This window comes from Sediminibacillus terrae (assembly GCF_009602435.1).
In the GTDB taxonomy this organism is placed as follows: Bacteria; Bacillota; Bacilli; order Bacillales; family Amphibacillaceae; genus Sediminibacillus; species Sediminibacillus terrae.
Genome location: NZ_VZDQ01000011.1, coordinates 1 through 57,671 on the forward strand (window position 1 = coordinate 1; position 57,671 = coordinate 57,671).

53 protein-coding genes, 1 tRNA gene and 1 pseudogene (1 of these 55 running past the window's edge) are annotated in these 57,671 nt (G+C 44.2%); 23 read left to right on the forward strand and 32 right to left on the reverse strand.

Annotation, left to right across the window (positions count from 1 at the left end; translation table 11 throughout):
* Window positions 1-316 precede the first annotated feature (316 nt).
* From F6X55_RS02610 to F6X55_RS02620, 3 genes are all read right to left on the reverse strand, one after another.
* Entirely contained in the window at window positions 317-1,177 is an 861-nt protein-coding gene (locus F6X55_RS02610) for a manganese catalase (protein ID WP_026570559.1), read from the reverse strand.
* A 420-nt stretch (window positions 1,178-1,597) separates the two neighbouring features.
* Window positions 1,598-2,065, reverse strand: a complete 468-nt coding sequence (locus tag F6X55_RS02615) for a DUF6884 domain-containing protein (RefSeq protein WP_153461838.1) — start codon at window positions 2,063-2,065, stop codon at window positions 1,598-1,600.
* A gap of 84 nt (window positions 2,066-2,149) precedes the next feature.
* Window positions 2,150-2,350: a cold-shock protein gene (locus F6X55_RS02620; RefSeq protein ID WP_026570561.1), complete on the reverse strand. Its 201-nt coding sequence runs from the start codon at window positions 2,348-2,350 to the stop codon at window positions 2,150-2,152.
* Between the two features lie 577 nt (window positions 2,351-2,927).
* Here F6X55_RS02620 and ilvE point away from each other — a divergent pair.
* The 8 genes from ilvE (at window position 2,928) to leuD (ending at window position 12,342) form a co-directional block, all read left to right on the forward strand.
* Entirely contained in the window at window positions 2,928-3,836 is a 909-nt protein-coding gene (gene ilvE, locus F6X55_RS02625; protein WP_153461840.1) for a branched-chain-amino-acid transaminase, read from the forward strand.
* A gap of 423 nt (window positions 3,837-4,259) precedes the next feature.
* Window positions 4,260-5,981, forward strand: coding sequence for an acetolactate synthase large subunit (gene ilvB / locus F6X55_RS02630; RefSeq protein ID WP_026570563.1), 1,722 nt, complete (start codon window positions 4,260-4,262; stop codon window positions 5,979-5,981).
* Window positions 5,978-6,502, forward strand: a complete 525-nt coding sequence (gene ilvN / locus F6X55_RS02635; RefSeq protein WP_026570564.1) for an acetolactate synthase small subunit — start codon at window positions 5,978-5,980, stop codon at window positions 6,500-6,502. Before ilvB ends, ilvN begins: the two co-directional genes overlap by 4 nt.
* A gap of 57 nt (window positions 6,503-6,559) precedes the next feature.
* Window positions 6,560-7,594, forward strand: a complete 1,035-nt coding sequence (gene ilvC, locus F6X55_RS02640; protein ID WP_026570565.1) for a ketol-acid reductoisomerase — start codon at window positions 6,560-6,562, stop codon at window positions 7,592-7,594.
* The gene (locus F6X55_RS02645) at window positions 7,581-9,125 is read left to right on the forward strand and encodes a 2-isopropylmalate synthase (RefSeq protein ID WP_026771444.1); all 1,545 of its coding nucleotides are present in this window, start codon (window positions 7,581-7,583) and stop codon (window positions 9,123-9,125) included. Before ilvC ends, F6X55_RS02645 begins: the two co-directional genes overlap by 14 nt.
* A 55-nt stretch (window positions 9,126-9,180) precedes the next feature.
* Window positions 9,181-10,287, forward strand: a complete 1,107-nt coding sequence (leuB, locus tag F6X55_RS02650) for a 3-isopropylmalate dehydrogenase (protein ID WP_026771445.1) — start codon at window positions 9,181-9,183, stop codon at window positions 10,285-10,287.
* 37 nt (window positions 10,288-10,324) lie between these two features.
* Window positions 10,325-11,749 (forward strand): 3-isopropylmalate dehydratase large subunit, encoded by a 1,425-nt coding sequence (gene leuC / locus F6X55_RS02655; RefSeq protein WP_026771446.1) that lies wholly within the window; start codon window positions 10,325-10,327, stop codon window positions 11,747-11,749.
* A gap of 11 nt (window positions 11,750-11,760) precedes the next feature.
* Window positions 11,761-12,342 (forward strand): 3-isopropylmalate dehydratase small subunit, encoded by a 582-nt coding sequence (leuD, locus tag F6X55_RS02660; RefSeq protein ID WP_026771447.1) that lies wholly within the window; start codon window positions 11,761-11,763, stop codon window positions 12,340-12,342.
* A 56-nt stretch (window positions 12,343-12,398) separates the two neighbouring features.
* On the opposite strand, the gene F6X55_RS02665 is transcribed toward leuD, so the two are convergent.
* Genes F6X55_RS02665 through F6X55_RS02675 form a run of 3 tightly spaced genes read right to left on the reverse strand, consistent with a single transcriptional unit; the run spans window position 12,399 to window position 15,234 of the window.
* Window positions 12,399-13,442 (reverse strand): cytochrome d ubiquinol oxidase subunit II, encoded by a 1,044-nt coding sequence (locus F6X55_RS02665; protein ID WP_026570569.1) that lies wholly within the window; start codon window positions 13,440-13,442, stop codon window positions 12,399-12,401.
* Window positions 13,443-13,469: 27 nt separating this feature from the next.
* Window positions 13,470-14,798, reverse strand: a complete 1,329-nt coding sequence (locus F6X55_RS02670) for a cytochrome ubiquinol oxidase subunit I (RefSeq protein ID WP_026570570.1) — start codon at window positions 14,796-14,798, stop codon at window positions 13,470-13,472.
* 49 nt (window positions 14,799-14,847) lie between these two features.
* A complete protein-coding gene (locus tag F6X55_RS02675) occupies window positions 14,848-15,234 on the reverse strand; it encodes a hypothetical protein (RefSeq protein ID WP_051382045.1) in 387 nt (128 codons plus the stop codon).
* Between the two features lie 294 nt (window positions 15,235-15,528).
* Here F6X55_RS02675 and F6X55_RS02680 point away from each other — a divergent pair, with 294 nt between their 5' ends.
* Window positions 15,529-15,822 (forward strand): hypothetical protein, encoded by a 294-nt coding sequence (locus F6X55_RS02680; protein ID WP_153461842.1) that lies wholly within the window; start codon window positions 15,529-15,531, stop codon window positions 15,820-15,822.
* 193 nt (window positions 15,823-16,015) lie between these two features.
* Here the strand turns inward: F6X55_RS02680 and F6X55_RS02685 are convergent, their stop codons facing one another.
* The 4 genes from F6X55_RS02685 to F6X55_RS02700 form a co-directional block, all read right to left on the reverse strand.
* Entirely contained in the window at window positions 16,016-16,864 is an 849-nt protein-coding gene (locus F6X55_RS02685; RefSeq protein WP_026570572.1) for a dimethylarginine dimethylaminohydrolase family protein, read from the reverse strand.
* A gap of 61 nt (window positions 16,865-16,925) precedes the next feature.
* Window positions 16,926-17,435: an NUDIX hydrolase gene (locus F6X55_RS02690; RefSeq protein WP_026570573.1), complete on the reverse strand. Its 510-nt coding sequence runs from the start codon at window positions 17,433-17,435 to the stop codon at window positions 16,926-16,928.
* Between the two features lie 47 nt (window positions 17,436-17,482).
* Window positions 17,483-18,313: an ABC transporter permease gene (locus F6X55_RS02695; protein WP_026570574.1), complete on the reverse strand. Its 831-nt coding sequence runs from the start codon at window positions 18,311-18,313 to the stop codon at window positions 17,483-17,485.
* A 1-nt stretch (window position 18,314) separates the two neighbouring features.
* On the reverse strand, window positions 18,315-19,289 hold the full coding sequence (locus tag F6X55_RS02700) for a daunorubicin resistance protein DrrA family ABC transporter ATP-binding protein (RefSeq protein ID WP_035426743.1): 975 nt from the start codon (window positions 19,287-19,289) through the stop codon (window positions 18,315-18,317).
* Window positions 19,290-19,488: 199 nt separating this feature from the next.
* Between F6X55_RS02700 and F6X55_RS02705 the strand changes: the two genes are divergently transcribed.
* On the forward strand, window positions 19,489-21,006 hold the full coding sequence (locus F6X55_RS02705; protein ID WP_026570575.1) for an HD-GYP domain-containing protein: 1,518 nt from the start codon (window positions 19,489-19,491) through the stop codon (window positions 21,004-21,006).
* Between the two features lie 867 nt (window positions 21,007-21,873).
* Here F6X55_RS02705 and F6X55_RS02710 read toward each other — a convergent pair.
* On the reverse strand, window positions 21,874-22,917 hold the full coding sequence (locus F6X55_RS02710) for an ATP synthase beta subunit C-terminal domain-containing protein (protein WP_153461844.1): 1,044 nt from the start codon (window positions 22,915-22,917) through the stop codon (window positions 21,874-21,876).
* 143 nt (window positions 22,918-23,060) lie between these two features.
* Between F6X55_RS02710 and F6X55_RS02715 the strand changes: the two genes are divergently transcribed.
* A complete protein-coding gene (locus tag F6X55_RS02715) occupies window positions 23,061-23,426 on the forward strand; it encodes a DoxX family protein (protein WP_153461846.1) in 366 nt (121 codons plus the stop codon).
* Window positions 23,427-23,808: 382 nt separating this feature from the next.
* Here the strand turns inward: F6X55_RS02715 and F6X55_RS02720 are convergent, their stop codons facing one another.
* The 4 genes from F6X55_RS02720 to F6X55_RS02735 all read right to left on the reverse strand — a co-directional run bounded on the left by F6X55_RS02720 (window position 23,809) and on the right by F6X55_RS02735 (window position 28,306).
* Window positions 23,809-26,448, reverse strand: coding sequence for a YfhO family protein (locus F6X55_RS02720; protein ID WP_153461848.1), 2,640 nt, complete (start codon window positions 26,446-26,448; stop codon window positions 23,809-23,811).
* A 12-nt stretch (window positions 26,449-26,460) separates the two neighbouring features.
* Window positions 26,461-26,835: a GtrA family protein gene (locus F6X55_RS02725; protein WP_026570579.1), complete on the reverse strand. Its 375-nt coding sequence runs from the start codon at window positions 26,833-26,835 to the stop codon at window positions 26,461-26,463.
* Entirely contained in the window at window positions 26,835-27,773 is a 939-nt protein-coding gene (locus tag F6X55_RS02730; protein ID WP_026570580.1) for a glycosyltransferase family 2 protein, read from the reverse strand. Before F6X55_RS02730 ends, F6X55_RS02725 begins: the two co-directional genes overlap by 1 nt.
* A 293-nt stretch (window positions 27,774-28,066) precedes the next feature.
* Window positions 28,067-28,306, reverse strand: a complete 240-nt coding sequence (locus F6X55_RS02735; RefSeq protein WP_153461850.1) for a hypothetical protein — start codon at window positions 28,304-28,306, stop codon at window positions 28,067-28,069.
* Window positions 28,307-28,366: 60 nt separating this feature from the next.
* Here F6X55_RS02735 and F6X55_RS02740 point away from each other — a divergent pair, with 60 nt between their 5' ends.
* On the forward strand, window positions 28,367-30,079 hold the full coding sequence (locus F6X55_RS02740) for a BCCT family transporter (RefSeq protein ID WP_153461852.1): 1,713 nt from the start codon (window positions 28,367-28,369) through the stop codon (window positions 30,077-30,079).
* A 38-nt stretch (window positions 30,080-30,117) separates the two neighbouring features.
* Here the strand turns inward: F6X55_RS02740 and F6X55_RS02745 are convergent, their stop codons facing one another.
* Both F6X55_RS02745 and F6X55_RS02750 read right to left on the reverse strand, forming a co-directional pair.
* Window positions 30,118-30,858 carry a CAP domain-containing protein gene (locus F6X55_RS02745; protein WP_153461854.1) on the reverse strand — a complete coding sequence of 247 codons (741 nt, stop codon included), beginning with the start codon at window positions 30,856-30,858 and terminating at the stop codon, window positions 30,118-30,120.
* Between the two features lie 348 nt (window positions 30,859-31,206).
* On the reverse strand, window positions 31,207-31,986 hold the full coding sequence (locus tag F6X55_RS02750) for an enoyl-ACP reductase FabI (RefSeq protein WP_026570582.1): 780 nt from the start codon (window positions 31,984-31,986) through the stop codon (window positions 31,207-31,209).
* A 378-nt stretch (window positions 31,987-32,364) separates the two neighbouring features.
* Here F6X55_RS02750 and F6X55_RS02755 point away from each other — a divergent pair, with 378 nt between their 5' ends.
* On the forward strand, window positions 32,365-32,850 hold the full coding sequence (locus tag F6X55_RS02755; RefSeq protein WP_153461856.1) for a GNAT family N-acetyltransferase: 486 nt from the start codon (window positions 32,365-32,367) through the stop codon (window positions 32,848-32,850).
* A gap of 18 nt (window positions 32,851-32,868) precedes the next feature.
* On the opposite strand, the gene F6X55_RS02760 is transcribed toward F6X55_RS02755, so the two are convergent.
* Window positions 32,869-33,312: a GNAT family N-acetyltransferase gene (locus F6X55_RS02760; RefSeq protein WP_153461858.1), complete on the reverse strand. Its 444-nt coding sequence runs from the start codon at window positions 33,310-33,312 to the stop codon at window positions 32,869-32,871.
* Between the two features lie 150 nt (window positions 33,313-33,462).
* Between F6X55_RS02760 and F6X55_RS02765 the strand changes: the two genes are divergently transcribed.
* Both F6X55_RS02765 and F6X55_RS02770 read left to right on the forward strand, forming a co-directional pair.
* Complete coding sequence (locus tag F6X55_RS02765; protein ID WP_051390423.1) at window positions 33,463-34,248, forward strand: DUF3298 and DUF4163 domain-containing protein; 786 nt, start codon at window positions 33,463-33,465, stop codon at window positions 34,246-34,248.
* Between the two features lie 312 nt (window positions 34,249-34,560).
* Window positions 34,561-35,130, forward strand: a complete 570-nt coding sequence (locus tag F6X55_RS02770; RefSeq protein ID WP_026570587.1) for a GNAT family N-acetyltransferase — start codon at window positions 34,561-34,563, stop codon at window positions 35,128-35,130.
* A 29-nt stretch (window positions 35,131-35,159) separates the two neighbouring features.
* On the opposite strand, the gene F6X55_RS02775 is transcribed toward F6X55_RS02770, so the two are convergent.
* From F6X55_RS02775 to F6X55_RS02795, 5 genes and pseudogenes are all read right to left on the reverse strand, one after another.
* The gene (locus tag F6X55_RS02775) at window positions 35,160-35,369 is read right to left on the reverse strand and encodes a hypothetical protein (protein WP_026570588.1); all 210 of its coding nucleotides are present in this window, start codon (window positions 35,367-35,369) and stop codon (window positions 35,160-35,162) included.
* Window positions 35,370-35,840: 471 nt separating this feature from the next.
* Window positions 35,841-37,256, reverse strand: a complete 1,416-nt coding sequence (gene selA, locus F6X55_RS02780) for an L-seryl-tRNA(Sec) selenium transferase (RefSeq protein ID WP_026570589.1) — start codon at window positions 37,254-37,256, stop codon at window positions 35,841-35,843.
* A 137-nt stretch (window positions 37,257-37,393) separates the two neighbouring features.
* Window positions 37,394-37,579: pseudogene (locus F6X55_RS20295) on the reverse strand (Rdx family protein); the annotation flags it as partial.
* Between the two features lie 100 nt (window positions 37,580-37,679).
* Window positions 37,680-39,581 (reverse strand): selenocysteine-specific translation elongation factor, encoded by a 1,902-nt coding sequence (selB, locus tag F6X55_RS02790; protein WP_026570590.1) that lies wholly within the window; start codon window positions 39,579-39,581, stop codon window positions 37,680-37,682.
* Window positions 39,582-39,954: 373 nt separating this feature from the next.
* Window positions 39,955-40,104 (reverse strand): YfhD family protein, encoded by a 150-nt coding sequence (locus F6X55_RS02795; RefSeq protein WP_153461860.1) that lies wholly within the window; start codon window positions 40,102-40,104, stop codon window positions 39,955-39,957.
* A gap of 147 nt (window positions 40,105-40,251) precedes the next feature.
* Between F6X55_RS02795 and F6X55_RS02800 the strand changes: the two genes are divergently transcribed.
* The 7 genes from F6X55_RS02800 to F6X55_RS02830 all read left to right on the forward strand — a co-directional run bounded on the left by F6X55_RS02800 (window position 40,252) and on the right by F6X55_RS02830 (window position 45,825).
* Window positions 40,252-40,348: transfer RNA gene (locus F6X55_RS02800), tRNA-Sec, on the forward strand.
* 149 nt (window positions 40,349-40,497) lie between these two features.
* Window positions 40,498-41,490 carry a glycosyltransferase gene (locus F6X55_RS02805; RefSeq protein ID WP_035426746.1) on the forward strand — a complete coding sequence of 331 codons (993 nt, stop codon included), beginning with the start codon at window positions 40,498-40,500 and terminating at the stop codon, window positions 41,488-41,490.
* 64 nt (window positions 41,491-41,554) lie between these two features.
* The gene (selD, locus tag F6X55_RS02810) at window positions 41,555-42,604 is read left to right on the forward strand and encodes a selenide, water dikinase SelD (RefSeq protein WP_200865434.1); all 1,050 of its coding nucleotides are present in this window, start codon (window positions 41,555-41,557) and stop codon (window positions 42,602-42,604) included.
* A 98-nt stretch (window positions 42,605-42,702) separates the two neighbouring features.
* A complete protein-coding gene (gene phnD, locus F6X55_RS02815) occupies window positions 42,703-43,611 on the forward strand; it encodes a phosphate/phosphite/phosphonate ABC transporter substrate-binding protein (protein ID WP_026771458.1) in 909 nt (302 codons plus the stop codon).
* A gap of 11 nt (window positions 43,612-43,622) precedes the next feature.
* Complete coding sequence (gene phnE / locus F6X55_RS02820) at window positions 43,623-44,378, forward strand: phosphonate ABC transporter, permease protein PhnE (protein WP_026570594.1); 756 nt, start codon at window positions 43,623-43,625, stop codon at window positions 44,376-44,378.
* 13 nt (window positions 44,379-44,391) lie between these two features.
* Entirely contained in the window at window positions 44,392-45,159 is a 768-nt protein-coding gene (gene phnC / locus F6X55_RS02825; RefSeq protein WP_026570595.1) for a phosphonate ABC transporter ATP-binding protein, read from the forward strand.
* A 72-nt stretch (window positions 45,160-45,231) separates the two neighbouring features.
* Entirely contained in the window at window positions 45,232-45,825 is a 594-nt protein-coding gene (locus tag F6X55_RS02830; RefSeq protein WP_337189814.1) for a polysaccharide deacetylase family protein, read from the forward strand.
* 223 nt (window positions 45,826-46,048) lie between these two features.
* On the opposite strand, the gene F6X55_RS02835 is transcribed toward F6X55_RS02830, so the two are convergent.
* From F6X55_RS02835 to F6X55_RS02845, 3 genes are all read right to left on the reverse strand, one after another.
* Window positions 46,049-46,255 carry a thioredoxin family protein gene (locus F6X55_RS02835; protein ID WP_161629535.1) on the reverse strand — a complete coding sequence of 69 codons (207 nt, stop codon included), beginning with the start codon at window positions 46,253-46,255 and terminating at the stop codon, window positions 46,049-46,051.
* Window positions 46,256-46,619: 364 nt separating this feature from the next.
* Complete coding sequence (nhaC, locus tag F6X55_RS02840) at window positions 46,620-48,092, reverse strand: Na+/H+ antiporter NhaC (RefSeq protein WP_153461862.1); 1,473 nt, start codon at window positions 48,090-48,092, stop codon at window positions 46,620-46,622.
* Window positions 48,093-48,112: 20 nt separating this feature from the next.
* Complete coding sequence (locus F6X55_RS02845; RefSeq protein WP_153461864.1) at window positions 48,113-49,291, reverse strand: trans-sulfuration enzyme family protein; 1,179 nt, start codon at window positions 49,289-49,291, stop codon at window positions 48,113-48,115.
* A gap of 192 nt (window positions 49,292-49,483) precedes the next feature.
* Between F6X55_RS02845 and F6X55_RS02850 the strand changes: the two genes are divergently transcribed.
* Entirely contained in the window at window positions 49,484-50,173 is a 690-nt protein-coding gene (locus tag F6X55_RS02850) for a FadR/GntR family transcriptional regulator (protein ID WP_026570599.1), read from the forward strand.
* A 515-nt stretch (window positions 50,174-50,688) separates the two neighbouring features.
* On the opposite strand, the gene F6X55_RS02855 is transcribed toward F6X55_RS02850, so the two are convergent.
* The 6 genes from F6X55_RS02855 to F6X55_RS02880 form a co-directional block, all read right to left on the reverse strand.
* Window positions 50,689-52,848 carry a type IA DNA topoisomerase gene (locus F6X55_RS02855; protein WP_153461866.1) on the reverse strand — a complete coding sequence of 720 codons (2,160 nt, stop codon included), beginning with the start codon at window positions 52,846-52,848 and terminating at the stop codon, window positions 50,689-50,691.
* A 548-nt stretch (window positions 52,849-53,396) separates the two neighbouring features.
* Window positions 53,397-54,608, reverse strand: a complete 1,212-nt coding sequence (locus tag F6X55_RS02860; RefSeq protein ID WP_026570601.1) for an NAD(P)/FAD-dependent oxidoreductase — start codon at window positions 54,606-54,608, stop codon at window positions 53,397-53,399.
* Between the two features lie 298 nt (window positions 54,609-54,906).
* Complete coding sequence (locus F6X55_RS02865) at window positions 54,907-55,557, reverse strand: bifunctional 4-hydroxy-2-oxoglutarate aldolase/2-dehydro-3-deoxy-phosphogluconate aldolase (protein WP_026570602.1); 651 nt, start codon at window positions 55,555-55,557, stop codon at window positions 54,907-54,909.
* Window positions 55,558-55,577: 20 nt separating this feature from the next.
* Window positions 55,578-56,522: a sugar kinase gene (locus F6X55_RS02870; protein ID WP_153461868.1), complete on the reverse strand. Its 945-nt coding sequence runs from the start codon at window positions 56,520-56,522 to the stop codon at window positions 55,578-55,580.
* A gap of 14 nt (window positions 56,523-56,536) precedes the next feature.
* Window positions 56,537-57,301 (reverse strand): DeoR/GlpR family DNA-binding transcription regulator, encoded by a 765-nt coding sequence (locus F6X55_RS02875; protein ID WP_026570604.1) that lies wholly within the window; start codon window positions 57,299-57,301, stop codon window positions 56,537-56,539.
* 80 nt (window positions 57,302-57,381) lie between these two features.
* Window positions 57,382-57,671, reverse strand: the final stretch of a protein-coding gene (locus F6X55_RS02880; RefSeq protein WP_037329053.1) for a dienelactone hydrolase family protein. Its footprint extends 721 nt past the window's final position; 290 of the gene's 1,011 nt are visible here — the last part of the coding sequence; the start codon falls outside the window, past its right edge — the gene reads right to left on this strand; its stop codon occupies window positions 57,382-57,384.

Genomic DNA, 57,671 nt, shown 5'->3' on the forward strand with positions numbered 1-57,671 from the left:
TCCTTCTTTGGTGAGATGAAGTGGTCGGGAAACCAACTTTATCCTACCATGAAGTGAGGTTTTTTTATTACCACGCTGTAAGCTCTCCGGAACCCCTGGCATTGCCAGGGGTTTTCTAATTCATTAACAAAAACCGAACGAGTCGAATTCGTTCGGTTTGATTGTCCTGCAAATTGACTTAGCAAAATGCAAATGGTTGCAACCTTCAATAAAGAGTGCAACCATTTCCAGTCATATCCGTGGTAAGCGCAGTATCCTGCCGGAGCAGTCGTAAATGCAATTCATTCCAATCTACCGAATCCATAAAGACTATCGATCACATCATGTTGGGATCCGGATAGTCATCTGAATTGCGCATGGCGAACAATGGCGTATTGAAAATATATGGAGGGGCAGGTGGCAGTTTTGGTTTCTTACCGAAAGGAATCGGGTGTTCTACGTAATTGAACATACCGCATCCATCCATGCTAGGACCATGAGCCCACCGGCCTTCAGCACTGGCGTTCCCGTTAGAAAAATTAAACAAGGTATAAGCCACTTCCTGCTTTTCAAGGTTTCGAGGGAACGTACTAGGCACCACGATATTTTCTTTGGACTCCAGTTCTCTAATCGCAGCAAGCCATTGATTTTGATGCATGGTATCTCTGGCGATCAGCCAGGACAACATATCTTTCACACCCCGGTCATCCGTCATTTCATATAAACGGCAAACCTGAAGTCTTCCTTGGGATTCAGCGTTCAAATTTGCACGAAAATCCGCTAACAGATTGCCGCTGGCAATGATATAATCAGCTGTCCAGCGATTACCCACGCTGTCTGCAGGCATTGCCCCAAGCCCCGATACGATTGCATGTTGCGGGTTTGTTCCTCCGAGAATTGCGGCGACAACCGGGTTTTGAACAGCTTCATCCAGTTCCACATCGGGAGCTCCATCAAGAAGCCTGGCTATCATTGTGGCCAGCATTTCAATATGGGCTAGTTCCTCTGTTCCGGTGTCCATTAATAAATCCCGGTATTTTCCATCTCCCCTGGTGTTCCAGCCTTGAAATAAATACTGCATGGCCACGGAAATCTCCCCGAACTGTCCGCCTAAAACTTCTTGCAGTTTTTTGGCATACACGGGGTCCGGACAGTCAGGCTTTGAACGATATTGAAGCTCATTTACGTGATAGAACAATTTATCCACTTCCTTAATGGTAATTTTTATTGGGTTAATGCCCCCTCCTTTATTAGGTATTCATCTCTAGTTAAAAGGGTGAAGGATACAGGATGAGTTTTTCATTCGCAACCAGAAAAACATCCACAGGCGAGGCTTATTCACATGGTTTGTTGCTATTCCATCATAGGATTGGATGGAAAGCGGACAGAACAAAGAGATGCGGATTTCCGGAAGGATAGTGGACAATGTAAATGCTTGCAAGTTCTTAACCTTAGGTTTGAAAGGTAGGTTTTGGCTTGTTTGCATCACCGAAACGGGATTTGATTCATCAGGGAAACGTGGAATTTCAGGAGCGATATTTTGAAGCTTTAAAGAATGAGCATACTCAGGAGGAAACGGGAAGGAACATCCTCCTGCAATGTTGAGGCGAACAGATGATCAGCTTTCTGGATGAATCGGAGTATTGTCAGCCACTGCGGATTTCAAGCGCTGCTGCATATGGCCTATTCCTTTGCATCCTTCCAACGGAAAAAACATCTCAGGATTTATCCCGGAAAAGGCAGCAGAAATGATAGGCTTGTACTTTCTTCCGGTAAGGACAACAAGACGTCGGTAAACATCCAATCGCTTATATTTCAGCTGGCTTGCCAGAAAATCCGCTGTGACGATTTGGTCACTTTTCTGATTGAATGTTAAATCATAGTTTTCCGGTACGATATCCGTCGGAAGCAGGAATCCGTGCTTCGCAGACAATACGACCCAATCCATATTGAAATGCTCGGCGTATGCTTCACACAAACGGTGAAATGTGCCGATGTATGCATTTCTTGCAGTTACAGGACCGGCATCTGCCTGTTTATCCCATACCTTTTTCTTTCCGCAGGGTATGATGCATAATTGTTTCATTTTCTTACTTCTCCTTCGTCAGTGAGTTGCAAACATCAAAAAAAGGCAAACCGAAAAGGTTTGCCTTTTTTATCATCAGCTAATTTACGCTTTTACAACGTTAGCTGCTTGTGGTCCACGGTTTCCTTCTTCAACATCAAAAGTCACTTCTTGACCTTCTTCAAGTGTTTTGAAACCTTCTTCTTGAATAGCAGAGAAATGAACGAATACATCGTCTTGTCCTTCTACTTCGATAAAACCGAAACCTTTGTCTGCGTTAAACCATTTTACTTTTCCTTGTGCCATGAAACATTTCCTCCTTGTGTGGTTCTTCCACACACATGTATTACTATTCTTGCTCTTACCTCAACAAAGATTGTTGGTGTTTCAATTACTTGAAGCGGTCACGAACAAAATAGCTAATATTATAATAACAAATCCGTTAGACATTTCCAAGTCTTTTAACTATCTTTGGTAAATTTTTTTGGCGCTTCCATTGTGCAAATGTCTAGGACTACTCTCTTTCTATATTGCAATACAGAGAACTTGTCAGGAAGACAGAAGCAAACCGGGCAAAAATATTTTCAAAAAAGTTATCTTTGTCAGATTTATTGACAAACAAGCGTTGTAAGCGCTTACTAGTTTTCTGATTTATCTAAACTATCAGAAAACTTTCGTTTTACCTGTTGACCTCCCCTTTAAATGGTTGTATTATTGTCGTCAATCCTAACAATTTCGAATGAAAATAAAGTAATCAAAAACTTTTGGTGACGGGGCTGAACCAATTTTTTTCAAATTAAAAAGGACATCGGTCCACCCCCTTTCCGGCACAGCGAAATAGGATAACTTAATTTAACATTTTGACAGAAAGGAGTGGTTGAGCATGAGTAGTCAATGGATATTTCTGAGTGGTGAATTCGTCAAGAAAGAAGAAGCAGTCGTCTCAGTATATGACCATGGTTTTCTATATGGAGACGGGGTATTTGAAGGAATCCGGGCTTATGCCGGGAATGTCTTCAAACTTGATGAACATCTGCAAAGGCTTTTTGAATCTGCCCGTTCCATCTTGTTGGAAGTGCCCTACACCAAGGAGGAGCTGACACAGATTATTGTCGATACAATCCGTAAAAATCAGCTGGAAGATGCATATATCCGTGTAGTTGTTTCCCGGGGTTCCGGCAATCTGGGATTAGATCCATTAAACTGCTCTGAACCGCGGCTGGTAGTAATCGCGGAAGCTCTCGCTCTATTTCCAAAAGAACTCTATGAGCGCGGTCTTCGAATGGGCTCAGTAGCCAGCCGTAGAAACCGGCCGGATGTGCTCAGTCCCCAAATAAAATCGCTCAATTATTTAAATAACATCCTTGTAAAGCTGGAAGCGAACCAGGCAGGCGTCGATGAAGCATTGATGCTTAATGATCAAGGCTATGTGACAGAAGGTTCCGCCGATAACGTCTTTGTCGTCAAAGACGATATCATCATCACCCCGCCTGTCTATCTTGGAGCCTTGGAAGGAATTACTCGCAATGCCATCATTGATTTGGCTAAGGAAAACGGATATACAGTGAAAGAAACGCCTTTCACCAGACATGATGTCTATGTAGCGGATGAAGTATTTTTGACTGGCACAGCTGTTGAAGTCATTGCTGTCGTTGAAGTAGATGGCAGAAAAATAAATGATGGCAGACCGGGCAGAATCACCAATCAGTTATTGAAGGAATTCTGGAAAGTCGTCACCAATGACGGTGTCAAGTGTTACCCTGATCTAAACAATAATGCAGTTGTCAGTTAAATCACACTGAGAATAACTAAAAATAAATCATGAAATCAATGACGGGAACAAAGGAATAAGAACCTGTATTCACAGAGAGCCGGGGTTGCTGGAAGCCCGGAAATACACCTTATTCTGACATCGTCCCTGAGTGTCGAGCTGAACCATATAGTAGGCTTGATCAGGCAGCATATCCAAATCTGCCTGTTACCAATGAAGCAATGAAAACATTTCTTGCTTCCAGAGGCGGTCTTCGTGAGAAGGCTGTAAAAACAGGGTGGTACCGTGAAAAGACTTTTTCTCCCCTGATATTCTGCACATACGCAGTTTATCTGAGGAAGAAAAAGTCTTTTTTATTTAGGAAATCAAAGTGCCACACAGGTAAGCAGTACACCAACAATTATAAATTTCCTAAAATTCAAACTATATTGGAGGGATTTTCAGGTGAAAGTACAGACAAAACCGGGGACAGCACCCCGTATCGAAACAAAAACTGGAGCGGATTTGCTTGTTGAATCACTGATCAAGGAAAAGGTGGATATCTTGTTTGGTTATCCGGGAGGTGCTGTGCTCCCTATCTATGATGCCATTTACAAAGCAAGAGAATCATTCACCCATATTCTCACCAGGCATGAACAAGGTGCCATCCATGCTGCCGAAGGATATGCCCGTGTATCGGGAAAACCAGGAGTTGTCATCGCCACTTCTGGACCAGGGGCTACCAATCTCGTTACCGGCATTGCCGATGCCATGATTGATTCCTTACCGCTTGTCATATTCACAGGCCAAGTTGCCCGAGGGGTAATCGGAACAGACGCCTTTCAAGAAGCAGACGTCATGGGCATCACGACGCCCATCACCAAACATAACTATCAAGTTCAACATGTCAGCGACCTTCCGAGGATTGTAAAGGAAGCATTCCATATAGCGAGTACCGGAAGACCCGGCCCAGTGGTAGTCGATATTCCAAAAGATATTTCAGCCAATCCATGCAAAGATGAATACGAAGACGATTTTCACTTGCCGGGCTACCAACCGAACATCAAGCCGAACCCCTTGCAGTTAAAGAAACTGGCCAATGTGCTGGAAACCGCCGAAAAACCCGTTATTTTGGCTGGCGCAGGCGTCATGTTCGGCAGCGCATCGGAAGAGTTGCGGACATTTGCCGAAAAACATTCCCTCCCTGTCGCCACAACCTTACTTGGTCTTGGAAGTTTTCCGGGCGGCCACCCGCTTGCTTTGGGAATGGCAGGAATGCATGGCACGTTCACCGCAAACAGAGCGCTTTATGAGTGTGATTTGTTGATTAACATCGGCGCCCGCTTCGATGATCGTTTGACTGGAAACTTGCAACATTTTGCGCCATCGGCAACAGTTGCACACATCGATATCGACCCTGCAGAAATAGGAAAAAATGTAACAACACATATACCAGTCGTTTCTGATTCGAAAGCTGCATTGCAGGCTCTGTCCTTTCATGCTGAAAGTAGCGCAGAACATGATGAGTGGCTTCAACACCTTTCTGGCTATCAACAAGAGAATCCTCTGTGGTATAAAAATCCTGTAAAAGAAATGGTACCGCAATGGGTAATCGAAGCCGTCCACAAGATTACCAATGGCAATGCCATTGTGACGACAGATGTCGGACAGCATCAAATGTGGGCAGCACAATATTACGCTTTTGAAGAACCGGACAGATGGGTGACTTCTGGCGGATTGGGAACCATGGGGTTCGGGTTTCCCGCCGCAATCGGCGCCCAGCTGGCCAAACCGGAGGAAACAGTCATCGCCTTTGTAGGAGATGGCGGATTTCAAATGACTCTCCAAGAACTTTCCGTTCTGCAAGAACGACGATTGCCTGTAAAAGTGATCATTGTAAACAATGGCGCTCTCGGGATGGTAAGACAGTGGCAGGAAACCTTCTATGAGGAGCGTTATTCGGAATCACTGCTCCAAATACAACCGGATTTTGTGAAACTTGCCGACAGTTACGGCATTCGAGGTTATCGCGTCGATAACCAGGAAGACTTCCTTGATTTACTACCGGAAGTATTTTCATACAACGGTCCTGTTGTCCTGGATTGCCGTGTACTCCAGCAAGAGAACGTCTATCCGATGATAGCGCCGGGCAAAGGACTTCATCAAATGATCGGGGTGAAACCATGAGACGAATCATAACAGCAACCGTACAAAACCGAAGCGGTGTGCTTAACCGGATAACCGGTTTATTGCAAAAGCGCCAGTTTAATATAGAAAGTATTTCCGTTGGCAGAACGGAAACAGACAGTATTTCAAAAATGACCTTGGTAGTAGAAGTGGAAGATAATCAAAAGCTGGAGCAGCTCACGAAACAACTGAACAAACAAATCGACGTATTGAAAGTCACTGATATAACCGACAAAGCAATCGTGGCACGAGAGCTGGCCTTGATAAAAGTTGTCTCCGCCGGCCAGCTCCGTAACGAACTTCAAGGGATTATCGAACCTTTCCGCGCCACGATCATCGATGTTTCCAAAGACAGTTTGTCCATTCAGGTTACCGGAAAGCCAGAGAAGATCGAAGCGCTAATTGAACTGCTCCGCCCTTATGGAATCAAAGAATTGGCGCGGACAGGGATGACTGCTTTTTTACGGGGACACCAACCGCAAACGACGGAACTCCCCTCCTATTCTTTACTAAATAGATAAATGTTGGTAGAAGCCAATTTTTATAAAAACAATATAGAAATGAAAGGATGTCTACAAATGACAAAAGTACTTTATCACAATGATATTCATGAAGAAAGCTTAAGAGCAAAGAAAATCGCGATCATCGGGTATGGTTCCCAAGGTCACGCACATGCCTTGAATTTAAGGGAAAGCGGTTTTGATGTCGTTGTCGGCCTTAGAGAAGGAAAATCTTGGGATAAAGCAGTCGAAGACGGCCTTGATGTTAAGTCCGTTGCAGATGCCACTGCTCAAGCCGACGTGGTGATGATTTTGCTTCCGGATGAACTCCAGCCGAATGTTTACGAAAAAAGCATCAAACCGAACCTTTCTCCAGGCAATGCGTTGGCTTTTGCTCACGGTTTTAATATCCACTTCAATCAGGTGGTCCCTCCGGCAGACGTCGATGTTTTTCTGGTCGCACCTAAAGGACCGGGCCATCTTGTTCGCAGAACCTTCCAAGAAGGTGCCGGCGTTCCAGCATTGTTCGGAATCTTCCAGGATGCCACCGGGGAAGCGGAACAAACAGCCTTGGCATATGCAAAAGGTATTGGTGCCGGACGTGCCGGAATTTTGCAAACATCCTTCCAAGAAGAAACGGAAACAGACTTGTTTGGAGAACAGGCCGTACTTTGCGGCGGGCTGACCAGTCTGGTAAAAGCCGGATTTGAAACCTTGACGGAAGCAGGATACCAACCGGAAGTAGCTTACTTTGAGTGTATGCATGAATTAAAACTGATTGTTGATTTGATGTATGAGGGCGGTTTGGAAAACATGCGCTACTCGATTTCCGATACTGCGCAGTGGGGAGACTTTGTCTCAGGACCAAGAGTGGTGAACGAGGATACCAAATCCCGCATGAAGGAAGTTCTATCGGACATTCAAACCGGTGCTTTTGCCAAAGGATGGATCTTGGAAAACCAGGCGAACCGCCCGCAGTTCAATGCAATCAATGTCAAAGAGAACAATCATTCCATCGAAAAAGTGGGACGCGAGCTTCGTGAGTTGATGCCGTTTGTCAAACAGCCGCTGAACTCAAAAAAGAAAGAAGTGGTCACCAATGGGTCCAATTAAAATCTTCGACACAACCCTTCGGGATGGAGAACAATCCCCCGGGGTCAACTTAAACCAGTTGGAGAAACTGGAAATCGCCAAGCAATTGGAACGTTTTGGAGTTGACATCATGGAAGCGGGATTTCCCGCTTCCTCCAAAGGTGACTTTGAAGCTGTCAAAAATATTGCCCGCACCATCAAAAACGTGTCGGTGACCGGTTTGGCAAGAGCGAAGAAGACGGATATCGATATTGCCTGGGAGGCATTGAAAGACGCGGATGAACCAAGGCTGCATATCTTTTTGGCTACCTCCCCCATTCATATGACGCATAAATTGAAAAAAACGCCTGAAGAAGTAATCCAGACAGCGGTCGAAATGGTATCTTACGCAAAACAGAGATTTACACACGTCGAATGGTCTGCCGAGGACGCCACTCGATCTGATTTGAGCTTTCTTGCCGCCATCGTCGAAAAAGTGATCGAGGCAGGAGCGACAGTGATTAATTTACCAGATACAGTGGGTTACACGACCCCTGAAGAATACGGTGCTTTGTTCCGTTATATGAAAAAACATGTGCCCAACATCGACCAAGTAGCACTGTCAGCCCACTGTCATGATGACTTGGGTATGGCGGTGGCAAATTCACTCGCAGCGGCAGAAAACGGCGCGACCCAAATTGAAGGGACAATCAACGGGATTGGTGAACGGGCTGGTAACGCAGCACTTGAAGAATTTGCAGTGGCTTTGAACATTCGGCAAGACAAATACCCCTACCAAACCAATCTGCGCTTAAAAGAGATCAAGCGGACCAGTGATCTCGTCAGCAAATTTTCCGGAATGGCCGTACCTGCCAATAAAGCCGTCGTCGGCCGCAATGCTTTTGCCCATGAATCGGGCATCCACCAGGATGGAGTGTTAAAAAATGCATCGACTTATGAAATCATCACTCCCGAACTTGTAGGAGTCCAGTCAAACAATCTTGTGCTGGGAAAACATTCCGGCAGACATGCTTTTAAAGATAAGATTGAACAGCTTGGCTACAAGCTTTCCGAAGATAAAGTCAGTGAAGCATTCCAAGCATTCAAACAACTAACCGATCGCAAAAAGGAAGTGACCGACGACGACCTTTTCACGATTTTAATCGATGTGCAGACTAATCTTGACGATTTGAAAAAATATAGTCTGCAAGCCTTCCAAGTCCAATATGGTTCTTCCAATATGCCGACAGCCACTGTTGCTCTGACTACCCCGGAAGGTACAAGAGTGGAAACGGCAAGAACCGGCCAAGGCAGTGTCGAAGCTCTTTATAACACAATCGAGGCGTTAGTCGAAGAAACCATTCATTTAACCGACTTTCATTTAAGCTCGATTGGAAAAGGTCGAGACGCTTTGGCTGAAGTCCATGTCAATATGACCGTCAATGAGGCAACAGTAAGTGGACGCGGTTCTGCCCAGGATGTTTTGGAAGCAGCTGCCCATGCATTTCTAAATGCCGTGAATCGGGTTTTCCTTAATAAAAGAACTGTCGCACACGAAACTGCCCAGCTTTAGGTAACCGTATTGGAGAGATACTACTTTGAAGACACTTTTGACAGGAGGATCCAAAATGAAAAAACATATTGTCCTTCTTCCTGGTGACGGGATTGGAAAAGAGGTCATCCAATCCGCCAAAGATGTACTGGAGGCCGTCGCAGGAGAATTTGATCATAGCTTTACATTTGAGATACAGGACATTGGCGGGTGTGCAATAGATTTGCACGGCACCCCCCTTCCGGATTCCACGGTGACCGCCTGTGCACAGGCAGATGCCGTATTGCTAGGAGCGGTCGGCGGACCAAAATGGGATCGCCTTCCCTCCCACCTCCGCCCGGAGAAGGGACTGCTGGGTATCCGAAAAGCACTCAATCTGTTCGCGAATCTCCGTCCGGTAAAAGCTTTTCCCAATCTGCTGCATGCATCCCCGCTAAAGGAATCAGTAGTCAACGGCAGTGACCTGTTGATCGTGAGAGAACTTATCGGTGGTTTATACTTTGGTACACCTAGCGGACGCAGTGCTGACGGACAATCGGTTGTGGACACACTCGCCTATACTAAAAAAGAAATCGAACAAATTGTCGATAAAGCTTTTCAAAGCGCTCAGCTCCGGAAAGGACATCTCACTTCTGTCGATAAAGCAAACGTTTTGGAATCAAGCAAGCTTTGGAGAGAAATAGTCGAGGAAAAACAAGCACAATATCCAGATGTAATGGTCGAGCACATGCTTGTCGATGCGGCTGCGATGAAACTTGTCACAAATCCGGGATCTTTCGACGTGATTGTAACGGAAAACATGTTTGGCGATATTCTAAGCGATGAAGCATCCGTCTTAACCGGTTCGCTTGGAATGCTCCCTTCGGCCAGTTTGAATCAAGCCGGTGTCGGTCTTTATGAACCAGTCCATGGTTCAGCCCCGGATATTGCCGGTAAAGGTGTGGCCAACCCTTTAGCCATGATTTTGTCGACTGCCCTGATGTTGAGGCATTCCTTCCAAATGGAAAAGGAAGCCCATTTAGTTGAAACAGCGGTCCAGGCCATCCTCGACGATGGCTATCACACTGCCGATTTAGAAGTTGTTAACGGCCACAAGGTCGGTACGGCGGAAATGACGAAAATGATTGTGGAATTGATAAAGTCACAAAGTGCTACCGTCAGTATCCTGAATTGTTATGTATAACCAAACTATAAAATCTTGATTGCAGGGAGTTGGGAAAATGAGCAAACCAAAAACGATTATTGAAAAGATTTGGGAGCGGCATGTCGTCCATCAAGAGCAGGATAAACCGGATTTACTGTATATTGACTTGCACTTGGTTCATGAGGTCACCTCTCCCCAGGCTTTCGAAGGGCTCAGAATGAAAAACCGGAACGTCCGCAGACCGGAGCTTACCTATGCAACAATGGACCATAATGTTCCTACAAAACATCGCAATATCATCAAAGATGCTATTTCAAAGAAACAGATGCAAACACTGAAAGATAATTGCAAGGAATTCGGTATTTCACTTGCAGATATCGACCATCCCGACCAGGGGATCGTTCATGTAATCGGACCTGAACTGGGTTTGACTCAACCGGGCAAGACAATTGTTTGCGGCGATAGCCATACCTCTACACATGGTGCATTCGGTGCATTGGCATTCGGGATCGGTACCAGTGAAGTCGAGCACGTCCTCGCAACACAAACACTATGGCAGGTCCCACCAAAAAGCCTGAATGTCCAAGTGAACGGCAAACTGGGAAAAGGCGTAACTTCCAAAGACTTGATATTGGCCATCATCGCCAAGTTCGGTGTCCGTTTCGGCACAGGATATGTCATAGAATATACTGGCGAAGCGATTCGCGAACTGACTATGGAAGAGCGGATGACAGTATGCAACATGTCTATCGAAGCAGGTGCACGGGCGGGATTGATCAGTCCAGATGATAATACGGTCGAATATTTGCGCGGACGACGACACGTGCCACAAGACCAGGAAGCATACGAAGCAATCTCCAAGGAATGGAAAGCGCTGGCAACCGATCCTGGCGCTGTTTACGACGCAACGGTTGTCATCGATGCAGAGGAAATCGAACCACAGGTTTCCTGGGGGACGAATCCAGGGATGTGCATACCTGTAAGTGCCTCTGTCCCTGATCCAATACACGCTGAGACAACCAGCAAGAAAGAAGAAATCGAACGAGCGCTGGAGTATATGGACCTTGAGCCAGGACAACGGATGGATACTGTACCCATTGAGCACGTATTTATCGGCTCCTGTACAAACTCCAGGTTAAGCGACTTGCGAAGAGCAGCGAATGTGATCAGAGGCAAGAAGGTACACAAAAAAGTGCAAGCCATTGTCGTCCCCGGATCATTCAGTGTCAAAGCTGCTGCCGAAGCGGAAGGCTTGGATGTCATTTTTACCCAGGCGGGCTTCGAATGGCGTGATGCAGGCTGCAGCATGTGTCTCGCAATGAATGATGATATTGTACCGCCAGGAGAACGCTGCGCGTCCACTTCCAATCGAAACTTTGAAGGCCGTCAAGGCAACGGGGCACGGACACACCTTGTCAGCCCTGAAATGGCTGCGGCAGCTGCTATTGAAGGTCACTTTGTCGACGTCAGAAAATTTACCGAAGCCACAATGCAATCATAAGAGGTGAAAAAATGGAACCGATAAAAAAGCATGAAGGACTGGTTTACCCGTTGAATAGAGCCAACGTCGATACGGATCAAATCATTCCGAAACAATTTCTCAAAAGAATAGAACGACAAGGATTTGGCGAATTTTTATTTTATAACTGGCGTTTCACAGATGATGGAAAAGAAAAGCCGGAATTCTCCCTTAATGACCAAAAGTATGTCGGTGCTTCCATACTGGTGGCAGGTGAAAATTTCGGCTGCGGCTCCTCGCGAGAACATGCACCTTGGGCGTTACAGGATTATGGATTTAAAGTGATAATCGCTCCTAGTTTCGCCGATATTTTTTATAATAATTGTACGAAAAACGGAATCCTCCCCATCCGGTTGAACGAAAGTAATACAGAAGAGCTGATAGAAAAATCAGAAAACCGGCAATACCGCATAACAGTAGATTTGCAGGAACAGCAAATAACCGACAGCCAAGGTTTTTCAGCCGATTTTGACCTGCCGGCCTATCAAAAAGAAATGCTGCTCAATGGATGGGATGAAATCGCCGTTACTCTCAACTACGAACAAGATATCGCCGACTATGAATCTTCGCACTGACAGCCTATAGTAAACGAGCGGGGCTGGCGCGCAAATGGACCGGCCTTGCCCCGCCGCTATTCGCTGTATCCTGATTTTTGTTGTTTCGCATACCGTTTATCTTTCATGAACAACTTCCAAAAATAGATGAAGCCAGGAAATAAAATAGCGAAACCGAAGATATAAGAAACGAACAATGCCCGAAAGGCATCCGGATTGGTGAAACCATCCTCGATAGTGATCGTCGGATACACCAGATAAGGAAGATGGGCCCTTCCATACGCATAACTTGCCAGTAAATATTGCAGTACGATAACGATGACAGCCAGCCTTGGCCAACCCAATTTGCGCTTGCCTAACGGGAGATAAAGAAACACTCCTGCCAGTAAAAATGCAAAGGCAGATGCCAACAAAAACGGCAAATGTTCCATCATCCCCTGATAAAGCCATACAGCTTCATAACGCATGGTCAACATGACAAGGAGAGCCATCAGCAGCGTAACAGGTCCCAACAAGAGCGCGTCACGCCGATAAATCCGATAGGCTTCTTTTTCATCCGCATGGTTGGAAAAATCGGCTAACAGCAGAGATGACAAAAACAAGGTGCTGCTGATTGCAAACCCGATAAACGTCCAGGCGTGAAAACTGGTCATCAATTCTCCGAAAAGCAATTGTTCCACCCCATTCCGAACCTCGATATAGTTACCATGTGTCACAGGAAGGACCAGGATCAGCAAACCAGGTATTATAAACCCTGTAATCCCAGAAATATACGTCAACGGTTTGCGGTATTCTTCTGCAATGTGAGAAAACACCAAGAAGCCACTGCGTACAGCCAACAACAAAAGGATGATACTTCCCGGTATCAGCAGGACGGTCCCTAAAGTGAATGTAGCCCCCGGGAAGAAGCTGAATAACGCAACCACTATAGCTACAATGAACACATTGGTGACCTCCCAAGTCGGGGAAAGATAACGATTTGCTATATTGGTTGCATTGGTCCTTTCCTTGTTGATATATACCATCGACCAAAAGCCGGCTCCGAAATCCATGGTAGCCATAACCGAATAGATAAATATAAACCCCCACAGGACCGTAATGGCAATTAAAACATCCGGCATGAGACACTCTCTCCTTCCTTCTTCCGTCTACTCTTGCATATCAATTTCATTCTGAACAGGATGCTTTTTAAAATAGAAACGCAAAACGAGAATTACCGCTATGCCTAAAACGGTATAAACAAGCCCAAACAGCGGGAAAAGGATGCCGAGTTGTGTCGAGCCGGTAACAGCGTCTTCGGTCGTCATCATCCGGTAAATAACCCATGGCTGTCTGCCTGTACAAGCAAATATCCATCCAAATTCGATTGCCAGTACCGCCAATGGACCCGAGGCGATGAACAACCCCATCAATGGCTTGGGAAAAGGACGTTTTTTTATAAATTTATACCAGCCTAAGCCACCTGCAGCAATAAGGATGAGCAAGGAACCAATTCCTACCATGGCATTGAACAGAGTATGGACATACAATGGCGGCCACCACTCTTCCGGAAAATCATTCAACCCTTGGACTACCGTATCAAAACGATTGCCTGACAAGAAACTTAGTGCCCAGGGAATCTCAATCGCCCATTTTACTTCCTCTGTTTCTCTGTCTGTAAAACCTCCTATGGCTAGGGGAGCATAATCCTGTGTTTCAAAAAGGCCTTCGGCAGCTGCTAATTTTTCCGGCTGGTATTCGTGTAAAAGCTGTGCAGACTCATGGCCGTTGAAAGCTGTGAGTAAGGAAAATATTCCACCGACCGTCAATCCGAGCAGTAATGCTTTTTGGTGAAAGCGGCGGAGTCTGCTGCCTATCGGCTGTCTCAACATTTTGAAAGCGGCAATCGACGCAATCACGAATCCGCCTGTCGTATACGCCGAAACCACCACATGTCCTGCAGTAGTGAAAAAAGAAGGGTTAAAGAAGGCTGCCCAAGGATCTACATCGACAATTTCTCCATTCTCTATGCGAAACCCGGCAGGCGTCCCTTCGAATGCATGAACATTCGTAATCAGTATTGCCGACGCGACTGCTCCCAAAGCTACAAGACACAAGCTGACAATCCGCATCCAAGGGGATATTCGATCGGCTGCATACACATAAATCGACATGAATAATGCTTCCACAAAAAAAGCATAAATTTCAATCTGGAAAGGCAGAGCCATTACTTCGCCGATCACTTCCATGAACCCCGGCCACAACAGAGACAGCTGCACACCGGCAATTGTCCCGGAAGGAATCGCCACTCCGAGCAAAACAGCAAATCCTTTTGTCCAGCGGTTTGCCATCACGGCAAAATCCCGATCCTTTGTTTTTTGATACAACAGCTCAGAAAACAAAACCATAAGCGGGATACCGACGCCCAATGTAGCAAATATGATATGGAAAGCCATCGTCGTACCAAACATGGCTCTTGCTGTTTCTAAATGATCCACAACACTCCCCCTTTCTTCCGAATCAAGTTTTATCCGTCACTTCCAAAGGTTAATGGCTATGCTCTTCACTGTGGATGATCTCATCGATGGAAGAAGAGCTCCGGGTATGATGATGCAAGTCACAATACCAGACATCCGTCTTAATACGATGAGAAATATCGCATTTGCGTGTTTTCCGGATAAAGTTGCGCCAAACAGTATATGTATGAGTATCGACGGGAACTATTTCGTATTCCGTGTCCATCCGTTCCCAGTTATGCTCTACAGAAGATTCTTCTACTTTCTCTGGCGAAGCAAAAACGGAGAAGGGTCCTACGATGACCATTAAACCCGATAACAGAATGATTTTCGTTTTCATAAACATGTCCACTCCTTTAAGCAGCTGACCAGCTTCCGCTTTAAGCTTTAAACAAAATATCCCTTGTAATCTGCCCATAATCCTCCACTTCTATGCATTTGATATAATCACGAGAAAACCGAAAAAAAATGAAACAATTAAACAGAGAAAATCGTCTATATATAATAAGAGGAAACACCGTTCCAATATATGCATTTAGAGTTTACCTCCCCTTTTTAAACTCAGATGGACTGTTTCCTCTTAGCAACTTACTTATTTCCTTTGTCAGACCTCTTTTCCAAACCACTAATCACCATTCATCCTCCGTGTTTATCAAATTGAACAGATGGGTACCAATTAGGAACAACATTCTTCAGCAGGAGAGAAGGACCCATGAATAGGACACTTACCATCCGCCCCCTGATGATAGCGATCACAGTTTCGCTTATTCTGATAACCGGCTGCCAACAAAATAATCAAGCAGAAAAAATCGATTTAAAAGGAGAAATTACGTTGATCGATGAAGAGGAACAATTGCTTTATATTGACGGCAATCCCATCATGGTGGAAAACCCAGATGCGTTTCAACTCGGTCAACAAGTGACTGCTGAATTAATTGATACGAATCCATATGAAGACTGGGATCCTGAACAAATTGTAGTGGAAAACATTGATTTTATTGGATGATGAAATACAACGGGCTTGTATAGAGCAACAGCGCAATCACCTTGCCCACCACCGACAAAAAAGGTATGTTCCGATTAGCAGGACAAACTTATCGGAACATACCTTTCGCTATTGAATCTTATTAAATTTACTAAATTGGGCGCCGATCCCTAATTCTCGCTCCCTCCAAGAAAAATGACCTCTGCTAAGGTTTTCACTCTTTTCTAAGCAACGGCAGTGTACAACAACGAAAAGAACCGCCGGACTTGATGATTTCGGTTATATCCACTTCGATTACCTTGTAGCCTCTGGCACGCAGCTGCTCATTTACTTGTTTGTTTACAGGAAGGCTGAAGACTCGTTTGTCTCCGATATTCAGGACATTCGTGCCAAGTCTGAACTGCTCTTCTTTTGTTACCTCAATCAAATCATATCTTGCAGCAAGCAAATCGATTTCTTTTTGTCCGAGTGCCTCGGGATAATACAATGCCTCTGTAGGGGAAATGACGTTGAATACGCAATCGAGATGTAAATATTTTTCAACAAAAGGAATCGGAATAACCTCTAAGTTGGTCAATAGTCTGCTCAGATGTTCAGCCGCCTGCCGGTTTGTACGATTGCTGAGGCCTACATAAACCACATCACGGTCAATCATGACATCCCCGCCTTCTATTTGGTTGCCAATAAGGTTATAATAGGAAATTTCTTCATCCTCAAGCCACTGCTTCAGCTGATCCTGTTCCCCTTTTCTGACTTCGCTGGCCATTTCTGCTACAAAAATCGTTTCACCGAGAGTAAAACCGATATCACGTGTGAATACCTGTTCAGGAAACTTTTTATGATATGGAAGCAATACAACGTCAACACCGAATTCGCGAAGCCTGCTGACGAATTGACGATGCTGCATCACTGCTTTCTCTATATGGATCCCTTCATTTTTGAATTTCTTTTGTACTTCGTTGATGACATCCCGAATCGTCATATATTGAGGTTCGCACAAGACCACTCTTTTCATCCTGCCATATTCGCTATAACAATTGGTATACTCGCTTTTTATTTCCATTTGCTACCCTCCGATAATAATCGTCTCCTTTTATTATGGCCGGCCGGGCGGCAAATTATTGTCAATCACGGAATAGAAAACCTCCCAACAAAGCATGAAGCACTGCAAAACACAGTTCTGTATCGTTGTATACATTTTGCTTTATTTGTTCGATACACTCTTTTACCGGAACGTTTAGTACTTCGATTTTCTCATGGTCTTCCAATTTTTGTCCCGGTCCACTGCTAATGGACTCACTATAGTAAACATGCGTTACTTCGTTTGTAATCCAAGATGCTGCAAGCATTTTTCCTAGATAGACCGTTTTTTCACAGTGCAATCCTGTCTCTTCTTCGAATTCTCGTTTTGCTGCCGAGTCTAAGTCCTCTCCGGGCTGCACACCTCCGCCAGGAAGCTGGACAATATAATCATTTACTGGTTCACGATATTGACGGATTAAAATGAACGAGTCCCCGTCTCGCGCCAACAGCACAACGGAGTGATTATCCCGCTGTTGGATATACGTTTTGTTGTGTTCGTTCGTAATTATTTTCATGCCGCTGCTTTTTATATCGGATTGATTTTTTGTCATCCCCTGCTCCTTTTTTACAGATTTTTCATTCTGGATAAAACGAAGATTCAGGCTTCTGAACGGTTGAATCGTACGGTAGCCAATACGACGAACAGGATACTGAGAACGAGGACAACGATCATTTCCTCTGAAAAAGAAATGACATGGCCGAAAACAGACAGGTTCAGCCCCATGGCCTCCCGCAAAGCTGGTGCTAAATTTTCCGGCTGAAGAATGATTTTTTTAAACATATCTACTGAATAGGTCAATGGATTGATTTTCACTAAAAAATCCATCCAGGCAGGCATGCCGTTCAAAGGAAACAACGCCCCCGATAAAAACAACATCGGAAAAATCAAAACTTGGATGATCATTTGAAATCCTTGAGACGTTTTTAAGCTTGTTGCGATTAAAAGACCGATCGATGATATGGCAAAAGCCACTAGAAACATGACAGGAATCAATTCGAGGATAATCGGTAACGTGATGGAAACCCCGATGAATGGAACAAAAACGAGCATCATCAATCCTTGGAATAAGGCTACGGTACTTCCTCCCAGAACTTTTCCGATTGCAATGGACGTTCTCGACATCGGCGAAACCAGGATTTCTCGCAAGTAGCCGAATTCCCTATCCTGAACAACCGACAATGCAGAAAAAATAGCTGTATTGAAAACGGTCATCCCGATTATCCCGGGGAACATGAATTCGACGAAGTCAAAATCACGCAACGGTCCGGCGGCTTCTTCACCGCCCATCATCGATCCTATCGCCCCACTCATGCCGCTTCCAAAAAGAATCAAAAACATAAAAGGCATGGCAAAAGAACCAATGAGTCGTGCCCGATCCCGGAAAAATTTCAGGACATCGCGCTGCCAAATTGCATAAACAGCTTCCATCCTATCCACGCCCCTTTCGCATATTGCTTTTCATTTTCTCTTTGGATGAAGCCGCTTCTTCCCGTATTTCTCTTCCGGTCAACGCTAAAAAAACGTCATTCAATGTCGGACGCCTGAGGTTGACCGTCTTTATGGGTATATCGAAATTTTTGACAAATTGAACGAGAAATTCGCTCCCTTTATCGACTTGAAAAGTAAGCGATTCACCCGCTTCGTTTACTTCTACCTCATATTTCTCCTTAAGTATTTTCCACGCTGTTTGGTTGTCTTCCGTTTCGATTTCGATGATGTCTCCTCCAACGTTGGTTTTCAATTGATCAGGTGTATCAAGAGCGATCAATTCCCCATGGTCCATGACGGCGACCCTGTCGCATATTTCTGCCTCGTCCATATAATGGGTCGTCAAAAAAATCGTGATTCCTGCCTTTTCTTTTAGACGGAGAATATACTCCCATATATGGTTCCTTGTTTGAGGATCTAGTCCTACGGTCGGTTCATCGAGAAACAGGACCCTGGGATAATGCAACAGACCTCGGGCGATTTCCAGCCTGCGTTTCATTCCTCCTGAAAAGGTATCCACTATATTTCCCCGCTTGTCTTCGAGATCGACGATTTCCAATACTTCTTTTATTCTCTCTTCCCGTTTATCTTTCGGAACACGGTAAAATTTACAATGAAGCATGAGATTCTCATTGGCAGTCAGTTTTTCATCCAGTGTAGATTCCTGAAAAATAAGGCCGATGCTCGCCCTGACCTTATTTTTATCCGCTACGATATCAAATCCGTTAATGCTGGCTTTACCCCCTGAAGGTCTGATGATCGTCGACAGCATGTTGATGGTAGTGCTTTTTCCAGCTCCATTCGGGCCAAGAAAACCAAATATCTCGCCTTCTCCCACTTCAAAATCGACACCTGTCACTGCACGGAAACTTTTGTAGTTTTTTTCAAGTCCCTTAACTTCCACGATATTTTTCATCCTGTCCCCCCTATTATCCACTAATTCTATATTTCATTTTAACAAACAAGTTCGAATAAGAACATTTCACAAGTAAAACAATCGTATCACAAAATTCCTGGTACCAATCAAAAAACTTGTGGCAAATTCCCCATTTTTTCGACATTTTTTATTATAATGGGGATATCACTACAACAATACGAATTAGGATGGTAACCCCATGTCATATAACAAACTGGCCATTAAATTAATGCTCAACTATTTAATTGGCTCCCTCGTTGCTGTATTTGGCTTCTGCGGTATTTTCATGCTGCATCCCTTACAATTTTCCGTACAGGAAACGGCTGTTTTTCTAGGAATTGTCGTAGTTTCCTTCCTGTTGATGCTGTTTATTGAATTTAGTGCTTATTCCAAGCATATTGCTCCGATAAAAAAAGCAATGCGGCAAAAACGGCCGACGCTCATGGGATTGGAAGCTGCCTACCAACGCGCGCATCGTTTTCCGCTGCTTTCCTTTCAACGGATCATCTTACCGCACTTTGTCGGGATCACAGCCCCTGCCGCTATTTTGACGATGCTGGCCATAACGATGGGCTGGCTTTCCATTCCTTACTATTATACAGTTATTGCTTGTTTTGCGGCATTGCTTATCGCTTTCATGCACGGAATGATTGAATACTTTTTGACGAGCCTCGTCATGCGACAGGTTCTGAAGATTTTAAAAGAAAAAGGGCTGAACCTCTATCAAAAGGACATTTCCCATGGTGCACATATGTTACTTGCAATAAATAAGAAGTTTTATTTCAGTGCAGCATTTCTAAGCGTTTTCCCAATGCTGCTATTCGCGGCAGCGACAACTCTGCGGCTTTATGAATTTGGTTCATCTTTCATGACGGAGTATATCGTTTGGGCTGTAGTCGTTGTGTTGACCGTTTTGTTTTTTGCCCTGTTTGGATCAAACCTGCTCACCCGAGATATTCAGGAACCAGTCGAACAATTGCAAAATGGCATGAGGGAAGTAGAAGCAGGAAACTTGGAGAAATTAAACAATTATTATTCAGATGAGTTCAGTCATTTAATAAATGGTTTCAATCACATGGTAGATTCCATCGTTGAAAAGAAACAGATGACCGAACAATTGCACGAAAGCTTTTTCACTGTTTTCGCCGCCACTCTTGATGCCAGAGATCCATATACCGCAGGGCACTCTTTACGGGTTGCAGAATATGCGCAGCATATCGGACGCAGAACCGGGCTGTCGGAAAGTGAACTCGCATTGCTAAGGCAGTCTGCATTGCTGCACGATATTGGAAAAATCGGCATTCGGGATGAAATATTGTTAAAAGACGGCAAGCTTACGGAATCAGAATACGAAACAATAAAGCTGCACCCAGTGATCGGTGAACAAATACTGCAAGAAATCCATCCCAGCGATGCAATTGTCCCTTTGCTTCCTGGCGTCCGCCATCATCACGAACGTTTTGACGGCAAAGGGTATCCCGACAGACTGGCCGGAGAGGACATCCCTATATTCGGCAGAATTATGGCAGTAGCGGATGCTTTCGATGCCATGACTTCCGATCGCAATTATCGAAAAGCAATGTCATTTGAAAAAGCAATGGCGATTCTGATAGAAGGAAAGGGATCGCAATGGGACCCTCTCTTTGTCGATTTGTTTGTCGCATGGTATCAGACGGAATACAGAAAGCAGGCAAGCGTAACTGCTGCAAATGAGTAACGACCTCGGGTATAATAAAAAACCACTTTAATAACCGGACGAGAAGAATCGATAACCGCTCTCCTGTTGACAGACTTTGCGTTATAGAGAAGAGAGTCTTTCATCATGGCACTGCTGTATTTTAAACTCAGAAAATGAATAGCGAAAGCATAATAGGAGACACTTCCGGGGAAAGAAAGGGCTAAAACCCTCCTAGAAAGCCATTGGTGCTCTAAGCAAGTGGAAGCAGGTACGCGTGGCAACCACAGTATCTTGCCTTCGCTACGTTTTAGCGGTCTGACCACTACAAGATCAAGACAAGATAGAACCGTAATCTTCTATTCGCTTAAGTATCTAGACAATAACGAAGATGTATATGGCGAGGTTCCTTTATTCGTTGGAAATGGAGGGTGCGCCAACAACATGAAAAGGTTGCCGGAGTGGAGTGTTGCACACTTCATAAGAGAAGGATAGAGCGGTTTGCTTTTTTAAACAATATGAAAACCGAACCAAATCGTTCGGTTTTTATTTTGGTCGCAATACTTTTGTCCCAAGCTTTTTTTTATATTGGTCATGTCGGTTCTCCGTCAACTGCAGTGTATGATTTTACACTACGCCAACAAGACTCCTCCCTTAAAACAGCGATTATAACCAGTAAAACCCCCATCACCACGTCAGCATAGAGCCTTTAATCCACTATCTTTGAATACATATAAAAGAGCCCTCTGTCCTGGCAGAGGGCTCTACGTTTGCGGCGAAAGACCGCCGACCACATTCGGCGTTTAGCATAGAGCATGTCTGTTCGTCTTACGCAAATTAGCTCATCGCTTGATTAATATACCATGTTTCTTCCTCCATTGCAACGAACAACTTGCATACTAGACATCCTTAAACCTGAAGTGACCCGATATACTTCAATTCATCTGCAGTTATTTCATCTGTTTTACCATCCAAAATTGCTTTTACATTTTCCAAGGTTTCTGAAAGTGCTACAGATTGTCCTCGCTGACCGGAAAAATCCTCTGCCACAAATAAAGGCTGGGTTAAATATGCTTCCAGTTTTTTTCCCCTTTCAAAAGTGATTTTGTCGGCCTCTGATAGATTGTTCTTCCCTCGCTGTTCCACCAGATAGGTTAATTCTTTAGATCTCCGAAGAATTTTACGTGCTTGCTGCTGAACCTCCATGTGGCCGCTGTCCAAATTAATTTCTTCCAGAACAGTCGAGATGGAAGTTAAAGGATTGACAGCGGGATATGCCTGCTTGGCCGCCAATTCCATGTCGAATTCCCACAGGGTTTCAAGCGGTCCATATGGCAACTCTTCGTCAACCGCCTCTCCACTCGTATCAACGACAGCAAAGGTGATGTTTTTGATACCGTTTTCAAAGAAATGATCTTCTAATTGATAAAAATCTTCGGATAAATAAATTCTGCGGTCCACTCCCAGGATAATATCTGATGGCTGGTATTCCTTAATGCGAGCGAAAATTTCGTCGGCGGAAGTACTGTAAAAATCGGCTTCCGCGAGTGCATCGGCAATGCTGGTGTTTGAATCTTCAGCTAAAAACAAGGAGCGAAACCCTTGCTTCTTCAACCGGTAAAATAATTCGGCCAATAAAACAAGCTGTCCCATTCCAGGTCTTGCTACCAATCCGGTTTTTCCTTCTCTTACAAGCGGAGCGAACAAATCCAAAGTCTTGATTCCGGTTTCAATCATTTTTTCTCCTCCTCTTTGAATGATCAAGTCGTCCAATTTGCAATTTGCCAAGGATGCTAAACGGACCAGTGTCCTTACCTCTGCCCTTTCCAAAGGGATTTTACCTGTACAAAGATTGGAAACTGTCGCTGGCCTGAGACCGACAGAACGGGCTGCAACTGTCAAATTGGGAACCCGTTTGCGCAGTAAATCAACATTGAGCTTCAAATTTTCCATTCCACCGCCCCTTACTTTATAGAGTAATTTATTTTACCTTTAAAAGTAATACCTTTCCGAAAATTTAAAATTTATATTTTTTAGAGCATAGGCTGTCCTCAACACCGCATAAGGTAATAAAAACAATCGAGGAGGAGAAAAAATTGCACGGACCGATTCATTCTTTGCAGTTAATTCGATATGGTGTCGCTTATGTATTCATTACCTCTGGTCTGGTCAAATTGCTCGATCCCAGCTTTGAGGAAATATTCGCAAACATTGGCATACCCTATCCTGCCATTGCTCTTTTACTAGTAGCATTGATCGAAGTAATTGGAGGCGGCTTCATTTTATTTCAATTTTACGTAAAAAGAACAGTGATTCCTTTGCTGACGATCATGATTACAGCCTTGTTGCTTACAAAAATCCCAATGTTGCATGCTGGTTTTTTATCCTTTGCTTTTGGAGCGAGGCTGGATATCATTATGATCCTTTTGTTGGCAATTCTATGGAGAAGTTATGCGAAGTAAGAGAGCAAGGGATGCATTACTTTTGCCATAAGCAAAGAATCTTTATTGGCAGAGCCTGGGGTCAGGAAAAAAGAACGTTTTTATCCAGAAGGCTACTGAAAAAAAACGGTAAAGGCCAAAACATAACCGGACATTGTACCGACATCCATAGCATGCATTCGACATTGTCCGGAACTACTCGATATCATCTTTATTTCTCCTCTTTACCAAGGATGGGCAACAGTATTATTACTTCGGTTCCGTGAAACAGCCTCCCGGGGAGAGAAAAAGGCATTTCCACCTCTTATTAGTACCACTCCTACGAAAAAGTGAGAAGCACCCTTATGTTACTTCCCACTTTTCAACCTGACAAGTTCAATCAAAACTTGATTGAAAGGCTTTATCATTCATTTTTGGCAATTGAATCATGCGCACGTTCCACTCGCTTTTTTCTTTTATTCCTCCTCCAAAAAATCCAGAAAAACGATCCAGCCGCCGACAGTAACGCCAAAGTTGCGGTATAACCAAAGTAAGGAGGATGGTAAATCATTTCAATGTCATTGTGACCTGGTTTAATTCGCGTACCCAGGAAAGCATAATTCGCTTTTCGAATTTGCTGCTTTTCTCCGTTTACATAAACATGCCAGCCTTTTTCGTAAGGTATTGGTATCGTAAGATAGTCGTCCCCTTCCTTGTTATCGAGCGATATGTCAATTTGGTTGCCATCCAAATCCACTTCTGCATTGTTTTGCTTATTGGCGGCTGCTTCTTCGAGTTCCTGGTAATCTTCCCCATATAAGCGAAGGTTTTTGAGTGTATAGCTTCCCTCAGGAACCCTGAGGGAAATAACTTCCTCCTTCGGCACACGTATCGTGATTTCGTCAACTTTCGTCCTGTAGATTGATTGTCTTGATTTCCTGCTCGTTTTAAACTCATTGACATGCAAAGGAAAAAGCGGTGCTTTCTTATCGTTGTTCAATAAATAGAAAGATACATAATAATCCTCATAAGAAGATACATCAATCCGGTTTGTATGAATGTCTATCCCGCCTGTCTCGCCGGAAACATTCAACTGACCATCATGGTAAGTTGCATCCACTGGTTCTATAGTAGCTTGCTCGATCAGATTAGGTACAGTATCGATCATGGCTGATTGATACGATCCCTCCCCATCCTCGAGTATTATTCCATCCAACATAGCATGCTCCCGGTCAAGCACGGAAGCATCCGCCAAAGCTTCTTCCGTGTAGACCACGTCCGAAGTACGAACAAAAGGAAGACTAAAGGCGTCTTGATAAACGACGTAGTGGTCACTTTCCATATATTTTTTAAACCCATAGGGAATGTTCTTCTCTTGTTTTTTCTCATACATGATATACTTACCGCCAAACAGACTGTGCAAATTTGCGCGGTCACCAAAACCTGAGTAACGGCTGACACTCTCCCTTTTCATATCTATCTGCAAATCATCATAATAAAAGAACAGCAATTCCTCGTTTAAGATACTCGAATAGACACTTGTCCCCGGGAACCCTTGAATCATCGGTGTGTTGTTCCTTCCATCTGTCTTCCATTCCATCCGGGACAGGACTCGATTATCTGAGGCGAGCACACGATTAATCAAGCCTTGTTGTTCTTCCGAAAGATAGTCATTGCTCTCAACATATTCTTGTGTCGATTCCTTCACCCTTCCTGCCTCATAAAGCTTATCGTGTTGGAATTGATTGACGATTACTAGATGGGACAGGACAATAAAACCGACCAACCATGGCAAGACTAAGCGAAATCTTCCAGCGATAACAGACAAGAACGATACTCCAGTCGCAGCACACACCGCGAGGAAAGGAAGCTTATCCTTCAAAGACAAGGAATCATCCATCACATAAAATGCGATATAGCTATAAGCCATCAATACTCCAGCTGGTATCCATTCTCGATAATCGAACCGATGGAAGTGCTGTAAACCGGCTGCAACAACCCCACCTATCGAGAAAAAACCCAAGTATTCAAACCGGTGCTGTGGCGCAGACATTCCATTAAAGAAACTGGCCGCCAACGGAACGAAGTGCATAAAAGTGAATAATATTCCCAACAATGCAAACAACCGAAACTCCCGGATGCGGTACAAAGGAAATACGAATAGAAACAGCACAAATACTGCAGGTAGCAAATACAGATGGCTGTCATATAATATGTTGCTGGTATTGTCCAACAAAGGGATGTCTTGCTCATATTCCGGGCGATAATTATGAAAAAAACCCCATACAGCAGGGAAAAAGCCTACTGATCCGATCCCAAAGCCTAAAATCACCGAAAGGGCAAACTGGCGAATTTGCTTTTTCAGTTTCGGTTCCTCCGCTGTCAATCGGATCGCCCAACGTAAGCAAACATACAGTGCGATAAAACAAAAATTGATAAAAGCGAAGTAAAAGTTATCAAACAGGGACATGGCCACTGCAATAATCAACCAGACAGGCCTTTGTTCCCGCATGATTTTTTCCACACCAAGCACCAACAACGGCAGCCAAAGAAAAGCATCGCCAAAAAACTCCCAGTATGTAACATGACGGAAATACATGACACAGGCACCGTATAAAAATGCTCCGATAAAGGAGGGAATTGTATTCAACTTCATATAGCGGAAAAGACAAGTGGTCATGACTAGCACGATCGTCATTCGTGCAACACTTATAAATACAGTAGCTTCCGCCCAAAACAATACGTTCGGTTCTTTTACAAGCGACAATAGTTCTAAAACGTAAACAGCTATAATGGTTATATAGAAAAAAAGATTAATTCCATAATAATAAGCAAGCTGAGTGAATGTGCTGCCCCCAAGCCCGTAAATATATGAATAGAAGAAATTCCCGTCCGTAAATTGTTGGTAAAGCATGCTTCTGAACGGAGCCATTTGTGAAAGGCCGTCGTTCGGACCGGCCATCAACCCGCCCTGACTCCACTGATATAAAAAAAATCCGTGAGCTGCAATAGCAGCCAACACACTGAACCCAATCAGCTTCGCGAAATAGTTATTTTTTCTCATAGATTGCCACCATTACTTTTTCAATATTTTTCCGGTAATCAAAAATGTGACTGGAACCGTGATAAACAAGGCAGCGAATGGAGCTGCATTCCCGTTCCAGCCAAGTAAATCGACAAATACATACATTAGACAAGAGGATAATGTTATATTGGCCAGTTGAGATAATGGGAACTGCAAAAACTTAGAAAACGTCGGTTTTACTCGATAGGTGAAATAAACATTCAGAAAAAAAGAAAGCACCAGACTGACGAAGAATCCGGAAATATGCGCGACTAAATAATGCCATCCAAGCAGGTTAAAACAAATTAAATATACCAGGTAATAATTAACGGTATTCAATCCGCCGACAACTACAAATCGGGTGAACTCATTATTGATCCAATTCATCATAAATCCCTGTCCAGATTCGTATCTCTTATTAGATAATGCGGCCTGCGCTTCGTTTCGGCATAAATCCTGCCCACATACTCACCGATGATACCCAAGCTGACCAACTGTACCCCTCCCAGAAACAAAACAGAAGAGATGATGGAAAAATAGCCTGGGACATCAATACCCGTGCGGATGATTCCTACAAGCATGACAAAAATATAAAGCAAAGCCAGGAACATAATGATCAGTCCGCCGTAAAGACATATACGCAGCGGCTTTTGATTAAAGGAAACGATTCCTTCGATGCCATAATTGATCAATTTTTTGTAAGACCACTTAGAGTCTCCATTTCCTCTGATATGGTTCCGGTAATATACTGTTTTCTGTTCAAATCCTATCCAAGAAAACAATCCTTTAGAAAATCTGTTTCCTTCTGAGAGCTCGAGCACGGCTTCCACCGCTTTTCTGCTCAAAAGACGGAAATCCCCTTCTCCATCTTTTAATTTTACATCGACCACCTGATCGATCCATTTGTAGTAAATTTTTGATAAGAAAGAACGTAATCGAGAATCGCCATCTCGATTCCGTTTGGCCACGACCTGATCGAAGCCTTCCTCGAAACCTTCAATCAGATTTCCGATTAAATATGTAGGGTGTTGTAAATCGGCATCCATAATGATGACTGCATCGCCTCGAGCATGCCTGAGGCCGGCAAGCAATGCTGCCTCTTTCCCAAAATTTCTTGTAAAAGAAACATACTTAACCGCTGGATGCTCCTTTGCCAACTGGTGTATTTTCTTAAAGGTATCGTCTTCACTTCCATCATCGACAAACAAAATCTCATAAGCGCAATTTATTTTTTCCAACTCTTCTGTCAGCGCTTCATGAATCAGCCGGACATTGTCTGACTCATTATAGGAAGGGATTAAAAAAGAATAATAAGCGTCATTCATATACGTGTTCCTCCGATATTGATCATCACTCAAACAGCATGTGTCCAAGATAATAAAGATATACCCTTTTCCCTTCCATGATAAAACCAGACCGAAGTTACTGGCAAATGACTAGTCTAGAGGGCGCGTAATGCCGAAAGAATCGATAAAACGGACCATATCCAAGGTGGACTTATTAATGATACGGTTTTAATATGGGACGCCAAGGGTATTAAAAAATAGCAATACATACTCAAAGGATCAGCTTCGAATCATCATCCGCTTTTTATTTTACACACTTCCCGACAATCTATTTATAATAAAAAGCGCGTGCGCCTGCTCAGAAAAAAGACGATCAGACAGGCGATGACAGAGGTGTGGTCGCATTTATACTTCATACCTGAAAAATTGCGCTGATAACCCCCTCTGCCAAAGTTCTTGGTTTGAGGCACAAGCTTATGAACAGCCTCGGCGTGGCATGATTCCGCCACAGAGAGGAAGGACTTAAAGACCTCGAGGGGGTAGGCGCTGAAGCTGGACAAAATCATTTCCAAAACATTTATTCCTGAAAAAAGAAAGGGGGGATCTGCGCCGATAGTGCGCAGACCTAATTTATGGCGGAAAATAATTATACCTATTCAACCAAAAAACCGGGAATTGTATTTGTCATTTCAGCAATCCTGGTAGCTTTATTTGTTTTATGGGGAGCAAGCTCTCCAAGCACGCTGCAAGAAGCAGCCAGTGACGCGCTCAGCTGGATGATTGAAAGTTTCGGCTGGTTTTATATGCTGATCACTGCATTTTTTGTCCTATTCGTGATTGTTTTGGCTATCAGTCCTTTTGGACGTCTCCGTCTCGGAAAACCTGATGACAGGCCGGAATATTCCTGGTTCTCCTGGATCGGCATGCTGTTTGCAGCCGGAATCGGCGTCGGCTTTGTCTTCTGGGGAGTTGCCGAACCTGTACTTTACTATTTGGATACACCTGTCGGCTATCAACCCGAAACCAGAGAAGCGGCGATCGCCGGTCTTCGATACGGGGTTTATCATTGGGCATTACACCCATGGGCGATATTCTCCATTGTTGCCTTGACACTTGCCTATGTTCAATTCCGAAAAGATCGGCCTGCACTGATCAGCTCCGCCTTTTACCCTTTGATAGGTGACCGGACTGATGGCTGGCTAGGTAAGACTATCGATATATTGGCAGTCCTGGCTACCTGCACTGGTGTGGCGACCACTTTCGGCCTAAGTGCGATGCAAATCACAGGCGGTTTGTCTTATATCAGTTCCATCCCGAACAATGCCTGGACGCAAATTCTGATCATCATTGTTGTCACCTGCTTATTCATGATATCAGCCGCAAAAGGGGTCAACAAAGGAATCAAGTTGTTGAGCAACGTGAACCTTGTTGTCGCCGGACTACTCCTACTATTCGTCATTATCGTGGGACCGACATTGTTTATCGCCGAGAACTTTGTTTCCACATTGGGCGGTTACATTTCAAATATAATTCCGATGAGCCTGACGATGACCCCCTTTTCCGACAGCGAATGGCTTGGCACAAACACCATTTTCTTCTGGGCCTGGCATATTTCCTGGGCACCGTTCATGGGGTTATTCATTGCAAGGATTTCTCGCGGTAGAACTATCCGGGAGTTCATGGCCGGCGTTTTGATTGTCCCATCCTTATTGGCGATTATTTGGTTTACTACCTTCGGCGGTACCGCCTTGAATGTAGAAATGTTCGGTTCCGGCGGATTGGCCGAGCTGGTCACCGGTGATGTAGAATTAGCATTGTTCGCCACACTCGGGGAACTGCCGCTAAGCGGTATCACAAACGTCCTTGCCATCCTGTTGATCCTTATTTTCTTCATCACCTCTGCCGATTCGGCTTCTTATGTGTTGGGAGCATTGACTTCCAAAGGCAGCCTGGCACCGACAATGTCGGCAAAGCTCGTATGGGGCTTCCTGATTGCAGGGACGGCCAGCGTTCTGTTGTTAAGTGGCGGCGGCGGACTGGATGCATTGCAGACGGCTTCCATCATTGCCGCTTTGCCCTTTGCTATTATCATGCTATTGATGGTGATCGCCATTCTGATGATGTTCAGTAAAGATTTAAAACTCGAAGGAACTCGTAAACGGAAACGCCGTATTTCCAGAATCAAAACCGAATTCAAAGAAGAATTAATGGATGATGTAAAATCAGAAGTATACGAAGAAATGTATGAGGAAATCAAACAAGAAGTCAAAGAGGAAATGAAAGATGAAATAATGGATGAACTTTCGGAGGAGGACAGTCAGAAGAGCGACCAAAACAAGGATTAGTGAAGCGGGATTCACCAAGAAGTGGTGAATCCCTTTTTTTACTTTTGGATAAACATTTGTGTCCAATAGTTGCCATCGGAATCGAATCCGACGCCAATATGGGTCAGTTCTCCATTGAGGATATTTTTCCGATGACCCGGACTGTCCATCCATGCTTGCACCACAGCCTCGGCTGATTGTTGTCCTGAAGCAATGTTTTCTGCTGCTGATCGATATTCAATATTGTATTGCTGCATCATATCGAATGGAGAGCCATATGTCGGTGAAGTATGCGAAAAGTAGTTGTTCTCGGACATATCTTCCGATTTTTCCTGTGCCACTTCCGTTAAATCCGTATCGGCTTTCAGTTCTTGAAGTCCATTGTTACGTCTCTCGACATTCGTTAACCGGATGACTTCCCGTTGCACGTCACCGATATTCGCATCATTGTTCGTTTCACCTGTCCGACGGTCTGTTTGCTGGTTGTTTTGCCGATTATCCGATTGATCGTTTCCTTGGCTGAACTGCCTGAAATCCTGTTGGAAATTCTCGTTTTCCCGTCTTAACGGAGGGTTTTCCCTTAGATTGGGATACTGACCCTGTCCACCTGGGTTGAGGAAGAACTGACCATTGTCGTTTTCGTTATCAGGGTTTCCGGTATTCTGCCCTCCACCATGAAAACCGACTTGGCGAAATCCTTCATCATTATTCGGATCTTGTGCTTCCTGGTTGTTCGTATTACATCCAGTTAAACCACTTAACACAACGGCCGCTGCAACAGTAACAAACGCTTTTTTCATCAGTTGACCTCCATTGTAATAGACTGTGGCCTGTTTACTATTTGCCAACCAATAATTAATATACATACGGAAGTTACAGTCCATACTTTTCCTTGGCAGCCTCTCTGTTTATTCGTATAACACCTAATTGTTCTTCTCCTGAGTACTCTCTATTTTTCTCCCTTTCATTCTTCAGGTTCGCAATTCCAATAATTTTCTTAGCATCGGCTTCTGTATGTCCAGCTATACAGTGCAGCGCCTTTTCAAATCGAACACCTCCCCCGCCACATAGAAAGGAATCTTCACCCTCTACCTAAATAAAAAACGCCTTTGCAAGAAAAAAATCCTTGCAAAGACGCCAATTGGCATTTAGGCCATTATGTTATACCCGGCATCCACATGGACAGTTTCGCCAGTCACACCTCTCGAAAGCGGGCTCATCATAACTGCCGCCATATCTCCCACTTCTTCTTGTGTCACATTTCGTTTTAGGGGTGCTCTGGATTCGATGTCATGAAGCATTTCGTTAAACCCAGGAATCCCTTTAGCCGCGAGTGTCCTTATCGGACCAGCTGATATCGTGTTGACCCGGATGCCGTCTACTCCCAAATCTAACGCCAAGTATCGGACAGAGGATTCCAGAGCCGCTTTGGCGACCCCCATTACTTTATATCCTTCGAGTGTCCTTTCCCCGCCCAAGGCGCTCATCGTAATAATCGAGCCGCCATTGGTCATATAAGGCTTGGCTTCCCTGGCCACAGCAATCAACGAATAAGCGCTGGTATCCTGTGCAAAAGCATATCCACTGCGGGAGGTTTCTACAAATGGTCCTTTTAAATCTTCTCCATGCGCAAAGGCAATCGAATGAACGATCCCGTCGATCCTGCCGGCCTTCCCATGGATGGCGGCGAATGCGTCTTTTATACTTTCGTCCTCATTAATGTCACAAACAGCTACATGTTCAGCAGTAACTTCGCTCTTTTCCAAAAGCTTGATCAATTTTTGGTATGAACGCTCTTTACGGTATGTAAATGTCAATTTTGCCCCGGCCTTAGCCAATGACTTAGCGACTCCCCAGGCAAGACTGCGTTCATTGGCCACACCCATAACCACAATATGTTTGTCTTTCAACTGTAAAATGTCTTCCATAGTATCCTCCATTAAGTAGTTTCCGTTTTATCATAACAAATTTCACCCAAAAAAGGACAGTCCCCGCCTATAAGCATGCAGCAATTTTTTTCTACTGTATTCCCCCCCTATCTCTGGAAGAAGCAACTCCTGCAATCAAGCAAATCTGTACCCTCCAGTTTCGGCAGTTCGAACTGACAAACAGCCGGAAAACATAGAAAAATCCAGATTATAATCGGAGTGGAATATCAAAAGAGGAACATCCGGATTTTTCGCAGTCCTTCTTAACGACTTGTTAATGAATGTCAGCTTACTGCATCGACCAAAAGACTGCACAGTATTCATTTCCCACTCTTTCCTTTAAAATGAGGAAAGATACGATTGGAGGTATTCCGCCTTATGTTGATTAGAAATGCAGAACAAACAGATATCCCTTCCTTGCTGGCCATATATAACCACGCAATTGAACATACGACTGCTACATTTGATTTGAAAAAACAAACGATCGAGCAACGGAAAAAATGGTTCTCCAAATACGGGGACAGATACCCGCTGTTAGTCGCCGAAGATGATGGAAAAATCACTGGTTACAGCTGTTTAAGTGCCTATCGGGACAAACCAGCATATCAATGGACCTGCGAACTTTCCGTTTATGTAGATCCCGGCAGTCAAGGAAAAGGAATTGGGAAATGGCTAATGGAGGCTGTTCTTGAGAAAGCAAAAACCCTCGGTTATCATTCAGTGATCAGTGGGATAACCGCCGGAAATCAAGCTAGTATTAAGCTGCATGAACAGTTCCACTTCGAATTCATCGGCAGTTTCAGGGAGGTCGGCTACAAATTCGAAAATTGGCAAGACGTATGGTTTTACCAGTTGATGTTATAACAGCAGATCCTCCTCTCCCTATTCACCCAGCCGCTTATACATTAAGCGGTGGGGGCCGATTGGCTCGATATCAAAAATCCCCCCTTCTGAATCCATCCCCATTTTCCGATAATAATCACTGACACTTGTACGGGCATTGCACCACCACAGTGAGGCCTTCTTCTCCGACATTATTGCTTCCCCCCTTTGAATCAAAGCACTTCCTGCTTTTTGTTTACGATATGCCTCCAAGGTCGCCATCCCACGTAACCTGAACTGCCTTGATTCTGTAAACGCCCGATGATTTTCCTGGTAAAAAGAAGCAACGCTGATCAACTTCCCGTCTACATAAGCCCCTAAATGGAAAGCATTCCGCTCAAAGTCGTTCGGATACAAACATTCTTGTATTGTTTGGTTCGGCCTTAAAATCCGATGACGTAATGAGTATGTACTCTCCGGTTCGATTTGTTTTACTTGTATCATCTGCCATCACCCTTCCTGAATGCAAAATTATTTGTTCGACGATTTATTATTTCGCTGTGAGGGGAATTATTCCTGCTATTTTTCCCGCCCAAGCATTATTGCTGAAAAATATGGAAAGCTAATCAAAAATACAGGAGGTAACAGTCATATATGAATAAAACGAATATCGTATTTCTGACTGCAATTTTTTACTGGTTTTGCGCTCTTCCGCATCCCGCGGGAGCTTTATCGGTCGAACCTGCAGACGACCAATCCGACACTGGAAGTATTATCATTGGGTCAAAAGTAATTCAGGAAAAAACTGATTTTGTCACCATCGACTTAAACGTACCTATCGTGAATGGCCTTTCCGATAGAAAATTCGAAAAGCAGCTGAATAATAAAATCAAAAAACAAGCACTGGAAGCAAAGAAAGAGATCATTGTTCAGGCAAAACAGGCTCAAAAGAATGCCGACCAGGAAAACAGGCCTTTTAATCCCTATGAATTGAAAATCGACTACAATCTTAAGAATACTGATCAGATTTTGTCTTTCACCGTGTCTACCTACACCTATACAGGCGGTGCACATGGGATTACAGTAACCGATTACTATAATATCGACCTGAACGATAATCAGCAGTTAATTCTTTCTGATCTTTTCCATGAAAACAGCGACTACGCAGAAATGATCAATCAGGAAATTCATCGGCAAATCAAGGAGCAAGAAAAAGCTGGGGAAGGAAGCTATTTCCACCCTGACGATCCATTTACAGGAGCGAGCGCTTTTCAAAGCATTACTAGTGACCAATCTTTTTATATCGAAGATGGGGATTTGGTTATCGCCTTCGGGCAGTACGAAATTGCGCCTGGTTATATGGGGGAACCCACCTTTCCTATAACCCTTTCGACGCTGAAGGAGCAACTCAAAGAACAGTATCAGCCGCTTATAACATGAAGGTAATGGTATTGAACAGTACACGCTCCAAAGACATGCTTCCAAATCATTATTTGCCAACTCAAAAAAGCAGGCAGTGAAAATCAAACCAAAAACCGGACGAGTTCGAATCCTTAAGATTTGAATACCGTCCGGCTTTGTTTTAGGCATTATTCCTTTTCCACTTGAACAATGGATAAACACCTTCCTCCATTCTTCTTACAATTAAATCATGAAACAGAGCTAAAAAAGATTGAATCGTATGAAAAGTTAGGATAACATTGACCACAACTTTCTCCTATATTAGGAACTTGTAAAAGAGGTGGACTGAAAATGAGATTTCCGGAGTTTGAAACAGAAAGACTGAAATTGGTGGAAATAAACAAGCAGTATGCGGCGAGTTTTTTTAGCATCATGTCTGATGATCGAGTAACGAAATATTATGGTATGAACAGCCTGGTGAACATGGAACAAGCAGAGGAAATGATCTACTCATTGCATGAAACATTTAAGAGCGGACGCGGCATTCGCTGGGGCCTGCTTCTAAAAGAAAGCAACAGTTTTATAGGGAGTGCCGGGCTGAATAATCTAAGCACCTATAGTAAAAAAGCTGAAATCGGTTATGAGATCCATCCTGATTTTTGGAGAATGGGGTATACAACCGAAGCAATCAACAAGATAATGGAATACAGTTTTGAAAAGCTCGGGTTATACCGGCTTGGCGCGGTTACTTTCCCGCAAAATCATGCTTCCAATCAATTGCTTCGCAATAGGGGATTCACGGAAGAGGGCACTTTGAGAGGATACTTGTATCAGAACAAGCAATCCCATGATGCGTTGGTTTTTTCTCTGTTGCAGCCTGAGTGGAAACATAAAGCAGAAAATGATAATACCTTCAAATAGGAAATAGTGTTCGGAGTATATAATTCTTTCTAAAATATCAAAAGCCACCATATAAAGATACCGATGAAAACCGCCGTTCCGATTGCGGCGTTTTTAACAGCATAAGGTATTTGATAAGGGAGATAATGAAGCGGAACTCCCACCAGCAATGCTGCCGTCAGCATAAACAATACTACGTATAAAAGCATACCTAAAAAGTTGTCGACCGGGAACTTCATCGTTTCGATTATGTATGTCATCTCTCCACCTGCTTTGTCGTTTTCTACTGTTGATTCCCAATCATATATATTCCATGCCGGTCAGAAAAATCCTGCCCCAAAATCCAGAAAATCCAGTTATACAATTCTGGTCCAGTCACCGTTCGGTTTTTCCAAAAGATTTATGATATGTTCCAGCCTTGTTTCTCCATATATGGCAGGCTATACCACTCCGGAAAGATAATTCGCATGCCGCAGCAATACGACGACGGGATTAAAGGAAGTTTAACGGAAGATGTGGCCATATATCAAAAAACCGAACGAATTCAATGAATTCGTTCGGTTTCTACATAAGCCGCAAGCTTTTCAGCTACTATTCAAATATTCTCGACCCGCACCTTCACGACCTTCACTCCCATTTTTCCTGCAAGAAACAGCCGAATGGCGGCGGCCATTAAGATTGAAGAGCTGATGTGGAAGCGAATCGTTTTAGAAGAACAACGTCTTGTCCAGTCAGTTTTCTTTCTTGAATAAACGGACCATCTGGCCATAGAGAGTTTGCATGTCATCCTCTGAGATGGTTCTTAAATCAAGTAACACTTTCTCCCCTTTAATCCGTGGGATAATAGCCGGATTTCCCAATCGCAAGCTATCTGCCAAACGTTGTGCGGTCAGTCCAGGAAGGGTAATTGCCACCACATAAGTAGGCAACTCGACTGCCGGCATCGTACCTCCGCCGATTTGCGAGACATCTTCCATCAATTCGAAATGCAGGTGCGGAAGTTCGTCCGTCATTCTCGTGATTAGCGTTTCAGCTTGCTTTTGGATGGTTTCCGGACTTCTCACAATATCCCGGACTGTGGGCAACTGTTCTGCCGCAGTTCCAGTTATATAAGCACGCAAGGTTTTTTCCAAACCGGCAAATGTCATTTTATCGACACGGAGAACACGGGCGAGCTGATGTTTTTTCAATTGTTGGATGAATTTCCGTTTTCCAGCTATGATGCCAGCCTGCGGACCACCCAGCAGTTTATCCCCGCTGAAGGATACTAAATCAGCGCCATCCTTGATGACCTCTCTGACTATCGGCTCGTCTCCAATCCCCTCTGCTTTAAAATCATATAGCGCGCCGCTTCCCAAATCCTCATAAAAAATGATATCCGGATAACGGCTTTTCCACTCTGCCAATTTTTTGGTACCAACAGACTCTGTGAAACCCACTGTTTTAAAGTTACTGGTATGAACTTTTAAGACCATTCTTGTTTCCTCATCCACCGCCTGTTGATAATCGTATAGGTGGGTTTTATTCGTCGTGCCGACTTCTACCAAGTTCGCTCCACTTTCTTCCATGATGGACGAGACTCGGAAAGATCCTCCGATTTCGACTAGTTGCCCCCGTGAAACTATCACATTTTTCTCTTTTGCCAATGCCCGCAAGACGAGGAAGACAGCTGCTGCGTTATTGTTTACCACCATTGCCGCCTCCGCTCCCGTCAGCTTCACGAGTAAATCCTCGAGAATATCATGACGCGAACCTCTGTTCCCGGATTCAATATCATACTCTAAATTGGAATATCCAGCTGACACCTGCTCCATATGACGAATGGCTTCCGCACTAAGCCGTGCTCTGCCGAGGTTAGTGTGCAAAACCGTTCCCGTTGCATTGATCACCGGACGCAGCCTCTCCTGTTGAAAGCGTTGCAGACGCTTTTCGATGTTTCGCCATATGTATTCGGTGAAATATTGTCCCCCAGTCTCTCCTGCAGGATTGACACCTTCGAGCAGTGCATTGCGCAATTCATGCAATGCGGACTTTATGTATCCAGTGACTTCCTCTTCGGGAATGCCGTATTGCTCTGAAAGGTGGCGGAATTTCGGGTGCTGCTGAAATTCATGGACAGGCGGTAGCTCCCGCAGCAAATGTTTCATTTCATTTTCCTCCATTTACCCTAACTTATACTCTACTTTCATTATAGCCTGAAAATTGGACTTGAACCTATCAATTCGATGATGGATACCCAGTCAAATAAAATAAGAGCCGCAGTATCGACGACTCTCTTATCTTATTATAAATGATCCATTTTATCGACAATCGCTTTCCATTCGGGGTAAGCTCCTGTTTCTAATTTTGAATAAAGCAGCTTGCCATTCACGGAAATTTCAAACGCCCCTCCCGAGCTGGGTACCAAATGAAGGGATGCAATCGATGACCGATAATGAGTAAATAACTGTTCCGCAAATCTTGCGGCTTTTGGTGCATAGTTTCATTGCATGCAGAACTCTATCGATACCTCGTATCTCATTCGTTTCTCTTCCTCCTCTTTACTTATTTGACTAAAGATATCCGACAATTCACTTTCCCGAAGGAAGCCAACGCCGGCTGCCATCTTCCCGGATCGTCCATTCCCATTGATCAAGTAATTCAAGAAGTGGAATCATATACTTTCTGGAAATGTTCCAGACTTCCTTAACGTCCTGAAGCCCGAAGGTTTCATCTGTATGCCTTCTCAACTTTTCGACGGCATCCAGGAACACTTGCCGATCGATAAGCATTTCTTCTGTAAGGGCATAAGCCTGGCCGGTTTGCAGCAAATAATTTTTAAATTCACCACCCATTTCTTCAGGCAGCGGGCTACCAACAAAATATTCTTCCCATTTTCTGATTTGCAGGCCATCCGCTTTTAGCTGTTCAATAATTTCTTCCAATCTCGCTTTCCAGCGTGGCGGCAAATGCTGGTGAAAATCCGCTGTTGCCAAGTACTGTTCCTGCTGTTTTACCATTTTCTGTTCCACCATTTCCGTTATGACAAAATCGATAAACGGCTTGGGAAAAGTATCGCGAAAATGCTGGCGCAACTCTGCTTTGTTAATACCAGGACGCATTGGATTCTGCTGCTGATAGCTTTCCAAAAACTCAACCAGGGATTCTTTGCCTTTATCAAACGTATTCGTTAAAACAAAGTTTTTTCCTGTTCGGATAAATCGTTCCGCTTGGATTCCTCGATTTAACGCCTCTAAAACGACTGATTTGTCTAACGACGTGAATTGAATGATTTGCTGTTCATTCAACAAGGTATGCTCATGTAATACTGTGGAGATTAAATCCTCCGGTGTACCTTCTTTTTTCTGTTCAAGCATCTTTATCGTTTTTGCACCGAAACGGTATTTTTCGCCTTTCGGGTCAATAACCCAGCCACCGCCGATTGTTTCTACCGGAGTCGGTCTCCGGATAATGAAACGATCTCCCCGACGCACAACAACCTCCTCATCCAAACGAAGCTGACAAAGAATTTCATCCGGTGATTTTTGTGCTTCATTGCGATCGAAAAACACAATTTTGCCCATCACTTCGGATGTTCCGATATGTAATTTAACGGGAGCGCGCTGTTTTATAGGATGTCGCATTCCATCCACCAGTCTCATAGCCACATCAATTGTCTTACTGACCAGGAAATGATTAGATGCTACCAGCACATCTCCTCTGTTGATCTCCTCACGGTCCACACCGGTGACATTTATTGCAGTACGCTGGCCTGCCCTTGCTTCCTGGACATCTTTATGGTGAACCTGAATGTTGCGTGCTCTTACTATTTTTCCAGCGGGCAAAATCGTCAGCGGAGTTCCTTGGCGAACCACTCCTTCATATATAGTTCCTCTGGCAATGGTTCCTTGTCCCTGAACAGTGAAAACTTGATCGATCGGAAGGCGAAAAGAACCAAACCGGTCTCGAAATTCCACCTGCTTCAGAGCGGAGAAAATGGTCAGCCGGAGCTCTTCCACTCCCTTTCCAGAAACACCATCCACAAACACCATTTCAGCATCCGAGAAAATCGTGCCTGTCAATGCTTCTTTAATATCACTTCCCACCAACTCCTGTAGTTCTTCATCTACCCGGTCGATTTTCGTTATAGCGACAATACATCTTTTTATTCCTAGAAATTGGAGGATTTCCAGATGTTCCTTCGTCTGCGGCATCACCCCTTCATCCGCAGCAACTACCAATACCACCAAATCAATGCCAGCCACACCGGCTATCATTTGTCGGATAAACCGTTCATGACCTGGAACATCCACGATAGATACGTGCGTACCATCCTCTGTATGTAAAGGAGCATATCCCGCTTCAATCGAAATATTTCTTTCTTTTTCTTCTTTCAACCGGTCCGTATCGACATCGGTCAATGCCTTGGTCAATGTAGTTTTGCCGTGATCGATGTGACCGGCCATACCGATTGTATAGTAAGTATCGTCCATCATCCCACCCTCTTTCATTCTGTCTTGGTACTTATAACTGTAATCATCTTAAGAGCCTGATTCAAGTAGTAAGAATCAGGAAGCAGAGAGAAAGGAGGAAGGGTCAGTCCCCAACAACATAAAACCCTATCGACAAACACCACGGGGGTCTGTCCCTCACTCTTAGCGAAAAACTAGAGTACCACCCTACGCAGCACTAAAACCTTACAGTATCAGCATCGCGACTTCGTTCGCGAATTACTGGGTCTGTCCCCGCAAGAATTAAAAACCAGTAAAATTCAGATTTTTGACGCTTTTGGGGTCAGTCCCCTTTCCCCTACCTAATGAGCTGTAAGGCGGATTTCAGGGACTGACCCCCCTTGGATATGACCAATTATTTTTCTTCTTCGTTAATCCCGAATTGGACGCGTGGGTTCTTCGACATATCGATATCTACGCCTGTTTTGTCTTTTTCATATGCCGGTGTTTGAGGCAATTTCACTTTGTTTTTACCTCTTGAATGGCGATGTTCATCCCTGCCCATTTTTCCACCTCTTTTCCTACAGTATCCAGCATAGTATCTGCCTCTCCCCTGATTGCAATGTAAGCTGGTAAAAACTACTGAGGCTTTGTACTTGCACCACTGGTAAAATCGTTATAAACTTGGTGAGGCTTGGCGATAATGACTGATGGGGCTGGATGGGTGACTGGTGTTCCCCTGGGTCTTCAAAACCCTGAGGGAGGCGCGTGCCGTCTCCGGTGGGTTCGATTCCCACACAGTCCCGCCAATACATAGGAAAGCACTGCCGCAATTCCACATAATGAATTGCGGCTTATTATGTTCTCTTCCGGGTAAAGTAAGGTCATCCAGCCATATGGATGAGCTGAAACTTACAACTACGCCCGTACCAACCTTTTTCGCCAAAGGAGGTGTATGATGAAGATTGTCCTCGCAACGCCAAATTATCATCAACAGCGGGGGAACACCGTGACAGTCCGGCGGATTTCCAAGGCATTGCAAAAATTAAACATCGAAACAGACATCGTATCGATCACGGAAGAAAAACCGCCAAAAGATTTTCCCGCTGCCGATTTAATACACGGTTTTCATGCCTATCGTTTTTATCAGTATTATAAACAGATGGACGAGAAGCCGGAAACATATGTAATTACTGTTACCGGTACGGACCTAAGCCATTATTTATACGAGGAATCGACTAGAACTGATACGATCGCTTCTTTGACAGGAGCACGGGCCGTTCATGTATTTAACGAGGAAGCAAAGATCACCCTGTTAGAAGAAGTCCCTGATATCGCCGGAAAAGTTCATGTAATTCCACAAGGCACTGATGAATTTCCGGTTTCCGGAGACAATTATGAGAAGGAACCAGGTACCACTTTATTTGTCCTTCCGGCAGGTATAAGAAAAGTGAAAAATGTACCAGCGGCCATCAACATGATGAAAAAGCTGTACACCGAATACCCAACCACCCGCTTGGCGTTGGTCGGCCCTGTACTGGAAGAAGAAGAAGGAAATGAAGTGGAACAATTGGTTGCTAAAAACAACCATTGGGTCAGCTATCTAGGACAAATAGACCATGAAAAAATGGGAAGCATTTATCAGGCGGCCGATGTTCTGCTAAACACTTCGATCGCAGAAGGCCAACCCTCGGCAATATTGGAAGCGATGGCTGCTGGTTTACCAGTTTTAGTTTCGGACAATCAAGGGAATCGTAGTATTGTCATCGATGGCGAGAACGGATTTGTTTACCATGATGAAAACGAATTTCTTGCTTATGCCGAAAAAATCATGAATAATTACAATTTAAGACAGTCCATAGGACATGCTGCTAGCCGCTATATTTCTGAACACCATTCCAGTCAACAAGAGGCCAAAAAACTGTTGGGAATCTATAAACAGCTTACGTAATTGGTCGCATAATTTTCAGAAGGCAGTATTTCAGTCCTTAAGGAAGCAAAGGAGTGTGAGAAATATGTCGAAAGAAGAAATAATAAAATTGACTTCTTTATCAAGCAAAGGTGGCTGAGGATGCAAAATTGGTCCCGAGGACCTGACGCAGGTGCTGCGTCACTTACCACCATCCGTTCCAGATCCAAATCTGCTCGTCGGTCTAGAAACTTCAGACGATGCAGGTGTTTATAAAATCAATGATGAGACAGCCCTCGTACAAACTTTGGACTATTTCACTCCCATCGTGGATGATCCTTATATGTTTGGACAAATTGCGGCAGCAAACGCTTTGAGCGATGTTTATGCGATGGGCGGCAAGCCAATTACGGCAATGAACATTGTCGGCTTTCCAATCAACGAATTGGATAAGAGCATTCTCGCCGACATCCTCGCCGGTTCTTCTGACAAAGTGAACGAGTCAGGGGCGGTATTGGTCGGAGGCCATTCTATCGACGACCAGGAACCGAAGTTTGGATTGTCGGTCACCGGAACCGTTCACCCTGACAAGATCCGCGCGAACGTTGGTGCGAAACCGGGCGACAAGCTGCTTCTTACTAAACCTATCGGAGTCGGGATTTTGACGACAGCCATCAAAAATGGCTTGCTGGACGACCAGACAACCGAGGAAGTGATGCAAGTAATGGCTGCTTTGAATAAGTATGCTGCCGAAGCGATGGAAAGCCATACCGTGAATGCATGTACAGATGTCACCGGCTTTGGATTGCTTGGTCATACAAGGGAGATAGCTGAAGGCAGCAATGTCGGCATCACCATTCATTATGATAAAGTACCGCTTCTTTCCCGTACAAAAGAATTGGCTGAAAAGAATGTCATTCCTGGTGGTTCGAAGAAGAATCATAAATGGTTGGCCGATTGCATTGATTACAGTGATCAGATTAGTGATTTGGACCAATTGATCCTGTGTGACGCTGTCACATCCGGCGGCCTGCTGATTTCTGTGCCAGCAGCCGAAGCTGACGAGTTACAACAAAAAATGCAAAACAGCAATGTACCCTCAGCAATAATCGGTGACGTCACCAGTGAAAACTGCGGACGTATTTCTGTAGTATAAACTTTCTGTATTTAGGGAAAAAGGGCTCAAAAGAGTCCTTTTTCTTCTTGGATAATAGTAAAAATAGCCGGCAAAAGAAATCATGAGGTGATCAAGAGATGAAAAAATGGATATACTTAGCAATCATTATAAGTTTGTCAGTACTTCTCTCCGCTTGCGGGAATGACCAGGAGAATGATCAAGCCGACGAACAAGAGAATAACAATGCAGAGGACACGTTCACTATCGGAGTAATACCTGCACAAACAGAAGGCGAAATGCAGCAGGCGATGGATAAACTTCAATCCATTTTAGACGAAGCAATGGAAGAGAACGTAAAAGTCGATGTATACCCTGACTATAATGGTGTAGTGGAAGCAATGAATTACGACAAAATCGACATGGCGTACTTTGGTCCGCTGACATATGTAGTCGCTCATGAAAAAAGCGGAGCTAAAGCGATCATTACGCAATTAATAGATGGTGAACCTTATTATCACTCCTATATCATTACACACAAAGACAATCCTTGGGGGTCTTTAGAAGACTTACTTGCAAATCCGGAAGAAATTGATTTTGCTTTTGGTGATCCCAATTCAACTTCGGGTGCATTGATTCCAGAAATCGAACTTCAAGACCAAGGTGTTTATCAATCGGAAGACGACCATTCTTTTAATTCTGTCCGTTTCACAGGTTCTCACGATGCGACTGCATTGGCGGTGCAAAACAAACAAGTCGACGCCGGAGCAATTGACAGTGCTATCTATAATCAGTTAGTCGAATCAGGTAAAGTGGACGGCGATCAAATCAAAACAATCTGGAAATCAGAAGAGTTATTCCAATATCCGTGGGCCGTGCATCAAGATACGGATGAAGAAACCATTGCTACATTGCAGGAAACTTTCCAGGGTATAGATGATGAAGAAATCCTTAATGCCTTTGGAGCAACAGGTTTTACGACAGCGACGAATGAAGATTATAAAAGCATCCGTGATGCAGCTGTCAAACAAGGCGTTATCGAAGAATAGAGCTGATTTTCATGTGGTTTAAACGAAAAAATTTAGTGACAGTGCTTATCCTTTGTCTACTCTTATATTTCAGCATGCGTCTGACCGAATTTGATTTATCAAAATTTCGTGATTTTCGCAATATGATCGATTTTTTGGCACAATGGTTTCCGATGGATACTTCCAAATTGCCCGGTATGATCAGTGATAGTTTGGAAACAGTGGGCATGGCCTTTTTAGGAAGTTTTATCGGGCTGTTTTTCGGGCTGCCAATCAGCTTTATCGCTGCCTGGAACACTTCTCCAACCAAGCCTGTCTACCATTTATCACGATTTGCATTGAGTTTCATGCGCTCCATCCCGGAAATCGTGTTCGGTCTGATTTTGTTGACGGCTTTAGGACTAGGTCCTTTCCCGGCTGTTCTGGCGATTGCATTTCATAATATCGGTGTCCTGGGAAAATTGATTTCCGAGTTAGTAGAAGCCTCTGATCCAGGACCGCAAGAAGCGATGAAAGCGGTCGGATCCAAAAATTGGTTTGCCCATTTATTCAGTATCGTTCCGCAAATCTGGCCGAATGTTCTGTCACACTATTTTTATCGGCTTGAAGTGGCGATTCGGACATCGCTTGTTCTCGGTTTCATCGGCGGCGGCGGTATCGGCCAGCGTTTATTCAATGACTTCAAAACCTTTCAATACTCCTCTGTTTCGCTGGATGTATTGATTATCATGGTCATCGTCATCATTGTCGACTTATTGGGCAGCTATGTCAGAAATCGAGTCATATAAGGAGGTGCGCCAATTGCTGGAATTAAATGGAGTGTCTGTCCGGTATCCCGGCGGTGAACAGGAAGCTTTGTCGGATATAACTTTAACCCTGGAACAGGGCGAATTCGTCTGTATCCTCGGAAAAAGCGGCTCGGGAAAGTCCACCATGATACGATGTATCAACGGGCTGCAAGTACCTACGAGAGGCGAAGTGCGTTGGGACGGCCGACCCCTGTCAAAAATGTCTGAAGAACAATTACGAAAAGTGCGTCGGCAGATGGGAATGATTTTTCAACATTTTAATCTGATTCCCCGCCTGAGCGTCATGCAAAATGTGCTTACTGGTACGTTTGGCTATCGAAGCAACCTGAAAAACCTTATCGGTTGGTTTAATGATCAGGAAAAGCAACAGGCAAAACAGGTAATTGAAGATGTCGACTTATCCAGCATGGCAGATCGGCGAGTCGAGCGATTGAGCGGAGGACAAAAACAGCGGGTCGGTATTGCAAGGGCACTTGTACAGCAACCGCAAGTCATGCTGGGGGATGAACCAGTCTCCAGTCTCGATCCAGGGACATCCAACCATATCTTTTCCCTGCTCGAGCAGATGCATCGAAGACGCCATTTACTGACCATCATCAATGTCCACGATGTTGGACTAGCTAAAAGATATGCGACCAGGATTGTAGCATTGAAAGCAGGGAAAATTATATTCGATGGGAAACCAGAGCAGTTTACTGACCGGGAATATCTTGAGACCTACGAATCCCAAGAAGAAAACGGGAAAACAAAGAACCGGTGAGCTGTGGTTACAACTAAATAGAGGAGGGGAAAAATGGCATATAGTCCATGAATTGCAGATCAATCAAGAGTCGTGTACGACTCAAAGGACAAAGAAATTATCACAACCCTTCCGGAACCGAAGGATAAAACCGTGATGCTGAGCTTTGACGATGGACCAAGCAGTGTACTGCCAGAAATACTAGATATATTAAAGCATGAAAACGTGCCGGCTATGTTTTTTTGGCAATCCAAACTACTCTATCCAGCTAGACCATGGAAAAGATTGATTGAAGAAGGACATCGAGTCGGCACCCATACGATTACACACCCAGACATGACCAGACTCGATTACCAAGCACAATATCGACAGCTGGCCGGCAGTGTCAGAAGTTTGGAATCGATTACCGGTCAAAAAATAACGTATTTCCGGCCACCTTTTGGCCAATATGATGAAAACACGAAACGTGCCGCAAAGGAGCTTGGTTTGACCATAGTACTTTGGAAAATAGCCTCGATTGATTGGGAGCTAAAAGACAATCCCCGGCAAATTGTTGACAATACGTTTCCCAACTTACAGGACGGAGCGATTATTTTGCTGCACGAACTTGAGCAGACAGTTAAAATTCTTCCTGCGTTGATTCAATCCATTAAACAGGAAGGGTATACATTTCAGCTGTTAAGTTAAAGGTCTCTGTCAAATATGGAGGGTGGGGTGATTTTCACTCCACCCTCTCTTTTTCGAAAGGCTAATTAATAGGGGGTGTCCTAAAAGCTGCAGAGGAAATAAGGTCGCTCTTTCCGCGTATGAACGCCCGAACCTCTCACACCCTCTGCGTCACATGAAGTATAAAGGGAGATTACATCAAAAGGTGCCCAACCGTCCATGACGTGGGCACCTTTTTTTGCATTTATGACTCAGCGAAGGCTTTGACCTGCTCCTCCGGCATAAAACCGACAGAACGATCCGCTTCTTCTCCGCCATCTTTTATTTTTACCAATGTCGGGATGCTTTGAACCCCGAACTGTTCAGCCAATTCTGCCGACTCGTCTACATCCACATAGTAGAAGTCCACAGTATCAAGCTGCTCAGAAACGCTTGAGACCACCGGTCTCAACATACGGCAGCCTGGTCACCAGTCAGCTCCGAATTCGAGGATGAGTGGCTTGTCCATCGTATTTGTCAGTTCTTTAAATTGCTCTGCTGTAATCTTTTCAGCCATGGTTACCCTCCTTTTTCTCTACATTCGCCTTGTTTGAAAAGACGGCAAATTAGATATTATCACTTTCACGTTAATTTTTCCACGAAACTGTTTGGTTAAAACAAAATCCAGTTGCATCTTTGGAAAGAAGTTGGGTCATCCCAGCGAGGTGGATAAGTACGTTCCATGAGAATTCCAACCTTCCCCTCTAATTCCAGCAGAGTTCTCAAGAAATCCTGCACTTTACACAATGAAAATGTTGCCAGGCTGTATTTTACTCTTAGATAGCAGTTTTAGAAGAAGCCTTACCACTTTCCGGCTCCTCCTGCAGTTTACGAATTCCAAATCCGCCAGTCACTGGTGCAAGGAAGGCATACAAAGCAGAGAAAACGATGCCGCCCAGGTTGAATATCGCCCAAGGCAGAAATTCAAAGTTTCCTACCCCCAGCGTAGTAGCCATGAAAACGCCAGAAACTGTCCATGGCATCAAAGCTTCCGTGACCGTAACAGAATCCTCCATACTTCGCGACAAGTTGACTGGATGCAGTTTTTTCTTTTTGTAAACGCCTCCATAAATATCCTGAACCAAGAAGTACGTTACCAATGCGTTGGAAGTACAATTTATGACTGCAAAGCCGGTAACCAACGAGGCAGCTACCACACTTCCCACCGAGCGCAAATGGACAATCACCTGTTCCAATACAACATTGAGGGCTTGGGAAACTTCCAGGGCTGATGCAAAGAAAAAAGCGCAAAATACAAAGAATGTAGCCCCATACATAGAGTATAACCCTCCTCTATTGAGTAAATCCTGCATATCTTGTCCAATGATGGAAGCATCGGTGCCTGTTGCTGAAGCGATCATCTCCACGTTAAATCCTTCTACGGCCGAAGTAACCAGATTGTCAACGGTGGCATTCTGGAAAACCAATGCCACTAGCATCGCAGTCAACGCTGAGACAAACAACACTATCAACGGAGATTTCTTCATAAGAGAACCTGCGATCACTATAACAGCCGGGAGCAACACAACGAGATTCAAATTGAACAGTTGTCTTAGCCCGCCAAGCATTTCATCCACATTGGCAAGTTGGTCTGTAGTTGAGTCGATTTGCAGGCCCATCAGGAAGAATACGATGGCCGCTACAATGGAAGAAGGTATCGATGTATAGAGCATATGGCGAATATGTTCGTACAAATTCGCCCCCGCAGCAAGCGAGCTCATGTTGGTTGTATCGGAAAGCGGCGATAATTTATCACCGAAATAGGCACCGGATACGACAGCACCTGCAGTAACAGCCATGGATAAATCCATAGTCTGGGCAATGCTCATCAGTGCCACCCCTATGGTTCCGGCTGAGCCCCAAGAGGTTCCTACACAAGTCGAGACGATGGCCGTCACCAGAAAAGCCATCACGTAAAGATGGGCAGGGTTGATGATTTCCAGTCCATAATAAACAAAAAACGGTATCGTTCCTGAAATCATCCAGGTACCGATCAACATACCAATACTGAACAATATCAATATAGCCGGCAAGGCTTTTTTGATTTTATCACCCATCACTACTAAAATTTCTTCCCATGAACGGCCATAAAACGTCGCAAATAAGGCGAACAAGGCACCAGCAAAGATTAACATCAGTTCAGCCTGATATTTCAATATACCGATCCCGATGATGAAAATGGCTATGGCCAGGCCTATCGGAATCATCGCCATCCCAATCGATGGCCGTTTTGTTTTTGCATCGTTCATTTTTTAACCTCTCCTTTTCATTATTGGATTTCCGCTTTCCCGCTTAAACCCTTAAAAGCTTGTTCCAAATCCTGAATCAATAATTCCGCACCTTCAAGTCCAATCGACAAACGAACCAGTCCCGGGCTCAGTCCTTGTTTAATCAATTCCTCTTCATTCCCCTTTTTCACCGGAGCATTTACCAAGCTTTCAAAACCTCCCCAGCTTACGCCGATTTTAAACACCGATAAATGATCAATAAATCGGGCGACTTGCTCGAAGCCTGCATCTTTTAATTCAAAGCTTAACAAACCAGAAAAACCTTTCATTTGCTTGTCGATAAAACGGTTTTCGAAAGAATGAAGACTTGGATGGTGAATACTTTTTATTTCTTCCTTGCCTTTCAGGTAATCGATCACCTTCAGGCAATGTTGCTGATGCTGCCTTAGCCTGATGGGAAGTGTCCGGAGTCCCCTGATAATCAAGGCTGCATCATGGGGAGACAAAACCGCTCCATTTAGTTGAAAACCAAATTTCGAGATAGTATCAATAAGTTCTTCATTTCCAATTACCGCTCCGCCTACAACGTCACTATGCCCTCCTATATATTTCGTCAAGGAATGAACCGATAGATCGAATCCATGGAGTAAAGGTTTTTGGAAAATAGGCGTGGACCACGTATTGTCTATAGCCGTGATGATTTCATTTTTTTTGGCAATCCGTGTGACTTGTTGAAGATCCACTACTTTCATTAACATGGTTCCCGGGCTTTCTACATAAATGAGCTTAGTAGTCGGTTTAATAGCCTGTTCTATTTCCTCCAGACTATTGCCTACAGTACTATGATCGATATAAAAGCGTTTTAAGTGATCCAACAGTTGTATGGTAGGTCCGTAAATGTTGTTCACAAACAAAACGTGATCACCACTTTGCAGCAAGGATAAAAAGATACTGCTTATGGCCCCCATGCCAGATGCAAAGCACTTACATTTCTCCCCCCTCTCCAGTAAAGCGAGCTTGTTTTCCAGTATTTCTGTCGTAGGATTGACACCCCTCGTATAAACGTAATGTTCGCGCTCTCTTTTCTGCGCTTCCGTGAAAGCTTCAAATGATTCGAACGCAAACAGGCTCGTTTGGTAAACAGGCGGTGACACAGCTCCATGATGGTCACTGAAAGACTCCCCTAATTGTGTGCAGATTTCTTCATCGGTGTAATGCATTTTTTCATCCTTCTTTCTTGCAGGATTTCTGTTTGTAGTAATATGTGTATTTATACTATCATACTATCAACCTGTATGAAAGGTTAAATTTTTCTGATAATTTATCTTTTTATTTCATTCCTTCTTGCTTCTCCATCTCTTATTTGCTTTTTTGCTATAATGAAGGTAATTGATTTGCGAGGTGCTTATTACATGAAAACAGTAAAGAAAAAACGGCTATCCGAAATGGTAGCCGATGAAATTAAACAGTATATTAAAAATGAAAACCTTACTACCGGAGATCGGCTGCCTGCTGCGGCCGAATTAATGAGTGCTTTGGGGATTGGCCGATCCACTCTCCGCGAAGCACTGCAATTGCTTGAATCACAAGACATTGTTGAAGTATTGAATGGAAAAGGGACATTTATAAAAGACGCAAAACCTTTTTATATCAGGACTGCTTTCGATGTGGAAAATGAAAAGAAATTTTTACTGGATGCGCTTGATGTCCGAACGGCTTTAGAAGGAAAAGCTGTTGACTTGGCGGTCCACAAAGCGACAAGTAAAGACATTTCCATCATGCGGCAATTTTTATCCGACTATGTAGATCACATTAAAGAAGGTGAACGAGAGCAAGCAAATCGCGCCGATGCCGGATTTCACCGGGCTTTATATGAAGCAGCCAACAATCCGTTACTTACCAGTATTATCGATTCTGTCTGGGACACTTTCCACCAATTCTGGAATGAGCCCTTTGGCCAGGATGATATTTTCGATCAGAGCTATCCTTTTCATGAAGCTTTGTTGGAAGCAATCCAGAAGCGAGACACGGTTGCTGCAGCAGATTCATTCCAAAAGATGATGGAGTCTGTCAAAACGAGTATTGAGAAATATCGGGAATGATTACATAGCTAATCCTTCACAACAATTACTAACCAAACGCACTTAATGTATGCTACCAATGAACAGGAAGTGGCTATTTCGAGCCTCTCTGTCAAATGCGGTGGTGCTCCCTTTATAAAGGGAATAAACCTGCGTGCCGTGGACAAGCGGATCGAGCCTCCCACAAAACCTGCTGTGCGTTCATAACTTATTTCTGCTGACACGCTATTCCGCACTGAAGCGCCATGTTGCTTCCTGATTGATTTTCTCTGCTACTTCAACAAAAAAGCCAAACCGACTGTTTGGAGAGCCGGTTTGGCTTTTCGCGATTACCGTTGGATGGGCGGCAATCACTCAGACACCTTGCAAAGAAAAGAGGGAGACACAAACTTTCGGAACAAAACCTGCAGCTAACCACCAAATGGCGGATGGCAGAGGTTCCATTTGGTCTGCAGTTATGTTCTGTGAGTCAAATGTAACACAGGCTGTTGGTCTCCGCTTCGTTATTGTCATAACATCTGACAAACTTTTTCGATTTATTTATTAAAATCCATTTTCCAACTGAAGTAATCATTTGATGCATTTTTTTGGTAGCTTAAATAGGCGTTGAATTTTTTTCCTTTTTTACTTGTCAAGCCTTTTACATATACTCGTCCATTTTTCAACAATGCTTTTACTAACGTTTTGGTCGCCCGTTTCCGCATTGTCGCCAAGTATTTGTCATTTTTCCAAACGACAAACTTACAGCCGCTTTTCCAATTACTGCAACCAAATCCTTTGCTGCCTTCGACAACCTTGCTTCCACATACAGGACATTTCCCAAGCACCTCTCTAGATGCTTTTTGCCGGACAACCTTATTTATCGTCACTTCCGTTTCCTGCTTAATCGTGCCTACAGATTGCTTGGTAAAAGTGAACACCGTTTGCAAAAAGCGGTCCTTATCCATATTGCCTTTTTCGATATCCGCAAGGGACTTCTCCAATCTTCCAGTGAATTCTAAATCAAACAACCGGTCAATCGGAAAGGTTTCCACAAGTTTGTTTCCAAGCTCGGTGCATATCAAATTTTTTCTTTGCATCGTAATATAACCTACATCTTTCAATTTCTTTATTGTTTCCGCCCTTGTCGCCGGAGTACCAATGCTAAAGCCGGACAGCACTTCTGTCATTTCTTCTTCCTCACCTTGTCCTTTCTTCTTCGGGACCTTGCCGCATGTTTCCATTAATCGTAACAATGTTTTTTCAGTGTGAGGTTTGGGAGGCTTTGTCACATGGGAGGAAACTTCACTGTCCTTAACGGTGACCATTTCTTTGGATTCTACGTAAGGAAGGATCGTTTCCTTTGACTGGATACTTTCTACCTGTTTCCATCCCGCTTTCAACTGTACTCTGCCCTTTGTATAGAACAAGCCCGGCAATTCCGGTTCTTTTACTTTAGTATAGAGCCTCGTTTCTTCGTATTCTGCTACCGGCATGAACTGCATGATAAATCTGTTTTTAATTGCCTGATAGACGAGTTCCTGGTCCTTTGTAAGCCGTTTTGGTTTTAAATAAGTAGGCATTATCGCACTATGACTTTCCACTTTTGCATTGTTGAAGACTCGTTTTGACTTCGAGAAACGGATTTCTTCCTTGTACGGAACGTCTTCAGCCAACGTTTTCAATACCGCAGCAGCTTTTCCAGTCAGGCTTTCATCCAGAGCTGTGCTTGCTGTACGGGGATAAGTGATCCACTTCTTTTCATAAAGGGATTGAGCGACTTTTAGCACTTTATCTGATGTCCATCCGTTGTATCTGTTTGTCATATACCCCTGTAAATTGGACAAATTGAACAGGAATGGAGGGAACTCCTTCTTTTTCTCCACTTGTTTATCTATGATGGTGGCTTGCTTGTCCGTAATGTCATCGGCGATGTCCTCAAGAGGCTGCTTTTGCTTGAATTTTTCTTGTTCTTTTTCATGATACACACCTTGAAACGTATCCCCGGACTTTGCGGTAAAAGTCGCGGTCAGCTTGAAATAATCCTCAGGGACGAATGATTTTATTTCTTTATCCCGGTCATAAATGATTTTCAATGTCGGCATCAGAACACGGCCGATATTAAGTGCTTTCCCACTTCCCTGCTGGTATTTGAGTGTAGCCACAGAGGTCAGATTGATACCGATCACCCAATCCGCCCATTGGCGACTGATTCCTGCATCTTGCAGCGGTCGCAACTTATCGTTGGGTTGCATGTTTTTTAGTCCGCGAAGCACTTCTTCTTTCGTCCACTCATTGATCAATAATCGGTAAACCGGTTGTTGCGGTTGGATATAATTGATGATGCTGTCACCAATTAACTGGCCTTCCCGGTCATAGTCACACGCAGAGACGATTGCTTCCACGTCGGGCAGCTTCATCAAGCGCTTAATCACTTGAAGTTGTTTTTGGGCCCCTCCATCGGCCCGATTGCGGTTGCGGATGTCCGTTTTCACTTTATACAGAAACTTCTCCGGTATGAAAGGAAAATTTTCCATTCTCCATTTTGTCATCGAACGGTCGTAATCTTTTGCATCATATAATTGCAACAAGTGACCAAATGCCCAAGTAACCAAATAGTCATTGCCTTGAAAGTAACCATCCAGTTTTGTTCGTATATGCAAAGCGTCTGCAATATTTTTCGCCACAGAAGGTTTTTCAGCTAAAATCAATTTCATATGTCATCACCCATTTTCACTTTTTTCGGAGGAATGTATAGCGGAACGGATTGTGAAGGGAATGCAGAAGGGGAATACTGTCTAAACTCCATGTAATGCTCCTCCATTATAACACGGACAACCAATCACAGGAACGCACGTTTGCATTTTCGTTTTATCTTTTTCTTCGGGAAAGTGCAAGCTCCTTTTCCATTTTCTTTTCATTCAACTGTGAATATTCATCTATAAGTTTTTCCGGAGAAGGGGCCTCATCTTGGCCGCAGTGTCGTACTCCAACTCGCTTGCCGCAAATGAAGATGTATCATTCAAGCTATACCGCTTGTTTGCTAAAAACAGTAAAAACATGAAACCAACGACTGTGATAAGAACCTAAAGAAAAAACCGGAATCCCTGAAAGATTCCGGTTACGCTTATTACCAAAAATGTTTGTGGTCTTCCTGTTTCCTCAAAACTACGGCATAGACAACCGTAGAAAGGACCGCAAGCAGTGTTACTAGAAATGTGTTTTTCAACCTACTTCCCTCCCTGAGCGTTTTGATGATTAGTTATTAAAATGGACGAAGTTTCCCTTTTTTCAAGACAAGCTTTGGTCCGCCAAGCATGAATAAATAACGGTTATCAATGACATTCTTCATGGCACGGGCTGTTTTTCCATACAATTTATAGCCGGAGAATACACTTCCCATTGCATGGCTGCCGCCCAATGAAGCCACCGTCCCTTTGTTATCAAAAACGAAATCTTCCAGCTTGCCGCCACGCAGCAATGCAGCAAGGTTGTCGGAAGCAGTGTCAGCTTCCTGGATAGCAAGTTGGGCGGTCGGAGGATATGGACGATCGTTTTCTTTATCCATTACCCAGGAACAGTCGCCCAGAATAAAGATATTATCATGGCCCGGCACACGCAGGTCGCCGTTTACATTGACTTTGCCTTTGAACACTTCAAAACCGGACTTATCCAGTATAGAGCTTCCTTGTACACCGCCAGTCCAGACAATCGTGCCTGCTTTAATTTCTTCGTTGTCGTCACCCACAATAAATGCATCTTCTCTGCATTCCTGGATTTTCGTGCCAATACGGAACTCTACACCACGGTCTTCCAAAGATTTACGGGCATAAGCAACAAGCTCTTCATCAAATCCAGGGAGTATCGAAGGTGCAGCCTCTACATTAATGATACGGGCTTTACTGCGATCGATATCGTATTTCCGGCAGAGTTCCGGCACTTTTTCTGCTAGCTCTCCGACGAATTCGATTCCGGTGAAACCAGATCCACCTACAACGATGTTCAGCGCCTCGTCGCTTGTTTCTTCCCCACTGCTATACCGGGCAAACTGATGCTCGATATGTTCACTGATCAAGCGGCTTTTATCCACACTTTCAATTGACAGGGAGTTTTCTTCCATTCCGGGAATCCCGAAAGATGCCTTCTCGAATCCTAAGGAGAACACCAAATAGTCATATTCCAGCTCACCGTTTTCCAGAACGACGCGCTGCTCATCTTTTTTCACTTCCTGTACTGTATCGAAGACAAGTCTCACACGGTTCGTATCGATAACATCACTGATAAGCATACGGACTTTGTTGACATCGATCGTGCCCGCAGCAACTTCATGAAGCCACGTGGATTGATAATGATAATTATGCTTGTTGACCAGAATAATGTCTGCTTCTTCTTGGCCTAGCTTTTGTGTCAGTCGTTTAGTCGTCATCATGCCGGCATAACCAGCACCAAGAACGACAATTTTCGGTTTGTTGCTCATATTCATCGTCCACCTTTCTCTTTTATATAAAAGTGCAATACCTCCAATGAGGAACACTTAAAAGCAGGATAAATCTACCATTTCCAGAATATCAAAGACTTCTATTTGCCAACGCTCGACGAAGCAAGAACATTACATCCTATGTATCTTCCAATCCGTGAGCACACACCCATGGGCAAGAGGCAATATTCCTTATGCTACTATCTTCACAAACATAAATCTTTTCCTTTGTTGTGTCAAATAATTACCTTTCATGACAAGGGATTTGTCGTTATGATTTCGTGAAGCTAGCAATCTGTCATATCTTGGCCCTGGCATGTTTAACCGCCATCGTATATTTGGCAGCGACTTGTTCAATCTGAGTGAAGTTCCCTTCTCTGATCGCCTGATTGTCGACAAGATTTCCACCAGCTCCGACCGCAGCTGCTCCCGCTTTGATGAAATCGGCAGCATTTTCTATCGTAATGCCTCCGGTTGGAATCATTGTGATATCAGGTAATGGTCCTTTGACATTTTTGAGGAAAGAAGGACCAACTGCCGAAGCTGGAAAAACCTTGACGATATCGGCGCCCAGCTTAACCGCTCTCATCGCTTCTGTCGGAGTCATGATTCCTGGAACAGAAACTTTGTCAAGAGCAACGGTTGCCTCGATTACTTCTTGTTCGAGAAGCGGACTGACAATAAACTGTGCCCCATGTTCTATGGCTGTTCTTGCGGAGGCCGCATCTAGAACCGTACCGGCACCGATCACCGCTTTCCCGGCGAACTTATTGCTTAGACTTTGAATGATTTGATTGGCATTTTCAGCATCAAGCGTTACTTCAAGTACATTTACCCCCCCGTTTATCAGCGATTCAGCCACTTTCTCTACATCTTTTCCCGGTACTTTACGAATAACAGCTATGACCCCATTTTCGACCATTTTCTTCATTATTGCAGCTTTTTCCATTTTTTCTGCCTCCTTATTGTTCAGCGCAAAATCTCCTTGTTTTCCTGCTCGCGATCGACTTGGTGCCAGAAAGGATATCCTTCCACATCACCGGCGACGGACAAAGCATAGGCCCCTATGCGGTTCCCCAACTTAACGGATTCGGCAAGCGTCCAACCACGAAGCTGTCCCGATATAAAGCCTGCTGCAAAACCATCTCCGGCTCCAACGGTGTCTATAATCCTGTCTACTTTGTACCCCTCTACATAATCGGCTTCCCCCTTGGCAGCATAATAAGCACCAGCTGCCCCGAGTTTAATGACCACCACATCTGCACCGTTCTCCAACAGTTCTTCAGCTACTTTTTTTTCCTCGTTGTGGCCGGTCATCAGCTCGCCTTCATCTATTCCCGGAAGCACAATATCGCTTAGAGCTGCTATTTCCATCAACGTCTTCGCCGCTTCCTGTTCGGACCACAGCTTCAGACGGAGATTGGGGTCAAACACCACTTTTAAACCGTTCGCTTTAGCCAGGCGGATTGCTTCCAGGACTGTTTGTTTACAAGTTTCGCTTAAAGCTGGCGTGATGCCCGTCACATGAAGGTAGGCCGCCTGTTTTATGTATTCTTCATCTAGATCATCAGGTGTTAATCCGCTGGCAGCGGACAGTTTTCGATAATAATATATTTTCGGATCGCCTGCAGAAAGCTTTTCTTTAAAAAAAACAGCTGTCGGCAATTTTTCATCAAAGGAGACCTTCGATGTATCGACGCCTTCACCGCGAATGAAATTGCGGACAAACAAACCGAATTCATCGTTACCGAGCCGGCTGATCCAGCCTGCTTGATGCCCCAACCTCGTCAAGGCTATCGCCAGGTTTGACTCCGCCCCGCCGACGGTTTTATGGAAGCCGCTGACATAACGGAGCGGTCCTTCTGTATCCGGTGTGAATAGAACCATGCTTTCTCCTAGAGTTACCACATCCATGCCAAAATCCTCCTTTATTTTTTTGCAAGCAATACTTGAATGTTTTTTCCTTTTAGCTTCTGGTGAAAAGTCTTATCCAGACGATCATCCGTGACTATGACATCTACCTGGGCAATGTCGGCGAACTGGATGAGGGCCACTTTGCCGAACTTGGAAGAATCAGCGACAAGTGTCACTGTATCTGCACATTCTACGATTTGTTTTTTCCAATCTGCATGCAAACTGGTGAATACAGATAATCCTTGCTCCACCGATACACCCGTAGCTCCAAAGAACACCCGGTTTACATGCAGCTTTTGCAGAAACTCGGTCGCCTGTGTGCCAAAAAGAGAGCTGGAATCGGCAATCCTCTCTCCACCCGGAACCAGAAGCTGCACTTTCGGTTTGGCTTGCAATACGTGAGCGATATTCAAATCATTCGTGATGACAGTGACATCCTTGTCTCCTAGCTGCTTGGCGATTTCCACTGTCGTACTGCCTCCGTCCATCAGGATTGTTTCTCCTGGCGAAATCAATTGAACTGCACGTCTTGCTATCGCTTGTTTTATCTCGTTTTGACTGGACTGCCGTTCCTCGATCGGCAACAATCGTTCCTCTGACTCCACCAACATTGCTCCGCCGTGGATCCGGGTGAGCAACCCGCGGCTCTCCAGGGTTTCCAAATCGATTCTGATCGTCTTTTCGGTAACCCCTAATTGTTTGCTAAGAGCTGATACCTTGATAATCTTCTCTTTCTCCAGTTCAGCTAATATCTGTTGATAGCGTTCAATTGATAGCATATCAACCCTCCTGCAGTTACACATATTTTTAACCTACCATAATCGAGATAGAATGTCTTCATAGAACCTCTAGCGTTTTGCTATCTAAGCTGCTGTATAAGCCAGGCATAGGACTCGCTACCATCGACTTCATGACCGCCGTCGTGAATATGAAAATCAAATGCTCCTGGTTTGCCGTTTTGCTGATAAATCATTTCCAATTGCGAGATAGCAAGGCGGGCACTTTCTACTGGAAAGAGTAGATCTTTTTCTCCCGATTCTATAAAAAACGGGCGCGGCGATATGAGTCCTAGCAAGCCTGGCAACTCAGATAGTTTTAGAATGCCAGGAAGATAGTTGTCCAGGCAATGAGGCTGCTGCAGAATGCTGT

Bases quoted from the DNA above. Each gene is read 5' to 3' on its own strand.
- F6X55_RS02615 (WP_153461838.1), bottom strand. From the start codon at position 2,065: ATGAAACAATTATGCATCATACCCTGCGGAAAGAAAAAGGTATGGGAT.
- F6X55_RS02620 (WP_026570561.1), bottom strand. From the start codon at position 2,350: ATGGCACAAGGAAAAGTAAAATGGTTTAACGCAGACAAAGGTTTCGGT.
- ilvE (WP_153461840.1), top strand. From the start codon at position 2,928: ATGAGTAGTCAATGGATATTTCTGAGTGGTGAATTCGTCAAGAAAGAA.
- ilvN (WP_026570564.1), top strand. From the start codon at position 5,978: ATGAGACGAATCATAACAGCAACCGTACAAAACCGAAGCGGTGTGCTT.
- ilvC (WP_026570565.1), top strand. From the start codon at position 6,560: ATGACAAAAGTACTTTATCACAATGATATTCATGAAGAAAGCTTAAGA.
- F6X55_RS02645 (WP_026771444.1), top strand. From the start codon at position 7,581: ATGGGTCCAATTAAAATCTTCGACACAACCCTTCGGGATGGAGAACAA.
- leuB (WP_026771445.1), top strand. From the start codon at position 9,181: ATGAAAAAACATATTGTCCTTCTTCCTGGTGACGGGATTGGAAAAGAG.
- leuC (WP_026771446.1), top strand. From the start codon at position 10,325: ATGAGCAAACCAAAAACGATTATTGAAAAGATTTGGGAGCGGCATGTC.
- leuD (WP_026771447.1), top strand. From the start codon at position 11,761: ATGGAACCGATAAAAAAGCATGAAGGACTGGTTTACCCGTTGAATAGA.
- F6X55_RS02665 (WP_026570569.1), bottom strand. From the start codon at position 13,442: ATGCCGGATGTTTTAATTGCCATTACGGTCCTGTGGGGGTTTATATTT.
- F6X55_RS02675 (WP_051382045.1), bottom strand. From the start codon at position 15,234: ATGGGCAGATTACAAGGGATATTTTGTTTAAAGCTTAAAGCGGAAGCT.
- F6X55_RS02680 (WP_153461842.1), top strand. From the start codon at position 15,529: ATGAATAGGACACTTACCATCCGCCCCCTGATGATAGCGATCACAGTT.
- F6X55_RS02685 (WP_026570572.1), bottom strand. From the start codon at position 16,864: ATGGAAATAAAAAGCGAGTATACCAATTGTTATAGCGAATATGGCAGG.
- F6X55_RS02690 (WP_026570573.1), bottom strand. From the start codon at position 17,435: ATGACAAAAAATCAATCCGATATAAAAAGCAGCGGCATGAAAATAATT.
- F6X55_RS02695 (WP_026570574.1), bottom strand. From the start codon at position 18,313: ATGGAAGCTGTTTATGCAATTTGGCAGCGCGATGTCCTGAAATTTTTC.
- F6X55_RS02700 (WP_035426743.1), bottom strand. From the start codon at position 19,289: ATGAAAAATATCGTGGAAGTTAAGGGACTTGAAAAAAACTACAAAAGT.
- F6X55_RS02705 (WP_026570575.1), top strand. From the start codon at position 19,489: ATGTCATATAACAAACTGGCCATTAAATTAATGCTCAACTATTTAATT.
- F6X55_RS02710 (WP_153461844.1), bottom strand. From the start codon at position 22,917: ATGGAAAATTTGAAGCTCAATGTTGATTTACTGCGCAAACGGGTTCCC.
- F6X55_RS02720 (WP_153461848.1), bottom strand. From the start codon at position 26,448: ATGAGAAAAAATAACTATTTCGCGAAGCTGATTGGGTTCAGTGTGTTG.
- F6X55_RS02725 (WP_026570579.1), bottom strand. From the start codon at position 26,835: ATGAATTGGATCAATAATGAGTTCACCCGATTTGTAGTTGTCGGCGGA.
- F6X55_RS02730 (WP_026570580.1), bottom strand. From the start codon at position 27,773: ATGAATGACGCTTATTATTCTTTTTTAATCCCTTCCTATAATGAGTCA.
- F6X55_RS02740 (WP_153461852.1), top strand. From the start codon at position 28,367: ATGGCGGAAAATAATTATACCTATTCAACCAAAAAACCGGGAATTGTA.
- F6X55_RS02745 (WP_153461854.1), bottom strand. From the start codon at position 30,858: ATGAAAAAAGCGTTTGTTACTGTTGCAGCGGCCGTTGTGTTAAGTGGT.
- F6X55_RS02750 (WP_026570582.1), bottom strand. From the start codon at position 31,986: ATGGAAGACATTTTACAGTTGAAAGACAAACATATTGTGGTTATGGGT.
- F6X55_RS02755 (WP_153461856.1), top strand. From the start codon at position 32,365: ATGTTGATTAGAAATGCAGAACAAACAGATATCCCTTCCTTGCTGGCC.
- F6X55_RS02760 (WP_153461858.1), bottom strand. From the start codon at position 33,312: ATGATACAAGTAAAACAAATCGAACCGGAGAGTACATACTCATTACGT.
- F6X55_RS02765 (WP_051390423.1), top strand. From the start codon at position 33,463: ATGAATAAAACGAATATCGTATTTCTGACTGCAATTTTTTACTGGTTT.
- F6X55_RS02770 (WP_026570587.1), top strand. From the start codon at position 34,561: ATGAGATTTCCGGAGTTTGAAACAGAAAGACTGAAATTGGTGGAAATA.
- F6X55_RS02775 (WP_026570588.1), bottom strand. From the start codon at position 35,369: ATGACATACATAATCGAAACGATGAAGTTCCCGGTCGACAACTTTTTA.
- selA (WP_026570589.1), bottom strand. From the start codon at position 37,256: ATGAAACATTTGCTGCGGGAGCTACCGCCTGTCCATGAATTTCAGCAG.
- selB (WP_026570590.1), bottom strand. From the start codon at position 39,581: ATGGACGATACTTACTATACAATCGGTATGGCCGGTCACATCGATCAC.
- F6X55_RS02795 (WP_153461860.1), bottom strand. From the start codon at position 40,104: ATGGGCAGGGATGAACATCGCCATTCAAGAGGTAAAAACAAAGTGAAA.
- F6X55_RS02805 (WP_035426746.1), top strand. From the start codon at position 40,498: ATGAAGATTGTCCTCGCAACGCCAAATTATCATCAACAGCGGGGGAAC.
- phnD (WP_026771458.1), top strand. From the start codon at position 42,703: ATGAAAAAATGGATATACTTAGCAATCATTATAAGTTTGTCAGTACTT.
- phnE (WP_026570594.1), top strand. From the start codon at position 43,623: ATGTGGTTTAAACGAAAAAATTTAGTGACAGTGCTTATCCTTTGTCTA.
- nhaC (WP_153461862.1), bottom strand. From the start codon at position 48,092: ATGAACGATGCAAAAACAAAACGGCCATCGATTGGGATGGCGATGATT.
- F6X55_RS02845 (WP_153461864.1), bottom strand. From the start codon at position 49,291: ATGCATTACACCGATGAAGAAATCTGCACACAATTAGGGGAGTCTTTC.
- F6X55_RS02850 (WP_026570599.1), top strand. From the start codon at position 49,484: ATGAAAACAGTAAAGAAAAAACGGCTATCCGAAATGGTAGCCGATGAA.
- F6X55_RS02855 (WP_153461866.1), bottom strand. From the start codon at position 52,848: ATGAAATTGATTTTAGCTGAAAAACCTTCTGTGGCGAAAAATATTGCA.
- F6X55_RS02860 (WP_026570601.1), bottom strand. From the start codon at position 54,608: ATGAGCAACAAACCGAAAATTGTCGTTCTTGGTGCTGGTTATGCCGGC.
- F6X55_RS02865 (WP_026570602.1), bottom strand. From the start codon at position 55,557: ATGGAAAAAGCTGCAATAATGAAGAAAATGGTCGAAAATGGGGTCATA.
- F6X55_RS02870 (WP_153461868.1), bottom strand. From the start codon at position 56,522: ATGGATGTGGTAACTCTAGGAGAAAGCATGGTTCTATTCACACCGGAT.
- F6X55_RS02875 (WP_026570604.1), bottom strand. From the start codon at position 57,301: ATGCTATCAATTGAACGCTATCAACAGATATTAGCTGAACTGGAGAAA.